Annotated in this window: 52 protein-coding genes and 1 pseudogene (2 of these 53 cut by a window edge); 49 read left to right on the top strand and 4 right to left on the bottom strand. The window is 32.0% G+C overall.

Features of this window, described 5'->3' with window-relative positions; translation table 11 throughout:
* From ACREWB_RS14120 to splB, 5 genes are all read left to right on the top strand, one after another.
* Nucleotides 1-157: the final stretch of a putative RNA methyltransferase gene (locus ACREWB_RS14120; protein WP_431548084.1), read on the top strand. Its footprint begins 713 nt before the window's first position; the window shows 157 of its 870 coding nt (coding positions 714-870); its start codon lies off the left edge, out of view; the stop codon is at nucleotides 155-157.
* A gap of 40 nt (nucleotides 158-197) precedes the next feature.
* A complete protein-coding gene (locus ACREWB_RS14115) occupies nucleotides 198-995 on the top strand; it encodes a RelA/SpoT domain-containing protein (protein ID WP_431548083.1) in 798 nt (265 codons plus the stop codon).
* The gene (locus tag ACREWB_RS14110) at nucleotides 992-2737 is read left to right on the top strand and encodes a DUF4153 domain-containing protein (protein ID WP_431548082.1); all 1746 of its coding nucleotides are present in this window, start codon (nucleotides 992-994) and stop codon (nucleotides 2735-2737) included. Before ACREWB_RS14115 ends, ACREWB_RS14110 begins: the two co-directional genes overlap by 4 nt.
* Before the next feature lie 80 nt (nucleotides 2738-2817).
* Nucleotides 2818-3051 carry a hypothetical protein gene (locus ACREWB_RS14105; protein WP_431548081.1) on the top strand — a complete coding sequence of 78 codons (234 nt, stop codon included), beginning with the start codon at nucleotides 2818-2820 and terminating at the stop codon, nucleotides 3049-3051.
* 68 nt (nucleotides 3052-3119) lie between these two features.
* Nucleotides 3120-4130, top strand: a complete 1011-nt coding sequence (splB, locus tag ACREWB_RS14100; RefSeq protein WP_431548080.1) for a spore photoproduct lyase — start codon at nucleotides 3120-3122, stop codon at nucleotides 4128-4130.
* Nucleotides 4131-4206: 76 nt separating this feature from the next.
* Here splB and aat read toward each other — a convergent pair whose 3' ends face one another.
* Nucleotides 4207-4875 carry a leucyl/phenylalanyl-tRNA--protein transferase gene (gene aat / locus ACREWB_RS14095; RefSeq protein ID WP_431548079.1) on the bottom strand — a complete coding sequence of 223 codons (669 nt, stop codon included), beginning with the start codon at nucleotides 4873-4875 and terminating at the stop codon, nucleotides 4207-4209.
* Between the two features lie 131 nt (nucleotides 4876-5006).
* Between aat and ACREWB_RS14090 the strand changes: the two genes are divergently transcribed.
* The 22 genes and pseudogenes from ACREWB_RS14090 to ACREWB_RS13985 all read left to right on the top strand — a co-directional run bounded on the left by ACREWB_RS14090 (nucleotide 5007) and on the right by ACREWB_RS13985 (nucleotide 26137).
* Nucleotides 5007-5273: a hypothetical protein gene (locus ACREWB_RS14090; RefSeq protein WP_431548078.1), complete on the top strand. Its 267-nt coding sequence runs from the start codon at nucleotides 5007-5009 to the stop codon at nucleotides 5271-5273.
* A gap of 190 nt (nucleotides 5274-5463) precedes the next feature.
* Entirely contained in the window at nucleotides 5464-6459 is a 996-nt protein-coding gene (locus ACREWB_RS14085) for a YbgA family protein (protein WP_431548077.1), read from the top strand.
* Between the two features lie 80 nt (nucleotides 6460-6539).
* A complete protein-coding gene (locus ACREWB_RS14080) occupies nucleotides 6540-7310 on the top strand; it encodes a hypothetical protein (protein ID WP_431548076.1) in 771 nt (256 codons plus the stop codon).
* A gap of 170 nt (nucleotides 7311-7480) precedes the next feature.
* Nucleotides 7481-8080 carry a Holliday junction branch migration protein RuvA gene (ruvA, locus tag ACREWB_RS14075; protein WP_431548075.1) on the top strand — a complete coding sequence of 200 codons (600 nt, stop codon included), beginning with the start codon at nucleotides 7481-7483 and terminating at the stop codon, nucleotides 8078-8080.
* Nucleotides 8081-8103: 23 nt separating this feature from the next.
* A complete protein-coding gene (gene ruvB, locus ACREWB_RS14070) occupies nucleotides 8104-9162 on the top strand; it encodes a Holliday junction branch migration DNA helicase RuvB (RefSeq protein ID WP_431548366.1) in 1059 nt (352 codons plus the stop codon).
* A 31-nt stretch (nucleotides 9163-9193) separates the two neighbouring features.
* Nucleotides 9194-10219 (top strand): tRNA preQ1(34) S-adenosylmethionine ribosyltransferase-isomerase QueA, encoded by a 1026-nt coding sequence (gene queA, locus ACREWB_RS14065; protein ID WP_431548074.1) that lies wholly within the window; start codon nucleotides 9194-9196, stop codon nucleotides 10217-10219.
* A 36-nt stretch (nucleotides 10220-10255) separates the two neighbouring features.
* A complete protein-coding gene (gene tgt, locus ACREWB_RS14060; RefSeq protein ID WP_431548073.1) occupies nucleotides 10256-11380 on the top strand; it encodes a tRNA guanosine(34) transglycosylase Tgt in 1125 nt (374 codons plus the stop codon).
* An 80-nt stretch (nucleotides 11381-11460) separates the two neighbouring features.
* The gene (gene yajC / locus ACREWB_RS14055; RefSeq protein ID WP_431548072.1) at nucleotides 11461-11751 is read left to right on the top strand and encodes a preprotein translocase subunit YajC; all 291 of its coding nucleotides are present in this window, start codon (nucleotides 11461-11463) and stop codon (nucleotides 11749-11751) included.
* A 103-nt stretch (nucleotides 11752-11854) separates the two neighbouring features.
* Complete coding sequence (locus ACREWB_RS14050) at nucleotides 11855-12223, top strand: TIGR04086 family membrane protein (protein WP_431548071.1); 369 nt, start codon at nucleotides 11855-11857, stop codon at nucleotides 12221-12223.
* Between the two features lie 68 nt (nucleotides 12224-12291).
* On the top strand, nucleotides 12292-12429 hold the full coding sequence (scfA, locus tag ACREWB_RS14045; protein WP_291642987.1) for a six-cysteine ranthipeptide SCIFF: 138 nt from the start codon (nucleotides 12292-12294) through the stop codon (nucleotides 12427-12429).
* 64 nt (nucleotides 12430-12493) lie between these two features.
* Nucleotides 12494-13858, top strand: coding sequence for a thioether cross-link-forming SCIFF peptide maturase (scfB, locus tag ACREWB_RS14040; protein WP_431548070.1), 1365 nt, complete (start codon nucleotides 12494-12496; stop codon nucleotides 13856-13858).
* A 52-nt stretch (nucleotides 13859-13910) separates the two neighbouring features.
* A pseudogene (gene secD, locus ACREWB_RS14035) lies at nucleotides 13911-15170 on the top strand (protein translocase subunit SecD); the annotation flags it as partial.
* Nucleotides 15162-16064: a protein translocase subunit SecF gene (gene secF, locus ACREWB_RS14030; RefSeq protein WP_431548365.1), complete on the top strand. Its 903-nt coding sequence runs from the start codon at nucleotides 15162-15164 to the stop codon at nucleotides 16062-16064. The pseudogene secD and the gene secF, both read left to right, overlap by 9 nt.
* A gap of 175 nt (nucleotides 16065-16239) precedes the next feature.
* The gene (locus tag ACREWB_RS14025; RefSeq protein ID WP_431548069.1) at nucleotides 16240-17097 is read left to right on the top strand and encodes a DHH family phosphoesterase; all 858 of its coding nucleotides are present in this window, start codon (nucleotides 16240-16242) and stop codon (nucleotides 17095-17097) included.
* 145 nt (nucleotides 17098-17242) lie between these two features.
* Complete coding sequence (locus ACREWB_RS14020) at nucleotides 17243-17761, top strand: adenine phosphoribosyltransferase (protein WP_431548068.1); 519 nt, start codon at nucleotides 17243-17245, stop codon at nucleotides 17759-17761.
* A gap of 119 nt (nucleotides 17762-17880) precedes the next feature.
* Complete coding sequence (locus tag ACREWB_RS14015; protein WP_431548067.1) at nucleotides 17881-20064, top strand: RelA/SpoT family protein; 2184 nt, start codon at nucleotides 17881-17883, stop codon at nucleotides 20062-20064.
* Between the two features lie 36 nt (nucleotides 20065-20100).
* Nucleotides 20101-20547, top strand: coding sequence for a D-aminoacyl-tRNA deacylase (gene dtd, locus ACREWB_RS14010; protein WP_431548066.1), 447 nt, complete (start codon nucleotides 20101-20103; stop codon nucleotides 20545-20547).
* A 10-nt stretch (nucleotides 20548-20557) separates the two neighbouring features.
* On the top strand, nucleotides 20558-21166 hold the full coding sequence (locus ACREWB_RS14005) for an MBL fold metallo-hydrolase (RefSeq protein WP_431548065.1): 609 nt from the start codon (nucleotides 20558-20560) through the stop codon (nucleotides 21164-21166).
* 50 nt (nucleotides 21167-21216) lie between these two features.
* Nucleotides 21217-22644 (top strand): coproporphyrinogen III oxidase, encoded by a 1428-nt coding sequence (locus ACREWB_RS14000; protein WP_431548064.1) that lies wholly within the window; start codon nucleotides 21217-21219, stop codon nucleotides 22642-22644.
* A 24-nt stretch (nucleotides 22645-22668) separates the two neighbouring features.
* Nucleotides 22669-23922, top strand: a complete 1254-nt coding sequence (hisS, locus tag ACREWB_RS13995) for a histidine--tRNA ligase (protein ID WP_431548063.1) — start codon at nucleotides 22669-22671, stop codon at nucleotides 23920-23922.
* 24 nt (nucleotides 23923-23946) lie between these two features.
* Entirely contained in the window at nucleotides 23947-25731 is a 1785-nt protein-coding gene (gene aspS, locus ACREWB_RS13990; RefSeq protein WP_431548062.1) for an aspartate--tRNA ligase, read from the top strand.
* 118 nt (nucleotides 25732-25849) lie between these two features.
* Nucleotides 25850-26137, top strand: coding sequence for a metal-sensitive transcriptional regulator (locus tag ACREWB_RS13985; protein WP_431548061.1), 288 nt, complete (start codon nucleotides 25850-25852; stop codon nucleotides 26135-26137).
* A 31-nt stretch (nucleotides 26138-26168) separates the two neighbouring features.
* On the opposite strand, the gene ACREWB_RS13980 is transcribed toward ACREWB_RS13985, so the two are convergent.
* Entirely contained in the window at nucleotides 26169-26612 is a 444-nt protein-coding gene (locus ACREWB_RS13980; protein ID WP_431548060.1) for a threonine/serine exporter family protein, read from the bottom strand.
* The gene (locus ACREWB_RS13975) at nucleotides 26609-27382 is read right to left on the bottom strand and encodes a threonine/serine exporter family protein (RefSeq protein ID WP_431548059.1); all 774 of its coding nucleotides are present in this window, start codon (nucleotides 27380-27382) and stop codon (nucleotides 26609-26611) included. Before ACREWB_RS13975 ends, ACREWB_RS13980 begins: the two co-directional genes overlap by 4 nt.
* Before the next feature lie 235 nt (nucleotides 27383-27617).
* On the opposite strand from ACREWB_RS13975, the gene glyA reads away from it, so the two are divergent.
* On the top strand, nucleotides 27618-28847 hold the full coding sequence (gene glyA / locus ACREWB_RS13970) for a serine hydroxymethyltransferase (protein WP_431548364.1): 1230 nt from the start codon (nucleotides 27618-27620) through the stop codon (nucleotides 28845-28847).
* 94 nt (nucleotides 28848-28941) lie between these two features.
* Nucleotides 28942-30165, top strand: a complete 1224-nt coding sequence (locus ACREWB_RS13965; RefSeq protein WP_431548058.1) for a nuclear transport factor 2 family protein — start codon at nucleotides 28942-28944, stop codon at nucleotides 30163-30165.
* A 78-nt stretch (nucleotides 30166-30243) separates the two neighbouring features.
* Here the strand turns inward: ACREWB_RS13965 and ACREWB_RS13960 are convergent, their stop codons facing one another.
* Nucleotides 30244-31908, bottom strand: coding sequence for a ribonuclease J (locus tag ACREWB_RS13960; RefSeq protein ID WP_431548057.1), 1665 nt, complete (start codon nucleotides 31906-31908; stop codon nucleotides 30244-30246).
* Nucleotides 31909-32086: 178 nt separating this feature from the next.
* On the opposite strand from ACREWB_RS13960, the gene ACREWB_RS13955 reads away from it, so the two are divergent.
* From ACREWB_RS13955 to ACREWB_RS13860, 20 genes are all read left to right on the top strand, one after another.
* Nucleotides 32087-34189, top strand: coding sequence for an ADP-ribosylglycohydrolase family protein (locus ACREWB_RS13955; RefSeq protein ID WP_431548056.1), 2103 nt, complete (start codon nucleotides 32087-32089; stop codon nucleotides 34187-34189).
* A 15-nt stretch (nucleotides 34190-34204) separates the two neighbouring features.
* Nucleotides 34205-35191 carry an ADP-ribosylglycohydrolase family protein gene (locus ACREWB_RS13950; protein WP_431548055.1) on the top strand — a complete coding sequence of 329 codons (987 nt, stop codon included), beginning with the start codon at nucleotides 34205-34207 and terminating at the stop codon, nucleotides 35189-35191.
* Nucleotides 35192-35322: 131 nt separating this feature from the next.
* Entirely contained in the window at nucleotides 35323-36528 is a 1206-nt protein-coding gene (locus ACREWB_RS13945) for an MFS transporter (protein WP_431548054.1), read from the top strand.
* An 87-nt stretch (nucleotides 36529-36615) separates the two neighbouring features.
* Nucleotides 36616-37464 (top strand): N-acetylmuramoyl-L-alanine amidase, encoded by an 849-nt coding sequence (locus ACREWB_RS13940; RefSeq protein ID WP_431548053.1) that lies wholly within the window; start codon nucleotides 36616-36618, stop codon nucleotides 37462-37464.
* Nucleotides 37465-37619: 155 nt separating this feature from the next.
* On the top strand, nucleotides 37620-38537 hold the full coding sequence (locus ACREWB_RS13935; RefSeq protein WP_431548052.1) for a metal ABC transporter substrate-binding protein: 918 nt from the start codon (nucleotides 37620-37622) through the stop codon (nucleotides 38535-38537).
* Nucleotides 38534-39376, top strand: a complete 843-nt coding sequence (locus tag ACREWB_RS13930) for a metal ABC transporter ATP-binding protein (RefSeq protein ID WP_431548051.1) — start codon at nucleotides 38534-38536, stop codon at nucleotides 39374-39376. The genes ACREWB_RS13935 and ACREWB_RS13930 overlap by 4 nt, the downstream gene beginning before the upstream one ends.
* Nucleotides 39376-40218: a metal ABC transporter permease gene (locus ACREWB_RS13925; protein ID WP_431548050.1), complete on the top strand. Its 843-nt coding sequence runs from the start codon at nucleotides 39376-39378 to the stop codon at nucleotides 40216-40218. The genes ACREWB_RS13930 and ACREWB_RS13925 overlap by 1 nt, the downstream gene beginning before the upstream one ends.
* Nucleotides 40219-40428: 210 nt before the next feature.
* Nucleotides 40429-41277, top strand: coding sequence for a L,D-transpeptidase family protein (locus ACREWB_RS13920; RefSeq protein ID WP_431548049.1), 849 nt, complete (start codon nucleotides 40429-40431; stop codon nucleotides 41275-41277).
* A gap of 183 nt (nucleotides 41278-41460) precedes the next feature.
* On the top strand, nucleotides 41461-42099 hold the full coding sequence (locus ACREWB_RS13915) for a TetR/AcrR family transcriptional regulator (protein ID WP_431548048.1): 639 nt from the start codon (nucleotides 41461-41463) through the stop codon (nucleotides 42097-42099).
* Nucleotides 42099-44438, top strand: a complete 2340-nt coding sequence (locus ACREWB_RS13910) for an ABC transporter ATP-binding protein/permease (protein WP_431548047.1) — start codon at nucleotides 42099-42101, stop codon at nucleotides 44436-44438. The genes ACREWB_RS13915 and ACREWB_RS13910 overlap by 1 nt, the downstream gene beginning before the upstream one ends.
* A gap of 181 nt (nucleotides 44439-44619) precedes the next feature.
* A complete protein-coding gene (locus tag ACREWB_RS13905) occupies nucleotides 44620-44889 on the top strand; it encodes a hypothetical protein (protein WP_431548046.1) in 270 nt (89 codons plus the stop codon).
* Between the two features lie 383 nt (nucleotides 44890-45272).
* Nucleotides 45273-46610 (top strand): NADP-specific glutamate dehydrogenase, encoded by a 1338-nt coding sequence (gene gdhA / locus ACREWB_RS13900; RefSeq protein WP_431548045.1) that lies wholly within the window; start codon nucleotides 45273-45275, stop codon nucleotides 46608-46610.
* Nucleotides 46611-46893: 283 nt separating this feature from the next.
* Nucleotides 46894-48054, top strand: a complete 1161-nt coding sequence (locus tag ACREWB_RS13895) for a DUF819 family protein (protein ID WP_431548044.1) — start codon at nucleotides 46894-46896, stop codon at nucleotides 48052-48054.
* Nucleotides 48055-48284: 230 nt separating this feature from the next.
* Nucleotides 48285-49394, top strand: a complete 1110-nt coding sequence (locus ACREWB_RS13890; protein WP_431548043.1) for a dipeptide epimerase — start codon at nucleotides 48285-48287, stop codon at nucleotides 49392-49394.
* A gap of 229 nt (nucleotides 49395-49623) precedes the next feature.
* The gene (locus ACREWB_RS13885; protein WP_431548042.1) at nucleotides 49624-50064 is read left to right on the top strand and encodes a DUF6465 family protein; all 441 of its coding nucleotides are present in this window, start codon (nucleotides 49624-49626) and stop codon (nucleotides 50062-50064) included.
* Nucleotides 50065-50338: 274 nt separating this feature from the next.
* Entirely contained in the window at nucleotides 50339-52009 is a 1671-nt protein-coding gene (gene ilvD / locus ACREWB_RS13880; RefSeq protein ID WP_431548041.1) for a dihydroxy-acid dehydratase, read from the top strand.
* Nucleotides 52010-52095: 86 nt separating this feature from the next.
* On the top strand, nucleotides 52096-53745 hold the full coding sequence (locus ACREWB_RS13875; protein ID WP_431548040.1) for a PocR ligand-binding domain-containing protein: 1650 nt from the start codon (nucleotides 52096-52098) through the stop codon (nucleotides 53743-53745).
* 39 nt (nucleotides 53746-53784) lie between these two features.
* Nucleotides 53785-55137, top strand: coding sequence for an MATE family efflux transporter (locus ACREWB_RS13870; protein ID WP_431548039.1), 1353 nt, complete (start codon nucleotides 53785-53787; stop codon nucleotides 55135-55137).
* 287 nt (nucleotides 55138-55424) lie between these two features.
* A complete protein-coding gene (gene sstT / locus ACREWB_RS13865) occupies nucleotides 55425-56657 on the top strand; it encodes a serine/threonine transporter SstT (RefSeq protein ID WP_431548038.1) in 1233 nt (410 codons plus the stop codon).
* A gap of 320 nt (nucleotides 56658-56977) precedes the next feature.
* Nucleotides 56978-57671, top strand: partial view of a penicillin-binding transpeptidase domain-containing protein gene (locus tag ACREWB_RS13860; RefSeq protein ID WP_431548037.1) — the 5' end (the start) only. Its footprint extends 1364 nt past the window's final position; the window shows 694 of its 2058 coding nt (coding positions 1-694); the start codon lies at nucleotides 56978-56980; its stop codon lies beyond the right edge, outside the window.

Raw genomic sequence — 57671 nt, 5'->3', positions numbered from 1 at the left:
CATAGAAGATGGTGAAAACGGCGAAGATGTAAAGAATCTTATTGCAATGACTCCTTATTATTGGACTTTTGACAACTCTATGAGAGAAATAGCGAGTAATACTTCTAAACTTTCAACTGCACTCCATTTTAATATAAGCGTATATGAAAAGTGTTAATACTGTAATTAACTTGCATATTATATATTAGGAGGGAAATATGGAACTAGATAAAGAAGAATTTTTAAAGAAAACTCAGACTGCAGAAGATGATATTATAAAAAATGATATAGACTTCTCAGTATTAAATAAAATATACAATGATTATGATAGCTACAGGAGTAGTTATGAAAGTCAGGCTGGGTTTATAGCGGACACGCTTAGAACACATAAAAAGATACATTCAGTAAAGTCTAGGGTTAAAGAACCAGAAAGATTAATAGAAAAAATAATTAGAAAGACTGAAGGACGAAAAGAAAAATATGGATCAGAATTTAAGTTCTCCTTGGAAAACTATAAAGAAGAAATAAATGATCTAATTGGGGTTAGAGCAATACATATTTTTAAAGAAGATTGGGAAGATATACATAATTTCATTTACAGTACCTGGAAAGTAATTGAAATAACTGCGAATGTTCGTGAAGGAGATGACACTAAAAGATTTGATGAGCTAAATATTCAAACACATTCTAGAAAATCTGGATATAGGTCTGTGCATTATTTAATAGAGTTTTTCCCAACAAGTCAAAAGGTTATAGCAGAAATACAGGTGAGAACAATATTTGAGGAAGGCTATGGAGAAATTGATCATCAACTAAGATATTCCCATAAGGAAATTCCTGAGGTGTTAGCCTTAAATCTTTTGCTATTTAATCGGATAGCTGGTAGTTCCGATGAAATGGCATCATTAATAAATTTGTTGAACCGCAATTGGATTGAAATGGAATCAAAATATGAAAGGATGATAGAGATTAAGGATAAAGAAATAAGTAAATTAAAAGAAGGAGGCTTAAAATGAAAAAAATATTTAAAGGGATATTAACAGGAATTGAAAACAGTCTTAAAAGATTTCCACAAACTATTGGTATTTCAACGATATGTGTTATATTTTTAATTTATATATCAGAAATAAGACCACAAGCTGGTAATGATCTTATAGAAACCCTTGGGAGAATAACTATGGTAATTGCCCTTGGAATTCCATTATCAGTATCCATTAAGCTTTTCTTTGAAAGCCTAGAGAATTACAAGAAGATATCACTGTATGCAACTTATTTAGTAAGTACATTACTTTTAATTTTCTATTATTACTTATTTCTTCAGGATATAGAAATGGTTTCAATGTCAAGATACATTGGTGTTAGCCTTATCCTATACTTGATTTTTCTTTTTATATCATATTTCCCAAAGCGTGATGACTTCGAATTTTTTGTTATAAAGGTTTTTACTAGATTTTTCACTACGTTCTTATATTCACTTGTTTTATACCTAGGACTAGCTGCAATTCTTTTTACAATTGATAAGCTTTTAGGAGTTAATATTAAAAGTGAGCTTTACTATTACACTTTTCTTGTTGTTGCTGGTATATTTGCGCCATCATTCTTTCTTGCAGGACTACCAATAAAAAATGAAGTATTAACTTTAAACGATTATTCTCGGCTTTTAAATGTACTTGTATTATATATTATAATGCCACTTATTTGCGTATATACTATAATACTATATATATATTTTGCAAAGATAATTATTACAAGTCAGTGGCCAGAGGGGCTAGTGTCTCATCTTGTGCTTTGGTATTCTGCAATAAGTGCAGCTGTGCTATTTTTTATATCACCACTACTGGGTGAAAGGAATTGGCCTAGGAAGTACATGAAGTATTTTCCAAAGATGATCCTTCCACTAATAGTCATGATGTTTATTTCTATAGGAATTAGAATCAAAGCTTACGGGGTAACTGAAAATAGGTATTTCGTCGTTGCACTTGGTATATGGGTATTTTTAGTTATGATATACTTTGTAAGCGTAAAAAAAATAAGGAATATAATACTTCCAGTATCACTTGCAGTAATAACTTTTATATCTGTATTTGGACCTCTAAGTAGTTATTCAATTTCAAAATATAGCCAAAATAAGAGATTAAATAAAATATTTATTAGAAATAATATGATTAAGGATAGCAAAGTAATAAAAGCTAGTGTTGAGGTGCCTGATGAGGATGCAAGGAATATAACTAGCATAATTAATTACTTTGATAGAAATCACAGTCTAAGAGATGTTAAAGGATTGCCAAAGGACTTTAAAACTAACGAAATGGAGAGGGTACTCGGAGTAAAGTATAGCGAAGAGAATTATCAGAATGACTATGAATATTATTATTTCAATTCTATCGGTTCAGCAGAACCAATAGAATTAATTGGATATGATTATATCTTTTTCTCAATGAATAATGGTCAGCAGACTGAAGAAAGTAAAACATTTAGTATAAATTACTATAATGAATCAAGTACATTAAAAGTAACTAAAGATAAAAATATTATTTATAAAAAAGATTTAATGGATTTTGCAAATAAACTTATTGATGAATATGGTATGAATCAAAAGGATCAGAGTTTATCTCAAAAGGAAATGACATTTGAGGATGGAAATGATAAAGTAAAAATTAAAATTCAATTTTTAAATTTATCAGGTAATAAGAACACTTTAAGTGGTAAAATGGAATCAAAAAATTTCGAATTCTATATTCTTGTAAAATTGAAATAAATAATTTAATTATGTTTGACTTATTGGAACTATTTAATATAGTATAAAGTTGATATAAATAAAAGATTAGAGGTGTATCTATGACTAATGATGAAATATATAAACGTATAATGGTTATGACTAGTGTTAAAACTGCAAAAAATTTTGTTAAAACTTGTGACATAAGTAAGAGCGATCTAAACAAGCTTTGCAAGAGATATAATGTGTTTGTAGAGGGCAAATCTACTAAAGATGATATAATTGATAGATTTATTGGGGAAACATTGGGCATAAAGTTAAAAAACAAGGTAATTAATAAGTATAATATTAGATAGGCATTTTAAAATTTAATATATGTATAAATAACTTCATTTAATAAAACAATATCTATGAGGTGAAAATAATGAAGTTGTTTATACCAGATATTGCTTATATAGATCCCAAAATTCACAAATATGATTCAGCCAAAAAGGTTATAGAGTATTTAGAAAATTTAAATGTTCCTATAGTTAATTCTAAAAAGGTAGTAATAGAGGGTGGGTCACCTGAAAAAAATTATGCTATTGCTAAAAAAACTGTACTTTTTACTGTAAATGGTCAAAAAAAATTGGTAAGTTGTAGGCCGTCTGCGGATTACCAATTTTCCCTATCAAGTTCCTGTCCTGCCAATTGTGAATATTGTTATCTTCAGACAACACAAGGTGAAAAACCTTTTATGAAGATTTTCCTCAACATAGAAGATATTTTAGAAGTTATTCAGAATTATATAGATGATAACAAGCCGAATATCACTAGCTTTGAATGCGCAAGCATAACTGATCCCGTAGCTCTTGAGCACTTAAGCGGAAATTTAACAAAATGCATAGAGTATTTTGGTGGAAGTTCTAATGGTAGACTTAGGCTTGTAACTAAATTTGATGATGTTGATTCATTTTTAAAGCTAAAACATAACAAGCATACAAAGTTTAGATTTACTTTAAACTCACGCTATGTAATAAATAACTTTGAACACAACACTTGTAGTTTTAATGAAAGAATAGCAGCAGTTAAAAAAATTGCTCTTGCTGGATACCCAATAGGGTTTATAATTGCACCCATTATGATATATGATAATTGGGAAGAAGAGTATAAGGAGTTATTTGAGACGCTAAAAATAGCATTAGAGGGGTATAATGAAGAAATGAGCTTTGAACTTATCCAACATAGATTTACTAAAGCTGCAAAGGAACTTATAGTTCAAAGATTCGTGAATACTGTGCTTGATTTAGACGAAGAGAAGAGGTTATTAAAATGGGGACCTTATGGAAAGTTTAAATATGTTTATAAGAAACCAGATAGTGAAAACATTAGAGACTATATATCCAAACTTATAAAAGAAAATTTCTCAAATGCAATAATTGAATATTTTACTTAATAAAAACATCTAAACAGTAGTATTATTAAATCAGCATAAAGACGTTAGTCGTTATGCTGATTTTTGTACTATATAATTAAAGTTGTAACTTTAGAGGAGCTATGGAAGTGCCTTCTTTTAATAACGCTAAGAAATCATCTCTAGAAATGAAAACTCCACCTAAGCTTTCAAGATGCTCTGTATGAACTTGACAGTCAACTAGGGTAAATTCCTTTTCTTCTAATAATTTACTAAGGGTAATAAAGGCTACCTTGGATGCATTATTCATAGTTGAAAACATTGATTCCCCAAAAAAACATTTTCCTATACTTATACCGTATAAACCACCAACTAACCTATCTCCGTAGAAGGTCTCTACAGAATGGGCGAAACCAAGTTCATTAAGCTTACAGTAGGCTTCAATCATTTCATCTGTAATCCAAGTTCCTGTATCTTTTCTGATATTAGAACAATTCGATATAACATCTCTGAAGCAAGTATCAAAAGATACCCTATATATTTTCTTTTTAAGTATTTTTTTCATTGAATGAGATATTTTAATATCCTTTGGATAAACAATAAATCGTGGGTCTGGTGACCACCAAAGTATGGGCTCTTCATCTGAAAACCAGGGGAATATTCCATTTGAGTAAGCAAGAAATAATCTCTCGGGAGATAGGTCGCCTTCTATAGCCAAGAGCCCATCTTCCTCTGAAAGTGAAGGGTCTGGGAATACTAAATCATTGGATAATCTATAAATGGGCATTATAAACTCCTTTCAAAATATATAGTATAGTAAATGTTCTAAAAGTATAACACAATACATGTTAAAATTAATAATTTGAAGTAATATTATTGGATTTCACCACATAAATATTATTGTGGGAAGGTGATATTATGTCTTTTAAAGAAACCGTTTATAAAGAATATAAACATGTTATTACAAAATCTTATGAAATTTATGATGATAAACCAGCTAAAAGACTTTATTATGTGAAGAAAAATGTTCCTACAGACATATATAATATGTTTTTATTAGAAACATTGCAATGGGAACTTTGTGTTTTAACCTCTAAAAGACCAGATTTTGATGGTGATAATTTAGAATTAATATGTATAGTTTTAGCAGAAACTATAGGTAAGGTAGAAAATGAACTGAAATAAATTTGCATACGTGTATAGGTTGAAATTTTAAAATAACTGTTATGATAGAAAATTTTAATCATGGCAGTTATTTTTATGAGTTAAAAAGAACATTGTAGAGCATCCTAAAAAAGAGGTGAATTAGTACTATTGTAGAATATTGTATATATAGGTCATTATAAAAAGTTAGAATTTGGAAAGGGTGGTTTATATGAAATCGTCATATAGTGAAAGAATAAATAAGGTGAAACCAGTAATTGTAGTGAGTAGGTGTTTGGGATTTGAAAAATGTAGATACGATGGACAAATGGACAGTTGCAATTTAGTGGATAATCTAAAGGGTTTTGTGGAAATTATAACGGTATGCCCTGAAGTCCAAATAGGGCTACCAACACCTAGGGAAGCTATAAGACTAGTAAGAAAAAGTGAAGATACACCATTAAAACTTATACAACATAAGAGTGAAAGAGAATTAAGTCGTGAAATGACTGAATTTAGTGAAGAATTTCTTTTAAATCTCCCAAAGGTGGATGGGTTTATCCTAAAGAGCAGATCACCTTCTTGCGGAATGAAGGAGGTCAAAATTTACAAGGGTACGGAAAAAGGGTCTACTTCAGTTAAGGGTAATGGGTTATTTGGCGGTAGTGTTCTTCAAAAGTTCCCCAGTTTGCCAGTTGAAGATGAGGGTAGGGTTAGAAATTATAATATCAGACAACATTTTTTAACAAAATTATATATTATGAAGAACTTCAGAGTAATAAAAGAAACTAAGTACATAGAAGATTTAGTGGAATTTCATAGTACTAACAAGCTTCTTTTTATGGCCTACAATCAAAAGCAATTGAAAATACTTGGACGAATTTTAGGAAATCACGGAGAATTAAGTGTGAAAGGCGTTTATGCGGAGTATGAAAAAAATCTTGTATTGGCATTAAATAAGTTGCCAAGATATACCTCTAATATAAATGTACTTACAAGGTCTATGGGCTATTTTTCAGATAAACTAACACATAGAGAAAAAGAGTTCATTTTAGATACAATAGAGCAATATAGAGGGAGCAAAGTTCCTTTTAGTGTGCCACTTTATGTTATAAAATCAAATGCTATACGTTTTGAAGAGAAAAACCTTACAAATCAAACTTTTTTTGAGCCTTATCCGCAAGAATTAGATAATGTTACTGATTCTGGAAAGGGTATTAATAAATAAATACAAAATAATTATATTAATTATAATGGTTGTATAAATACTCCTCTATATGGACATAATTCCAAAAGAGGAGGGATAATATGAAAAATAAAAAAAAATTATACCTAATGATAATAATCCTTTTAATTGCTTTTTCTAGTGCTTACTATTCACTAGATCGTTATATGAATAAAAACGATTTGAAATTCGAAGCTTCTAGTAAATTGCCTTTTATGAAACTCACTGACATAAGAATTAGTGATAACGATGAAAGTTTAAAGCAAACTTCAGTAACTACTAATTTGACTAAGGTAACTGGACAAACAAAATTTACTTTTGTTATTAAATATAAAGATAAAGAAGTAAGAAATATGGTACTCGAAAAAAAGTTTAATGCTTCCAATGTATTAGATAGCAAGACAAAAGAAGAACTTAATGATCTTTTTAAAAAACAAGGCTATATTGTTTCTAGCATGAGTAAGGGGCAAGTTAATTTTGTTAATAATAGTGATAGGTATAGTTATAATGCTAATAGGTATTTTTTAGGTATATATAATGATTTAGTGACAATTTATAAGACTGATAATAATGGAGATATAACAGCCCATAAAATATTTAATGCCAATGTAGATGTAGCAGATGGTATGCAAAGCAACTATGACTTTGAAGCAGAGGATAAAGGAAAAATTATTTATATCAAAACAGATGATTTAAAAGAAAAGGATGGAGTATTGGATGACTTAATTCGTGGTAAAAAATATGTTAAAGATGCCGAAGGAGCAATAGATATGGAAGAGAGCGAATATGAAAAAGGTGAATTTAAGACTTCAGAAAAGGCTTTCGATTATGCTAGAGGTTTATTAAGGTCATAACTATTTATAAAAAATCGAAAATGAACTATAACCTTAAGAATTAAAATTTCTTAAGGTTTTTTGTGATTAAATTTGCTAATACCTAGATATTTCTATTGTTAATTATTGAATTATTAGCATTTAGGTGTTAAAGTATTATATAGTAGTTATAGGTTTAGGAGGAAAGGGTTATGTACGAATATATAAGCGGAATTTTTGTGGGTATTAGTAAAGACTACGTTGTTGTGGATAATAATGGTATGGGGTACAAGATATATACCTCCGGAAGTACTATGGCAAAGATGCCTAAGACTAGCGACAACGTTTTATTATATATAAAGCAAATTGTTAGAGAAGATTTTGTTGGATTATATGGATTTTTAACAAAAGACGAGCTAGAGATGTTTAGCCTTGCAATTAGTACCAATGGAGTTGGCCCAAAAGCTGCGTTATCATTACTTTCTATTTGCAATGTTACAAGCCTTAAGTATGCTATTGTGTCTGGGGATGAGAAAACCTTACAAAGAGCACCTGGTATAGGTAAGAAAATTGCTCAAAGAATAATTTTAGAACTTAGAGAAAAAATCCATATTGAGCAGAGCGAAGTTAATAATTTATCACGACTTTCAGGAAGTGATTTAATAGAAGATAGAAAACTTATAGATGTTTTAGGAGCTCTTATGTCACTTGGATATTCTGAAAAGGAAGCTGAAAAAGCACTTAATGCATCAAATAAAGGAGAATCACTTGAAAATATGATAAAAGATTGTTTGAAATATTTAATGAATTAAGGTGGTAGTATACTATGGATGATATTGAGGAAAGAATTATTACATCTTCTATCATTGAAGAAGATATGGAAGCAGAATACTCTTTAAGGCCACAAAATCTTAGGGAGTATATTGGTCAGCCAAAAATTAAAGAAAAATTAAACATATTTATAAAAGCTTCTCAAAATAGAGAAGAAGCTCTTGATCATGTTCTTTTATATGGACCACCTGGTCTTGGCAAGACAACTCTTGCAAATATTATTGCAAAAGAGATGAAGGGTAACTTAAAAGTAACCTCAGGGCCTGCTATTGAAAGACCTGGGGATTTAGCATCTATTTTAACATCCCTTAGCGATTATGATGTCCTTTTTATTGATGAAATACATAGACTTAGTAGAACTGTTGAAGAAATATTATATCCAGCCATGGAGGATTACGCATTAGATATTGTAATTGGAAAAGGGGCTTCAGCAAAATCTATAAGGCTTGACTTGCCAAAGTTTACACTTATTGGTGCTACTACTAGAATAGGACTCTTAACAGCACCCCTTCGTGATAGGTTTGGTGTGCTCAGTGCCATGGAATATTATACGGAGGATGAATTAAAAGAAATAGTTGTTCGATCTTCTGCTATTTTAAAGGTAGACATTACAAAAGACGCAGCAGTTGAAATTGCAAGACGTTCAAGAGGGACACCGAGAATTGCTAATCGAATACTTAAGAGGGTTAGGGATTATTGTGATGTTAAGGGGAATGGAATTATTGATTTAGAGTTAGCAAAGTCTGCAGCCGAGCTTCTTGAAATAGACAGTGAAGGTTTTGATAATATAGATAATAAAATGCTTGAAGCTATTATAGATAATTTTAATGGCGGACCAGTAGGGATAGAGACTTTATCTTATTTTATAGGCGAGGAAATAGGAACTTTGGAGGATGTCTATGAACCCTATTTAATTCAAAAGGGATTCATAATAAGAACTCCAAGAGGAAGGATGGCATCTGAAAAAGCGTATAAACATTTAAATAAATCTATGAAAATATCAACTAGTCATAAAAACCTCAAACAATTTACAGTGTTTGACGATGAAGATAATGAAGGTTAATGATATTTTTACAAAAGAGAGGGTGTAGTTTTTGAAAGTAAAGGATTTTTATTTTGACTTGCCTAAGGAGTTTATCGCACAACATCCACTCCAAAAAAGAGATGAGTCAAAACTTATGGTAGTTAATAAAACAAGCGGTAAAATAGAACATAAAAGATTTAAAGATATAATAGAGTATTTAAACCCAGGAGACTGTTTAGTATTGAATGATACTAGGGTTTTACCTGCAAGACTTATAGGAACTAAAGATGGAACGGGTGGGAAAATGGAATTCCTGCTTCTTAAGAGAATAGATGTAGATCACTGGGAAACCTTAGTCAAACCTGGCAAAAAAGCAAAAATTGGAACTATGTTTATTTTTGGGAGCGGTGAGCTAAAGGCAGAAGTTATTAGTATTTCTGAGGGTGGCAGTAGAATAGTAAAATTTGAATTTGAAGGGATATTTGAAGAAGTTTTAGATAGGCTTGGAGAAATGCCGCTACCGCCATATATAAGTGAAAAATTACAAGATAAAGAAAGATATCAAACTGTGTTTTCAAAAGAAGTAGGATCAGCAGCAGCTCCAACTGCAGGACTTCACTTTACGGAGGATTTGCTACAAAAAATTAAAGCTAAGGGTGTTGAAATTGCTTTTGTAACTCTACATATAGGGCTAGGCACTTTTAGACCTGTAAAAGCTGAAACAGTGGAAGAACATCATATGCATTCGGAGTACTATGTGTTAAACCATGAAACAGCGGAGGTAATAAATAGTACAAAAGAAAAGGGTGGCAGAGTAATTGCTGTTGGTACTACATCTAATAGGACTTTAGAAAGCATTGCGGATGAAAATGGAAAAGTCCATGAAAAATCAGGATGGACAGATATTTTTATCTACCCAGGATATAAGTTTAAAATTGTCAATGCATTAATAACTAATTTTCATTTGCCAGAATCTACACTAATAATGCTAGTTAGTGCTTTTGCGGGTCAAGATTTAGTTATGGATGCGTATGATATGGCAGTAAAAGAAAAATATAGATTCTTCAGTTTTGGAGATGCAATGTTTTTATATTAAATAAATATTAATTATTGTATTGAAAGAAGGTAAGTTATGTATAAATTACTAAAGAAAAGTGGTAAAGTAAGACGTGGTGAATTTACCACACCTCATGGTGTTATTCAAACACCTGTATTTATGAATGTAGGAACGCAAGGAGTTATTAAAGGAGCAGTATCTAGCATGGATTTAAAGGACATTAGCTGCCAAGTGGAATTATCCAATACTTATCATTTACACTTAAGGCCAACAGACAAGGTTGTAAGACAAATGGGAGGACTTCATAAATTTATGAATTGGGATAGACCTATTCTTACAGATTCAGGTGGATTTCAAGTTTTCTCTTTATCTGCTATGAGAAAAATTAAAGAAGAGGGAGTTTACTTTAATTCACATATTGATGGTCATAAAATATTCATGGGTCCAGAAGAAAGTATGCAAATACAAAGTAATTTAGGATCTACCATTGCAATGGCCTTTGATGAATGTATACCAAACCCTTCCACTAGAGAATATGTAGTTGATTCAGTAGCAAGAACTACTAGGTGGCTTAAGCGGTGTAAGATTGAAATGGATAGACTTAATTCTATAGAAGGCACCATAAATAACAAACAGATGTTATTTGGTATAAATCAAGGCGGAACATACGAGGATATTAGAATAGAACATGCTAAAACAATCAGCAAAATGGAGTTGGATGGATATGCTATAGGTGGCCTTGCGGTAGGAGAGTCCCATGAAGATATGTATAGAATTATTGACGCAGTGGTCCCATACTTGCCAGAGGATAAACCAATATATCTTATGGGCGTAGGGTATCCTAGTAATATTTTAGAAGCAGTATCAAGGGGAGTAGACTTTTTTGATTGTGTACTTCCAGCAAGAAATGGAAGACATGGACATTTGTTTACTAAAGATGGTAGAATAAATATAATGAACGCTAAATTTGAACTTGATGAAGCACCTATTGATGAAGGTTGCCAATGTCCTGCTTGTAAAAATTATACAAGAGCCTACATAAGGCATTTATTCAAGGCAAAAGAAATGTTAGCTATGAGGCTTTGTGTGCTCCATAATCTGTATTTTTATAATAAACTTATGGAAGAAATACGATCTGCCATTGATAATGATTGTTTTGAAGAGTTTAAGGCTGAAAAACTTGCCGCGTGGAATGAATAAATATAATTGTTCTATTATTTTTTATGGAAAAATTATTTTATTATAAATTTAAAAAAAATACCGAAAGGAGGGGAATATAAATGGGACAATTAGGATCTTTATTACCTTTAATATTAATGCTGGGAGTGTTTTATCTAGTAATTTTTATACCGGAAAATAAAAGAAAGAAAAAATATGCTGCACTTTTAAATAATTTAAAAGTAAATGATGAAGTAATGACTAAAGGCGGTATAATGGGAAAAATAATCAACATCCAAGATGAGTACGTTGTACTTGAAAGCGGTCCAGACAGAACTAGATTTAAATTAGCAAAAAGTGGAATAGGTACAGTTATAGTTACAAACAGTGCTGAAATAGTAGAGAAAAAATAGTGAATTAAGTAATAAAACCCCCTTTTTAATCATAATTTTAATATTATAGATTTCAACTAAAAAAAATTTAAATTGAAATTTATATAAAAAGGGGGGGATTTACATGGAAAAGAAAATTAAATATTCTTGTGCTGGCGAAGGAGTTTTTAGAGCTGCAATTTTAACTTTGGTTGTACTTATAATTTACTCTGTGATAACAAGCTTTTTTCCGGCTAGCATGAAGGTTACATCTGTTTTTTATATTGTAATAACATTAGTTAGTGTGCTTTATGGATCAGTATATGCTGCCAAAAAGGCTGGTGAAAAAGGTTGGCTAATGGGTATTATGGTGGCGGCTACTTATATGTTAGTGTTATATTTAGTTAAAGTAGCTGGTGGTGGAAATACTGCTATTGGAATGAGAGAAGTAACAAGAACAGTGTTAGCTTTGGGTATAGGTACTTTTTCAGGAATGCTTGGAATAAATTTATAGAAATACTTTATTTAGCAAGAATGTTATGATATAATTCATAGGATAACTTTAGAAATGGAGGAATAAAAATGAAACATATAAAAACTATAAATAAAGCAAGTGTTAAAGAAAGCTTAAAAAAACCAGGATGTAAAGAATGTGCTAATTCTTGTCAATCAGCATGTAAAACATCTTGTACAGTAGCTAACTTAGCTTGTGAAAACTAATATTAACAATGTAGCAGTAACACTTAGAGTTACTGCTTTAAACTTTAGTTAGGAGGAAAACAACTTGGCACTAATTCATAAATATATTAAAGATAATGAGTACTATGTAATAGATGTAAATTCTGGGTCAATACACGTGGTTGATGAAATAGTTTATGATCTTTTGGATGAGAATTCACTTAAATTAAAAGAAGAGGCCACAAAAATTTTCAAAGAAAAATATGAGGTTAAAGATATTGAAGAAGCTTACGGGGAAATTCAGGAATTAATCGATGGAGAACTTCTATACTCAAAAGATTTATATGAAGATATTGCAATGAATATTTCCAATACGGAGTCTTACATAAAGGCACTGTGCTTAAACGTAATACATGATTGTAATTTAAGGTGTAAATATTGTTTTGCTGATGAGGGCGAATATCATGGCGCTAGAAGCGTAATGTCAGCTAAAGTAGGCATGAAAGCAATAGATTTTGTTATAGAAAAGTCCGGTCCAAGAAAAAACATCGAGGTAGATTTATTCGGTGGAGAGCCACTTATGGTATTTGATACAATAAAAGAAATAGTGGAATATGCTAAAGGACAAGAAAAAATTTATAACAAATCTATAAGATTTACTATGACAACTAATGCAACATTACTCAATGATGAAATTATGAAATATATGGATGAAAATATGGGTAATATAGTACTTAGCATAGATGGTAGAAAATCGGTTAATGATAAGGTTAGAGTAAAAGTAGATGGAAGCGGTTCTTATGATAATATTCTTCCGAAAATCAAACAAATGGTTGATATGAGGGATAAGTCAAAAGCTTATTATGTAAGGGGAACTTTCACTAGAGAAAATACTGACTTTTTCGAAGACATAAAACATATGGCAGACTTAGGGTTTAAAGAAATATCTATAGAACCTGTAGTACTTCCGCCTGAACATGAATTATCACTTAGAGAAGAGGACTTACCAATTATTTTTGAGCAATATGATAAATTGTATAGTGATATGCTTCAAAGATATAAGGACGGAAATGAATTTAAGTTTTATCACTTTAACATAGACCTTAAAGGTGGACCCTGTGTTTATAAGAGAATCTCTGGATGTGGAGCGGGTCATGAATATATAGCTGTTACTCCAGATGGTGAAATATACCCTTGTCATCAATTTGTTGGCAACAAAGATTTTCTAATGGGTGATATATATAATGGAATGAGTAGTAATAAGATAGAAAAAGAGTTTAAAGAGGCACATATTTATAACAAACCAACATGCAGAGATTGCTGGGCTAAATTTTATTGTAGTGGCGGATGCCAAGCAAATAATTTTAATTTCAATGGAGATATGCATATTCCTTATGAAATTGGCTGCAAGATGCAAAAGAAAAGAATAGAATGCGCTATAGCTTTAAAAGCAAAAACTATGAATAATTAATTATATTTATCCAATATTGACTAATTAAGTTAATCATAATATAATTGTATTCATGAATAAGAAGCGGAGGGGGATAAAGATGAAAAACAAAAAAAGCACTATACTGTTTTTAATCAGTGTATTTGTTGTTGGAATATTAGCATATACTGGTTTCCAAGGGCTTAAAATAGGAGATTATAGGTTTAAACCATTCACTGAAACAATTAATAGAGGTTTAGATTTACAAGGTGGAATTTCTGTGTTAGAAGAAATTCAAGGGAAAAAAGTTTCTGACAAAGACATGAGTACAACAATTGAACTTATTACTATGAGGACCAATAAAATGGGAGTTAGCGAAACTCTAGTTGTTCAAGAAGGAAATAATAGAATCAGAATAGAAATACCAGGTAAATTCGATCAAAAGGAAGTCCTTGATACTGTTGCAAAATCAGGAGTGCTTAAATTTGTTGGACCTGATAAAGTTACTATTCTTACTGGAACAGAAGTAAAAGGTGCTTCTACGTCCATAAATCAGAATAATCAACCTGTTATAAATCTTGAACTTAATGAAGCAGGTAAGAAAAAATTTGCTGAAGCTACAAAGAAATTTTTAGGACAGCCAATTACTATTTTTATGGATGATGTTGAGTTAACTAGCCCTACAGTGAATGACGTCATTACAGATGGTAAGGCTGAAATTTCAGGAAAATATACCTTAGAAGAAGCTACAAGGCAAGCTCAAATTATAAAATCAGGAGCACTTCCTGTAACACTCAAAGCTGTTTCAGTTAAAACAGTTGGAGCTACTTTAGGTAAGAATGCATTGCCATTAAGTATGAAAGCTGGAGCTATAGGAATATTATTTATATTATTATTTATGCTATTATATTATAGAGCACCTGGAATAATTGCAGATATATCACTGATTTTATATGTGGTTTTGGTTCTTGGAACATTCTCAGCTCTTAATGTAACACTTACGCTGGCAGGCATAGCTGCATTCCTCCTTACAGTTGGTATGGCAGTAGATGCTAATGTTTTAATATTTGAGAGAATAAAAGAAGAGCTTAAAACTGGAAAATCAATAAAATCCGCTGTGGATTCTGGCTTTCATAAAGCGCTGTCATCAATACTAGATTCAAATATTACAACTATAATTGCTGCTATAGTTTTGTACACAGTAGGAACAGGAGCAGTTAAAGGATTTGCACTAACACTTATGATTGGTATAGCTTTAAGTGTATTTACGGCGTTTACTAGTACAAAATACTTATTAAAATTAGCGGTTGGAATGGGACTATTAAATAAAACATCTCATTTTGGTGTGAATAGGAACCCGGCCAAACCTTATAAAACATTTAAGATAGTTGAAAAAACTAAAATATGGTTTGCTATTTCTCTATTAATAATTTTAATAGGAATGGGAGCTATGGCGACAAAAGGACTAAACTTAGGTATAGATTTCAAAGGTGGTACAAAACTAGATATAAGTATGAATCAGAAATTTATTAAAGCAGATGTAGATAAAATAATTGATAAAAGCGCAAAGGGTGAGTATACATCTAAAACTGTAGATAATGGTAAAGATTTCGAAGTAATCGTTAGTGATGCTCTTTCTGCTGATGAAATAGCTGCTTTGGAAGATGAAATCAAAGCTGTATATAAATCTAGTGAATTTTCACAAAATTATATTGGAGGATCTATTGGTAGTGAATTAAAATCAAAAGCATTAATGGGTTTAATTGCTGCTACTATTTGCATGTTAATATATATAGGTATTAGATTCGAATTTAAATTCGGATTTGCAGCTGTAACGGCACTCGTACATGATATATTAATTACTCTTGGTGTATATGCAATATTTAGCATACCAGTAAATTCACCTTTTATAGCGGCTATTCTAACTATAGTCGGGTACTCAATTAATGATACTATCGTAGTATTTGACAGAATAAGAGAAAATAATAATGGCATGAAAAAGTCATCCATAGAAGATATTACGAATACAAGTATTACACAAACACTAGCAAGATCAATAAATACTGTTGCTACAACATTATTTACTATAGTTGCAGTATACGTGTTTGTACCAGCTATAAGAGAACTTAGTCTTCCACTAATAATAGGAATATTAGTTGGGTGTTATTCTTCAATCTTTATAGCAAGTCCTACTTGGGTACTGCTTAAAAAAAGAAGTAAGAAAGTATCAAAAAAATCAGTAGCTTAAGATTGTGGGAACTAATATAATAATAGAATTAGACGAAGAAGTATGACAAAATAATTACTTCTTCGTCTTTTTTATTATTTTTAAAAAAAAAATTTGTAAAATTATAAAATTTAAATTATACTTATTATGTTTCTATTAACTTTAAGGAGTGTTTATGGTGGATTATCACAAAAACATGCAAAAAACCAATAATTACTTTATAGATTATAATATGTATAATCCATTTTTGTTAAAGGGAATGGGAGCTGCATTATATAGAATTGTGAAAGCTATAAATAAAAGAGAAAAAATTGTTCTTTATGGTTTTTATGATTTGGATAGTATTACGGCAATTTCCGTACTTATGCTAGTGCTTAATTTTGTAAATGCTGATGTTGAGTATTTTATACCAAATGAGCCTTGCGAAAGTCGCGATCTACTAGAAAAAGATATAAATAGCCATATAAAGTATTTAGGACCAGGACTTATAATAACCTTAGGTTGTGGCATCAATTCATTAAGCGAAATAGAATCATGTAAGAAACTAGGTATTGATGTTATAGTGACGGATTTTCATAAGCCTATTAAACAATGTCCTGACGCTATAGTAGTGGACCCTAAACAAAGAGGTTGCAAGTACCCCTTTAAGGGCTTGGGAGCTTCAGGTATAGCCTTTAAACTCGCACAAGCTATATCTTTACACTATAAGATGAAATCCGTTAACAAATACCTGGACTTGGTAATGATTGGAACTGTTTCTAGTAAAACTAAGTTAAATAGTGAAAATAAAATAATTGCATTAGAAGGTATAAAACAGTTAAATTGTTCAAGTAATTATGGAATTTGTGCACTGAAAAAAACCCATAATATTATTAATATTAATGAGGATACAGTATCAAATTTAGCATTAAAAGTAATGCCTACTGTTAATCCCGTTGGAAGAATGGATAATGCTAAAATTGTGGTTGAGTTATTTATTACCACAGATAGTGCTAGAGCATTACAGATATCAAAGTACTTAGATAAGGAATTAAAAAACAGTCTAATAATTTAATGGAATCTTACATAGTTTTTGTGTTGCACATTGTTGCATGTACATAGCAATATAATATATAATTGTTAGTATAATGTATATTGACTAAACCAATAATAAAACAATGGTTTGTTTATTTTGATTTTATATTAGAGGGGGAATAATCGTGGATTTAAAAAAACATATTAGAATAATAGAGGATTTTCCGAAAAAGGGAATTAGTTTTAAAGATATAGCTACCTTATTACAAGATGGAGAAGCACTTAAATATACTATAGATGCTATGGCCGAATATTTAAAGGATAAAGAAATTGATATTATAGTAGGACCTGAGGCTAGAGGCTTTTTATTTGGTGTACCCGTGGCTTATGCTCTTGGTGCAGGCTTTGTGCCAGTAAGAAAACCTGGAAAGTTACCTTATGACACGCTGCAAGTAGAGTATGACCTTGAATATGGTTCAGATAGACTAGAAATTCATAAGGACGCAATAAAACCTGGCCAAAAGGTAGCAATAGTTGACGATTTGCTTGCTACTGGAGGTACAGTTGCAGCAGTGACAAAACTTGTAGAGCAAATGGGGGGAGAAGTTGTTTCTTTAAACTTTGTAATCCAGTTGACGGAACTTAATGGAAAAGATAAGTTAAAGGGCTATGATATAATGTCCCTTGTAAAGTATGATATTTAATTAAATTCTACTGTGCTTATAAATTTAAATTGCAAAGTTCTACACAATATTATATAATATTAGTAAAAAGTATCGGCTGGTTAATAAAACCAGCCTTTGATTTTAGGAGTGTAAAAGCCATGCTGGAAAAATTGCTATATAAAATTGAAAATAACTGTAATTCTGTAGATAAAGACCTTATTATTAAAGCCTTTGATTTTTCTTATGCTGCCCATAAAGAGCAAAAGAGAGAATCAGGTGAGCCGTATATTGTGCATCCACTGGAAGTTGCCTGTATCTTAGCAGAAATGGGGCTTGATACAAGTACAATTGTTGCAGGATTACTTCATGATGTAATTGAAGATACAGTATATACTTTTGAAGATGTAAGCAGAGAATTTAATATAGAAATAGCAAATTTAGTGGAGGGCGTAACTAAGCTTGGTCAAATAAAATATAAGACTAAGCAAGAAGAACAAGCGGATAACATTAGAAAAATGCTATTAGCTATGGCAAAGGATATTAGGGTTATCCTTATTAAACTTGCAGATAGACTTCATAATTTGCGTACTTTAAAATATATGCCAGTAGCAAATCAAAAGCAAAAAGCAAAAGAAACATTGGATATTTATGCCCCTCTAGCCCACAGACTTGGGATGTCTAAAATTAAATGGGAACTTGAAGATTTAGCACTAAGGTATTTAAACCCAAATGAATATTATAATTTAGTAAGAAAAATAGCAGAAAAAAGAGTTGAGCGAGAAGAAAATATAAATAATATAATAGTAGATTTAAAATTTAATTTAGATATGGTTGGAATAGAAGCTGATATTGATGGTAGACCAAAACATTTTTATAGTATATACAGAAAAATGGCGTCTAAAAACAAGACAATAGATCAAGTTTTTGATTTAACTGCAATTAGAATTTTAGTTAATGATATTGGGAACTGCTACGCTGCGTTAGGTATAGTGCACACGGTTTACAAGCCAATTCCGGGAAGATTTAAAGACTACATTGCTATGCCAAAACCAAATATGTATCAATCATTGCATTCAACTGTAATAGGACCTCATGGTAAACCTTTCGAAATTCAAATTAGAACCTATGAGATGCATAAAACTGCTGAATATGGTATTGCAGCTCACTGGAAGTATAAACAGAGTACACAGGAAAGTGAAAATGAAAATTTTGATTCTAAATTTTCATGGCTCAAGGATATTTTAGAATGGCAAGGAGAAACCTTTGATGCAGAAGAATTTTTGGAAGGGTTTAAAATTGATTTATTTTCAGATGAAGTGTTTGTATTTACGCCCAAGGGAAGGGTTATTAATTTGCCTATTGATGCAACGCCAATTGATTTTGCTTATAGAATTCATACGGACATAGGGAATAGGTGTATGGGAGCAAAAGTAAATGGAAGAATGGTACCACTGGAATATCATTTAAAAACAGGAGAAATAGTTGAGGTTGTAACTTCAAGTGCACCTAAAGGTCCAAGTATTGATTGGCTTAATATTACAAAAAGCAATCAAGCTAAAAGTAAGATTAAATCTTGGTTTAAGAAAGCAAAAAAGGATGAGAGTATTGAAAAAGGAAAAGAATTATTAGAAAGAGAATCTAAGAGACAAGGATATAATTTTGGTGAAATTGCAAAGGGTGAAGCAATAGAAAAAATTTATAAAAGACATAATTTTAGAACTTTAGATGATTTATTTGCTTGTGTTGGAGTGGGAGATATTATGTCTCCGACTATAGTTAATAGACTTAGAGAGGTTTTTGAAAATAAAAATAAACCAGATGATTTGACCATAGAAGATATTGAACAAAAGATAACTAAAAGTGGAAGTAAAGATGAGAAAAAGCAAGTGGATTTTTCGGGTTTAATAGTCAAGGGCCTTGGCAATGTGCTTGTGCGTTTTGCTAAATGCTGTAATCCTGTTCCAGGTGACAAAATAATAGGATATATAACCAAGGGACGTGGAGTTTCAGTTCATAGATGTGACTGTAAAAACATTGAAAACTTAATAAACAATGAAATAAATAAAGTTGTTGAGGTAAGTTGGGGAAATAGTGAGGGAAAAGGATATGTTACTGAAATTCAGATTAGAGCAGATGATAGGTATGGTTTGTTATCCGATATAATGGAGGTAATAACATTAACAAAAACGCAGTTATACTCAATTAATGCAAAAACCTCAAAAGATAATGTGGCTTTAATAAATATAAAGCTTAGGATAATTGATATAGAGCATTTGAAAGAATTACAAAAGAAAATCACTAAATTATCTGGTGTAATAGAGGTTTATAGAATAAAAAACTAAGGCAATAAAATTATTCTATTTAAGAGAGGGATATTTATGAGAGCAGTGGTACAAAGAGTTAAATCATCAAAGGTTGAAGTTAACGGTGAATTAGTTAGTGAAATAGGTTTTGGATTAAATGTTCTTCTTGGAATATGCGAAGAAGACACAGAAGAAGATATAAAATTCTTAAAAGATAAGATATTAAACCTTAGAATTTTTGAAGAGAATGAAAAAATGAATAAATCCTTAATAGATGTAGGGGGAGAAATGCTTGTGGTTTCTCAATTTACACTTTATGGAGATTGTAGAAAAGGTAGAAGACCTAATTTTATGAGAGCACTTGGTGGAGAAAAAGCAGAAGTATTATATTTGGAATTTGTTAAACAGTGCGAAGATATATTAGGTGAAGTTAAGACTGGGAGTTTTGGTGCGGATATGCAAGTTTTCATTCAAAATGATGGACCAGTAACCTTGCTTTTAGAGAGTAAAAAAGATTTCTAGGAGGTTTAAAATGGAAATAAAAAAACTCGTTACAGGAATATATGGATCAAACTGTTACATTGTAATGGATGAGAAGACCAAGGAAGCTGTGGTTTTAGACCCTGGTGGAGATGTGGATGATATAGCTCGCGCTATCAATAATATGGGTGCTAGTGTAAAGTATATTCTTTTGACCCACGGTCATCTAGATCATACAACAGGTGTAGCGGAGCTTAAGACCATTACAAAGGCAACTGTATGTATAAGTAAATTAGACGATGATTTAATAACTAAGGGAGAGCATTTATTTGGTCCTCTCATCAAAGGTGGAGCTGATAAATTAATAAAACAGGGTGATATAATAAAAATAGCGAACTTAGAGTTTGCTTGCATAGATACACCAGGTCATACACCAGGTGGTATGTGCTTTTTAGTTCAAAATTGCGTTTTCACTGGAGATACTCTTTTTGCAGGTTCAATTGGAAGAACAGATTTTTCAGGAGGTGATTTTGGCAGTATAATTACTAGTATAAAATCAAAACTATTAACTCTGCCTTGCGATACTATTGTGTATCCTGGTCACGAACAAATTAGCACAATAAATAGTGAAAAATTAAATAATCCCTTTTTACAGGATTAATGAAGGGTTTAGGGAAAAAAACATATTCTATGTTTCATTAAGGAGTTAAAATGATAAAGGTAAAGTTAAATAATTCAAAATACAATTATGATGTATATCAAATCATAAATTTATTCTACCTATTTCCGGAAATTAAATTTGTAGAGGAAGATTATGATTTTAATATTGAAGTTAAGGATGATGTAATAGAAATACATTTCCAGGCTGAATGTTATGAGTACAAAATTAATAAGGTTTATAAGATTAAGGAAGAAGTTAAAAAAGCTGTTTTTTTATATTTTTCAAAAAATGCAACTAGTGTGCTTCCTTGGGGTACTTTAATAGGAATTAGACCTTCTAAAAGAGCTCTAGAGAGGTTACAAGAGGGTGCAACTGATGAAGCTATCATAGCTGAGTTCAAAGATAAAAATGTTGCGAGAGAAGATAAGGCGAGACTTTGTATTGATGTTGCAAAGTTTGAGCAAAATATTGTTAACACAAAGAAAGATAACATAAGTGTTTATATTGGTATGCCATTTTGTCCCACAAGGTGTTTATACTGTTCTTTTACCTCAAATCCTATTAACAGTTGTAAAACAGTAGTGGATCCTTATCTTAAGGCTCTGTCACATGAGATAGAGAGTATAAGTACATATATTAAAGATAAACATCTAAATATTGAATGTGTATATTTTGGAGGTGGAACTCCCACGTCTGTAAATAATGAGCAGTTTGAAGGTATAATGCAGTCTATATACGAAGCTTTTATTGTAGGCAATAAAGTGAAGGAATTCACAGTAGAATGTGGAAGACCAGACAGTATAACCTTTGAAAAGTTAACGACTATGAAAAAATATGGAGTACATAGAATAAGTATTAATCCTCAAACTATGAACGAGGATACCTTAAAACTAATCGGCAGGAATCATTCTGTAGCTAGCGTTTCTGAAAAATTTAATATGGCTAGAGACCTTGGTTTTGATGATATAAATATGGATTTAATAGTAGGACTTCCCGGGGAAAAAATTTCACATGTAATAAAAACTTGCCATGAAATATCTAAAATTAAACCTGATAGCATTACAATTCATGGACTATCAATAAAAAGAGGTTCAAAACTTCATGAGTGTATGCTTAATGATTATAAGTTTGAAGTTCCTTGCCAAGAAGAATTAAATAAAATGTATCAGCAAACTGTAGAGCTATCCAAAACACTTCATATGGAACCCTATTATATGTATAGACAGAAAAATATGGTAGGTAACATGGAAAACATAGGATATAAAACACCTGGTAAAGAAGGAATATACAATATTCAAATGATTGAGGAAAAACAAACAATCATTGCACTTGGTGCAGATGCAGTTTGCAAGGTTGTTTTTTTAGAAGAGAACAGGCATGAAAGATTTGCCAATGTGAAAGATGTTAGAGAGTATATAAAACGAATAGATGAGATGATTGAAAGAAAAATAGCATTGTTAGATACACTTTATAATTAGAAATCAGTCAAGGGGAGGAATAAAATGAATATTCAAGCGCCTAAGGGAACTAAAGATATGTTACCAGAGTATGCTTATAAATGGCAGTATGTAGAAAATTTATTTAAACGATTATGTTCTGTATATGGGTGCAAGGAAATTAGAACACCTATGTTTGAAAATACTGAACTGTTTATAAGAGGAGTAGGAGAAACTACAGATGTGGTACAAAAGGAAATGTACACTTTCGAGGACAAGGGTGGAAGAAGCATTACACTAAAGCCAGAGGGGACAGCTCCTGCAATAAGAGCTTTTATAGAACATGGTCTTTTCAATGAGGTTCAACCTACAAAGCTGTATTATTTTACTCCATGTTTCAGATATGAAAAAATGCAAAAGGGAAGATTTAGGGAACATCATCAGTTTGGAGTTGAAGTTTGTGGTTCTAAGGAAGCTTCTGTTGATGCTGAGGTAATTAGCTTTGTTATGAGAATATATAGTGAGCTTTCTATAAAAGGTGTTCAACTTAAAATTAACAGTATGGGATGTCCGGTTTGTAGAAAAAAATATAATGAGGCATTAAAATTATTTTTAGAGCCTAAACTTGATGAGCTTTGTGGAACTTGTGTAAGCAGATTTGAAAAGAATCCACTTCGAATTCTGGACTGTAAAGTAAATAGTTGTAAGGAAATAGTTAAAGATGCACCAATTATATCGGATTACATATGCGAGGAATGTGGTACTCACTTTGAAAGTTTAAAAAAATATCTTAAGATTATGGATATAGACTATGAAGTTGATTCACATATAGTAAGAGGACTTGACTATTACAGCAAGACTGTATTTGAAGTGCTTGACAAAAATGGAATCGCCCTTTGTGGTGGTGGAAGATATGATAATTTAATTAGTGAAATAGGTGGACCAGATATGCCATCGATGGGTTTTGGTATGGGAATAGAAAGACTATTAATGTCTCTAGAAGAAAATGGTATAGAAATTCCTAAAGAGAATTACATGGAACTTTATATTGGTTCAATGAACGCGGAATCAAAAAATCAAGCAATTAAATTAGTAAACAGTTTACGAGCAAAGGGAATCAAGTGTGAATGTGATCATATGGAACGTAGTGTAAAAGCACAAATGAAATACGCTAATAAAATCGGAGCTTCTTTTACAATTATTTTAGGTGAGGATGAAACTCAAAGTAGAAACGCTAAGATAAAAAGAATGTCTGATGGACAACAGTTTGAAATTAACTTAGACAACTTAGAAGAAATAGTTAACATAGTTAATGATTAAGGTTTTAGGGAGGAATGAAATAAGATGGCAGAAGCATTAGAAGGCTTAAAGAGAACGAATATGTGTGGAGATCTTCGAGAAGAACACATATTAAATGAAGTAACAGTAATGGGCTGGGTCCAAAGAAAAAGAAATTTAGGTGGCCTTGTTTTTATCGATTTAAGGGATAGAACGGGACTTCTACAGTTAGTATTTGGAGAGGAAATAAATAAAGAAGCTTTTGTAAAGGCTGATTTAGTAAAATCAGAGTACTGCATTGCTGTAACTGGTGAAATTATTAAAAGGCAAGATCCCAATAATAATATGCCAACTGGGCAAGTAGAACTTCAAGGGAAAAATATAAAGATATTATCCGAATCAGAAACTCCTCCTATCTATATTAAAGAAAATTTAGACGCATCAGAAAATGTTCGTCTAAAATATAGATATCTTGATTTAAGAAGACCAGACATGCAAAAAATATTTATGATACGTCATAAAGCGTCTAAAGTTGTTAGAGACTTTTTAGACGAGAATGGATTTTTAGAAATAGAAACACCTATGCTTACAAAAAGTACTCCTGAGGGAGCTCGTGACTATTTAGTTCCTAGTAGAAATTATCCTGGAATGTTCTATGCACTTCCACAATCACCACAACTTTTCAAACAATTATTAATGGTGTCTGGATATGATAAGTACTTCCAGATAGCAAGATGTTTTAGAGATGAAGATTTAAGAGCAAATAGACAACCAGAGTTTACACAAGTAGATATAGAAATGTCCTTTGTTGAGGAAGATGATGTCATAGCCATAAATGAAGCTTTGATTAAAAAATTATTTAAAGAAGTAGTAAATGAAGATGTTATGCTTCCTATAAAAAGAATAACTTACAAAGAAGCTATGGATAAATATGGATCAGACAAACCAGATCTAAGATTTGGAATGGAAATAATTGATATTACTGAAGAAGCACGTGAATGTGAATTTGTAGTATTTAAAGGTGCAATTGATAATGGTGGGTCAGTAAGGGCTATAGTGGTTAAAAATGCTGCAGATATGGGCAGAAAGAAATTAGACAAATTAGGTGAATTTGTTAAGACGTACAAAGCAAAAGGCCTTGCCTATATTGCATGTAAAGAAAATGAAATTAAATCTCCTATATCCAAGTTCTTAAATGAGGTGCAAATGCAAGCTATCTTAAACAAGGTAGAGGCAAAGACTGGAGATTTAGTACTAATAGTGGCTGACAAAGATAATATTGTACTACAAGCATTAGGTGCATTAAGATTACAGGTAGCAAAAGAACTTGAAATTTTAAAAGATAATGTGGAATTTAACTTTGTATGGGTTACACAATTTCCACTAGTAGATTATAACGAAGATGAAAACAGATTTGTAGCAGCACACCATCCTTTCACAATGCCAATGGATGAAGATTTGCAGTATTTAGAATCAGATCCAGGTAGAGTTCGTGCAAAAGCTTATGATATTGTGCTAAATGGCGAAGAATTAGGTGGAGGAAGCATAAGAATACATGATTCTAAGTTACAAGAAACTATGTTTAAAGTCTTAGGGTTTACCCAGGAGAAAGCATGGGAAAGATTTGGATTTTTACTTGAATCATTTAAATATGGACCACCACCACACGGCGGACTTGCTTTTGGATTAGACAGAATTGTAATGTTCTTGGCTGGAACTGAAAATATTAAAGATGTAATAGCTTTTCCTAAGAATCAAAATGCTTACTGTCCAATGTCTGAAGCGCCAAATATGGTTGACGATAAACAACTACAAGAACTTGGAATTACAAAATCAGAGGTAAAGAAGTAATATATTAAAATAAACTATTTTAATTTTTATCTTGATTTGTATAAATTGTGATGATATAATTAAAATAGTACCTATACGGGGTATAGTAACTTATAATATAACCTATGGGAGTGGTAAAATGACAAATGGAAATGATATATCAATGGATGAACAATTAGTTCGAGATATTAAAATTAGATTGAGGAAAATTGAAGGTCAAGTTAAAGGTATAGAAAAGATGGTAAATAGTGAAACTTGTTGTAAGAATATACTGGTGCAAGTGGCCGCAGTACGTTCTGCTATGACTAAGGTTGGTGGGCTAGTTTTAGAAAGATATACTAAAAATTGTCTTATACATGAAGACGATCCTATTGAAGAAGAAAAAATCCAAGAATTAGTCTCAACTTTTCTTATGTTTTTAAAATAAAAAATAAAGAAGTAAAATTTGATATCAAATTTTACTTCTTTATTTTTTTTATTTTCTTTATTTTCTTTAAAATTGTACTAATAGAAGATACAAAAACTATCCCAATTGCAATAGCACCTGCATTAAATAAGGTTACAACACCTTTAGATAGGGATGCATCAAAGTTCCCCTTTACTGCTTCAAGGGTAGTATAATACATTCCACTACCAGGGACAAGAGGTATAATTGCTAAGATTATAAATATTGTAACAGGACTCTTCCGGAGTCTTGCCATTATTTCTGAGTAAATACTCCCAACCAGGGAAGCAACAAATAATGAAAAGACTAAGGAAGGTTGAAGTTTTCCTATGAGAAGATAAGTAAACCAACTGAGCCCCCCGCCAATTGATCCTATAATTAAGTTTTTACCTCTTATATTAAAGAGTACTCCAAAACCTAGCGAACTTAAAAAAGCATAAAACGAACTAAGGATCATATTGAACCACCTCCAAATATCAACACCCATATTTTAAAAACTATACTTGTGCCTGCAGCTATTGCCATTGCTGTGAAAAGAGCCTCTATAGATCTTGATACACCAGAAACTAGATCACCTGCAATAGTATCCCTTATGGCGTTTGTTATGGAAATACCCGGGACTAGTATCATTATAGATCCTATTATTATAGTATCCATATTACCTACAAAATTTAAGGAAGTAGCTATAAGGGCTATGAGGGCAGCTAGAGCTCCACTAAGCATATTTTTTAGAAAACCATTTACATCTAATTTGTCTAAGGAGCCACTTAAAGTATTTATAAGAGCTCCAATTAGAAATGCTACTAAAAAGTCTTTATAATTTCCACCAAAAAGTATGGCGAAAGAACCACAAGATAAAGCAGCAAAAAAAGTTGTAGTTTTTTGGGAATAAGCGGGCAAAGTGTTAATATAAGCAAGTTCTTTTCTCATATCCTCCATAGATAGTGGATTTAAAACTATTTCTCTAGACAGACTATTTATCATAGAAACCTTACGAAGATTAAATGTTCTAGTATTTATTCTTTTAACTAATGAAATGGTTTGATTTTCACTATTAGTTATAGAAACCATAATACCAGTAGGAGTAACAAAGCTTTCAGTAAGTGGTATGCCATAGGATTTACATATCATAATAATTGTTTGCTCTACCCTATAAGTTTCTCCGCCATTTTCTAAGATGATTTGACCAGCTTCAGCAGCTACATGAATGATATCATCAATATGCATTTAATCTCCTTTCAGTGTTTAATTCTAATTTTTTAAGATATAAAATAATAAAAATTTCACTATTAGTATATACCATAAATAGGCCAAAGTATTATTTGTTAGAAAATTAAGTTATTTAATATATTTAGGTTGATATAAATCATAATAAATTTTATAATGTAATTACAATATACATTTTTTTATGTTGAATTATTATTACAGGAGTTAATTTAAAAATGAGAGGAAGGGTATGAATATGACAGAGTACTTAAAAAACAGCGATTTAGCAATTTACGATATTATTAAAGAGGAGAATACAAGACAAGAGGATCATATTGAGCTAATTGCTTCTGAAAATTTTGTTAGTAAAGCTGTAATGGAAGCTAATGGTTCTATATTGACTAATAAATATGCAGAAGGCTATCCTGGTAAAAGGTATTATGGCGGTTGTGAGGTAGTTGATAAGGCCGAAAATTTAGCCCGAGATAGAATAAAAGAACTTTTTGGAGCAGAACATGCTAATGTACAGCCCCATTCAGGTTCACAAGCTAATATGGCGGTTTATTTTTCTGTTCTAAAACCAGGGGATACAATACTAGGCATGAATTTGAGCCATGGGGGACACTTGACTCATGGAAGTAAAGTGAACTTTTCCGGCATATTATATAACGTTATTCCTTATGGAGTTAATTTAGAAACCGAGACTATAGATTATGAAGAAGTACGAGCACTAGCTAAAAAACATAATCCTAAAATGATAGTTGTTGGAGCAAGTGCCTACCCAAGAGCTATAGACTTTGCAGCTTTTAGAGAAATTTGTGATGAAGTAGGAGCATTAATGTTTGTAGATATGGCTCATATAGCAGGACTTGTTGCAACAGGTGCTCATAAGTCGCCAGTTCCATATGCTGATTTTGTTACCACAACTACCCATAAAACATTAAGAGGACCTAGAGGTGGAGCGATTCTATGTAAAGAAAAATATGCAAAACAAATAGATAAGTCAATTTTTCCAGGTATGCAAGGTGGACCATTAATGCATACTATAGCAGCTAAAGCTGTTTGCTTTGGAGAAGCCCTTAAGCCAGAATTTAAAATTTACATTGAACAAGTAGTTAAAAATGCAAAAGTCCTAGGACAAGAACTTCTAAAATATGATTTTAAACTAGTGTCTGGTGGTACGGATAACCATTTGTTACTTATAGAATTAACAAATAAAAACATAACAGGTAAAGAAGCTGAAAAACTATTAGACCTTGTAGGTATTACAGTAAACAAAAACACTGTACCAAATGAAACATTAAGCCCATTTGTTACAAGTGGTATAAGAATTGGAACACCGGCTGTAACTACAAGAGGATTTAAAGAAGCAGAAATGAAAATCATAGCTGAGCTTATGAATGAGACTATAGAAAATAGAGAAGGGGATTTGGGAGCAATTAGAGAAAAAGTAATTAAGTTATGTAGTAAATTTCCAATGTATTAGAAATAAAAAAATATTATATTAAGTACATCTGCTTCGGCAGGTGTTTTTTTTAGATAGCAAGTAGAAACTGCAAACATATAGGGGGTGTACATTTATGAAAAACCAAATAAATAATGAATTAATGGAAGTACTAAACATATTCCAACAGGCTTATATACAAAGAGATACAAAGGAAATAGATAATTTCATGGATGCATTATTTGATAAAAATGAAAATGTAATTATTGTTGGCACAGGTGGTCATGAATTATGTATAGGGTATGAGGACGTTAAAGATATATTTATAGGCGACTTTGAGTATTGGGGAGATTTAAGGATTAATGCTGATGACTCTACTATAATACCACTTGGAAACACTGCTCTAATTTATACTACAGGTACAGTTAAATATTCTTTTGATAGTAAAAGTGAGACTTATACACGTTACTTAGGTTCTATTAAAAAGTATTTTGATGGAGTTTCTCTTAATAGTAAAAAATCTAACAATGTGAAATTAACTGAAATTAATTGGACTTTATCTCATTTATTAAGTCAGAGAGATAATCTTGAAAGAAGTTATTTGTGGGATTTACGTGTTTCTTTTGTGCTGATAAAAAAAGAAACAAGATGGATTATAAAGCAAATGCAATTTTCACTACCGGTAGTTGGGCACATGCCAGATATAAGAATAAATAATAGTGGTAATCATGATCTAAATAATTTTAACAATGAAACAAAAAAAATGAAGGAATTTTCTGTTAACAATACCCGGAGGTATAATGATGAAATAGTATTGCTTATAAAAGATTTTAATAAGCAATACTTGGATATGAATATTGATATAAATAAAATAGCAAATAAATATTTTGCTGTAAATAATCCATTAATTGTTAACACAGATAAATACACCTATTGTAATCAAAAGGAAATTATAAAATTAATAGAAAATCATAGAATGTGCTATGATGAAATGACATTAGACTATGAAAACTGTTTGATTAATTCCAATGAAGATGTGGTTTGGGTAGTTTCTCACGGTACCATGAAAAAAGTAATTTCTGAAAGTAGTTCCTTTGTAAATGCTATAAATACAATCGAAAATATATTCACAACAGATTTAAAAGATAAGGATAAGCTTTTTAATATAAGAAGAATAATTGCTGGAACTTTCAAGGAAAATGCTAAAGGTGAAGAATATATTTGGCCATTTAGGTTTGAAGCAGTGATTATTAGAGAAAAAGATAATTGGGTATTTAAATATCTTCAATTCTCACTTCCTTTTGATTGGAGTCTTGAAGGTAAGACAGATTCAGCTTCCATATTAGAAAAGAACATTTGAACGAATACGAGAAGGGACATATTATACATGTATAACATATCCCTTATCCCTTATTGTATTTTATATAAGGCTATATTTTTAAATTTCCATAATAATGGGAAGGATAATTGGTCTACGCTTCGTTTTCTCATATAAATACCGTTCTATGGCTTTTTTCATATTAGATTTTAATACATACCATTCGATAATTTTATTGTCTAAGCACTTAGTAAGTTCTATTCTAACAATCTCATTTACTTCATGTATTAATTCGTCGGATTCCTTTGCATATACAAATCCACGAGTTATTATATCAGGCCCTGCAATAATACTATAAGATTGCCTGTCTAATGTAACAACTACGGTTAGCATACCATCTTCTGCTAAGTGTTTTCTATCTCTAAGTACTACATTTCCAACATCCCCAACGCCAAGACCATCTACAAATACAGCTCCAGTGTGTACCCTACCCGACACTTTAGCTTCCTCTCTTGTGAGTTCTAAAACCTGACCTGTTTCAATAGTAAATATATCTTTATCCTGCATACCTAATTCTTGTGCAAGCTTTGCATGGCGCCTTAAATGTTTGTATTCACCATGAACTGGCATAAAGTATTTAGGGTGAACTAATGCGTGAATTAATTTTAATTCTTCCTGGTAGGCGTGACCAGACACATGTATTTCTTCTAAATCTCCATAAACTACTTCTGCCCCTTTTTTGAATAATTCGTTGATTACTTTAGATATTACTTTCTCATTGCCTGGAATTGGTGATGCAGAAATAATAAATAAGTCATTTGGTTCGATAGTCAATTTTCTATGAGTACCGAAAGCCATTCGAGCAAGGCCTGCCATAGGTTCACCTTGACTTCCAGTAATTATTATTGTAATTTGTTCACTAGAGTAATTACGAATATCATCTACACCTATAATGTAACCTTCTGGTATATTAAGATAGCCAAGGTCTATAGCTAATTGGGAGATGTTCTCCATACTTCTTCCAATAAAAACAATTTTTCGGTTATATTTCACAGAAGCATCTGCAATTTGCTGCATTCTATGAATATTTGAAGCAAAAGTGGCTACAATAACTCTTCCAGACCCATTTGAAATTATTTTAGTTAGAGTCTTTCCTATAGATTTTTCTGATATTGTATGACCTTTTCGTTCCACATTTGTGCTGTCAGCCATAAGAAGAAGTACGCCCTCTTTGCCTAAATTTGATATGCGCTCTAAATCCATGACTAATCCATCAATGGGAGTATAGTCAATTTTAAAATCACCAGTATGGAGTATTACGCCAAGTGGTGAGTGAATTGCAATAGCACAGGAATCAGCTATACTATGAGTAACACGCATAAATTCAATTTTTAAATTTTGAAGTTCTATTATATCACCAGCAATTACATTGTGAAGTTCACAATCAGATAATATATTGTGTTCTTTTAGTTTGTTTTCTACTATTCCTAAGGTTAGCCTAGTACCATAAATAGGTACATTCAATTGTTTTAGAATGTATGGCAATGCGCCTATATGATCTTCATGTCCATGAGTTAAGAAAATACCTTTTACCTTTTGAGCATTATTTTTTAAATAAGTTATATCTGGAATTACTAAATCTACACCGTACATTTCCTCATCAGGAAAGGAAATACCACAGTCTATAACAATGATTTCATCCCCGTATTCAATAGCCGTTATATTTTTACCAATTTCACCAAGGCCTCCTAAAGGGATAACCTTTAAACTTTCCTCATATTTCACTAAATACACCCTTTCATTTATATTATTTATATTAATATCATTTTCTTTATTTTGCCACTATTTAAGAAATTAATACTTTTCTCAAGAATTTTTTAATGCGTTACTTATATGGAATGAGTACTTTAAAGCAAGCATATACATAAGTATGGGAGATAGGCAATGCTGAAGGGAGTACTTTATGATACCAGAAAATTATCTAGAAAAAATTTACTCGGGCTTTCTTGGGATGAATATAGGTATTAGACTTGGTGCTCCAGTAGAACCAGGCATTTGGACCTATGAAAGAATAGTAGAGACTTATGGAAATATAACTGGTTACATAAAAGATTTTATAAATTTTGGGGCGGATGATGATGTTAATGGGCCAGTGTTTTTTTTAAGAGCTCTATATGATGAAGGAATTCATAAGGAACTTGATCCAGAGCATATAGCAAATGCATGGCTTAACTATGCAAGGGACGGGGTTGGGATGTTTTGGTGGGGCGGCTACGGTATTAGTACTGAGCATACAACCTATTTAAATTTGAAAAATGGAATTCCAGCACCTAAATCTGGTTCGAAAGAGCAAAATGGTAAAATATTATCAGAGCAAATAGGTGGGCAAATATTTATTGATACTTGGGGTTTAGTGATTCCAAATGATATAGAAAGAGCTGCAAGGTTTGCAAGAGCAGCTGCCAGCGTATCTCATGATGGGGATGGCTTAAATGGAGCAGCTTTTATAGCTGCATGTATTTCTAAGGCTTATGTAACTTGTGATGTAGAAGAAATAATAGGTGCTGGGCTTTCAGTAATATCAGAAGACTCAACTTATGCAAAAGTTACAAGGGCAGTATTAGATTTCTATGAAAAGGAGCCAGAAGATTTTAGAGCTTGCAGGAAATACCTAGAAGAAAACTGGGGCTATGATAAATACGCGGGAGTATGTCATATCATTCCTAATGCAGGAGTATGTGTACTTTCTCTTCTTTATGGGAAGGGAGATTTCAACCGTACTGTAGAAATAGCTACTATGTGCGGATGGGATACAGATTGTAATGCGGGGAGTGTGGGGACTATTATGGGAGTAGCTGGTGGAATATCAGGAATTGGAACACATTATAAAACGCCTATAAATGATAGTGTAGTGCTGTCAGGAATATCAGGGTATTTAAATATCTTGGATATACCAAGTTATGCAAAGGAATTATGTTTACTTGGTTATAAGCTTGCAGGGGAAGAAGCACCAGAAAATTTAAAGAGTGACTTTGTGGAAGGTGAGATTTATTTTGATTTTGAGCTTAGTGGTTCTACTCATAATATGAGAGTATCAGATCCTTTTTATTGCAGCATAAAAAATACTGCCGACAAAGCATGCAAAGGCAGAGGTTCTCTTGAAGTATTATTTGATAGTATGGAAAGAGGCAAAAATTGTAAGATATTCTATAAACCTTTTTACAGAAGAGTAGATTTTAGCGACGAAAGATATAGTCCTGTATTTTCTCCAACAGCATATTCTGGTCAAACAGTTTCAATGATGGTATATGCAGAAAGATGGAATGGAGAAAGCATTTGTCTGTCGCCATATGTGAGAAATACACACACAAAAGAAGATGTGACTATTATGTGTGTGGTTATTAAAGACGAAGAGTGGATAAATATTAGCTTTACAATTCCAGACCTTGAAGGCGCAGTGGTAGATGAAGTTGGAATAATTCTAGAAGGAAATTCACCATCGAAAAACAAAGACCTTGGAAGACTATTTATTGATGAATTTAAAATATTTGGAAAATCCTCTTATAGTATAGATATAAAAAAACAGAAAAAAGAATTCGGATCAATTACTCCTTTTTCTCATAATCAAGGGGCGTGGAGCATAGAAGAAAATTATATGGAATCAATCACTATAGATCATGCAGAAGCCATGACAGGAAACTATTTTATGAAAGATGTATGTATTAAGGGAATAATCATACCTGAAAATGGAGATAGTCATCTAATTTCTGCTAGAGTTCAAGGAGCACTAAGAGGTTATTATGCTGGTTTTGATAAAAAGGATAGAGTTTCTATTCTTTTAAATAATAAGTCTATTAGTAGAATAGCTTCCACAGAATTTAAATGGGAATACGGAAAAGAGTATGTCTTAGAGCTTAAGGTACAAGGAGTGGAAATAGAGTTATCAATAGATAATGTAAAAATACTAAAGGTAGTTGATGAAACTTTAAGTTATGGTATGGTAGGGTATGCAAAATATTCAATGGGGAGAACCCTATTTGGGAATCTAACTGTTGAGGAGTTATAAAAGGAGCTTAAAATAATGTTGTGTAGAAATGATTTAATAAATAATAGGGCTCTTGCCTATGATAAAGCTTTAGGTGCTTTGGCAGGTTTAGCTATTGGAGATTCTTTTGGGGATGCATCAAGAAAGCAAGATAACCAACTACGATATGGAATAACCACAGATTTTAATAAAGAAGCTTCTTTAAGTACGGATGATACAGAATTTGCACTTCTTACTGCAAAGATATTAATAGAATGTGAAGGAAGCCTATCAAGCGCAGAGGTTGTTAAAGGCTGGATGGAAAATGTAGCATCGCAAAATGAGTTTCCAAGAGGTGGAGCCAGTGAAATACAAGCAGCAAGAAACCTTAATAGAGGTATATTACCTCCTTACTCAGGAGAATATAATCCATATCATAACAGCGATGGAGCAGCTATGAGAATTGCACCTATAGGGATTATATGTGCTGGTGATTCAGAAAGAGCAGTAGTGTTAGCCAATATAGATGCATGCATAAGTCACTTTAGAGAAGGTATATGGGGAGCACAAGCAGTAGCAGTTGCCGTTTCAATTGCCATGGTGGATGGAACTATAGATGAAATAATTGAGGCTTCTTTCAAGGCAATCCCAGAAGATTCATGGCTTTTTTACTCAATGAAAAAGGCAGTAGAAATTGTAGATAATGCCAAAGGTGAATTTATGGATGCTTGGATGCCTTTACATGATGAAATCTGGACTATTTACAAAGCATCAGTTCCCGAAGCAATAGCTGCAGCTTTTGGAGTACTTAAACTTGTAAATAGAGACTTCAAAACGGGTTTGATTGCTGCTGGTAATTTTGGAAGAGATGCAGACACTATTGCAGCTATTGTAGGATCAATACTTGGGGCTAAATATGGATTTTCACAAATTCCAGAAAGCTGGGTTGAAAAAACAAGATATCCTTCTGGAACTTGCCTTTCATTTACGAAGGGGTTAGATATAAAAGAAGTTGCTCAAAAGCTTAGTGATTTGATAATATGAATTAGGGGGACCCGTTTTTAGGTCCCCTTAATTCATATTTTACTTAGAGTTACAAAACATTGCATAGATTGTATTTCATGGTATAATGTTATAAAATATATGTTGTGAGTAAACAAATGAGGGGGTGGAAAATGCATTTTTCTAAAAATATAAAAACTTATTATTGGTATTCGACTTTTGCAGAATTATTAATATTAGGGCCTATACTAGTGTTATTTTTAATTGCAAAGGGTCTATCCTTTACTGAAATTATGGTACTTCAATCTATTTCAGCCATAGGTATGGTTTTATTTGAGGTGCCAACAGGAGTAGTTGCAGATAAAATTGGGAGAAAAGAGAGTATCCTTATAGGAGCACTTCTTTGGGCAATAAGTCTTGTATTTTATATAGTGGGTAAAAGCTTCCCTATGTTTATATTAGCAGAAGTAATTTTTAGTTTAGGTGCAACTTTTAAATCTGGTGCGGACAACGCTCTAATATATGATTCCCTAAAAATAATGGGAAGAGAAAAGGAATTTCAAAACATAGAAGGAAAAGCTAGATCTAATGCACTATATGCAAGTGCGGTAGGCTCAATAATAGCTGGATTTGTATATGAAATGAATACGAATCTCCCATTTATAATTTCAGTGGTATTTATGTTAGTAACCATCATTATAGCGCTGAAATTTAAGGAACCACCAATTGAAGGTAAAATAGGCAAATTTGGCATTAATTATATGCAACAAATAAAAGAAAGTGGTAAGTTTATATTATCTAATGAGAAAATTAAGGCAATAATAATTTTTACTATGATGTTTTTTATTTTTTATAAAACAGCCTTTTTTTACTATCAGCCCTACATGGAAGCAGTAAAAATTCCTGTTAGATATTTCGGAATGATATTCTTTTTATTTAATATAGTTGCTGCTTTTGCTTCAAAACGTAGTCACTGGATTATGGAAAAAACTAAACCTAAAACTTTAACTTTTATGGCTCTTTTAATGATAATATCCTTTATTCTTATGGGCGCTGTAAAGATTTGGTTTGGTTTTTTTGCAATATTATTTCAACAGGTTGCACGGGGAATATATAGGCCAGTTACCACTAAGTATTTAAATAAACACATACCCTCTGACAAAAGGGCAACTATTCTTTCATTTCAAAGTTTAGCCTGTAATATATCAGTAGCCATAGCCTTTCCTATAATGGGAGTATTATTGGATAATCAGAACATATTTACAAGCCATATGGTGCTTGGAGTAGCTATGATTATATTAACAGGGGTTACTATGAAATATATGAACACAAGGCTTGGGCTTAAGAATAAAGTGCAGAAAAGTATTTCATTAAAGTAAATTCTAATGAAATGCTTTTTTGTTTAAATCCTCCACAAAGAAACATTAAACCATGTTAAAATAAGATTAAGTGAATAGAAGTAGGTAATGATTAAAGAAAGTGAGGTTAAAATAAAACATATGACAAATATTAGAAGAACATTGCTAGCATTAACACTAACATTAATAACTCTATTGCTTGTCTGTGATAATAAGGTAGCATTTAATAGTAAACTTCCTGCTGAAGATAAACAAGAAGAATTAAATATCATAGAAAACAAAGAAGATAATTCAGCTGATGTTAAAATATATGAACAAACTAAAGTGCAAACCCTTAAGAAAGTTATTGTAATAGACCCAGGCCATTCTAAAGGTGGCAATAAAGGCATGGAAAGAAATTCACCATACTCAGATGTTTTAAAAGTAAAAGATCCGGGAGGGGCAACTGGAGTTTCAAAAGGGTTAAATGAATATGAGGTTAATATGATGGTTGCCAGAAAACTCAAGGTTTTACTCGAAAAAGATGGTTTTAATGTGATAATGTCAAAGAATAGTAATGAAGAAAATCCAGGCAATGTTGATAGAGCTAATATTGGGAATGATAGTAAAGCTAGCCTTGTTTTAAGGATTCATTGTGATTCTAATAATAGTTCTAGTGCACATGGTGCAAGCATGTTAGTGCCAGAACCTGTGGGATATGCTAGAGATGTATATAAAGTTAGTCAACAATATGGTGACATTATTTTGAATAACTTTGTAAATTCAACTGGAGCTAAAAACCGAGGGATATCAAAACGATCTGATATTACTGGTTTTAATTGGTCCAAGGTACCAGTTGTATTGATTGAGATGGGATTTATGTCTAATACGGAAGAGGATAAATTATTAGCAAGCGATAATTATCAAAATATGATTACTAAAGGACTACTAAATGGTATAAAAGAAATTTTCCATTAATAATTTTTTTGGGTGGGGTATCCATAAATGTTATATAATTTGGCAATTATAATGTAGTATCGAGAAATAGGGTTGTAATTTTTTATAAGTAATTATATAATATAAAAGGAATGTAAATGCAAGTCACTTGCATTTGATGAAAGGGTGAATTAAAAATGAAAAATATAATTACAAAAATTATAACAATTATACTTGCAAGTGTAGTACTTTTTAGTGGATGTACTTCCGAAAAAAACAGCAATGCATCATCTGGTGCTGAAACACGTGATGATGAAATACTTACAATTGCAGCGTCATTCTATCCTATGTATATATTTACATTGAATGTCGTAAAAGATATTCCAAATGTAAAAGTTATTAGTATGACTAAACCAACGGCAGGTTGCCTTCATGACTATTCAATTACCACGAGTGACATGAAAACATTAGATAGTGCGCGGGTATTTGTAACTAATGGTGCAGGTATGGAATCATTTATGGATAAGGTAACTGAGCAAATGCCGAATCTTAAAGTTATTGAATCTAGCAAAGGAATAGAGCTTATTAAAAGTAAAGGCGATGAGGGAGATAATCCACATGTATGGGTAAGTATTTCTAACGCTATAACTCAAGTGAAAACAATTGGAGAGCAGCTAGCTACTTTAGACCCTAATAATGCGGAAAAATATAAAGCAAATACAGACAAATATGTAAAGAAACTTGAGACTCAAAGAGAAAAGATGCACAAATCATTGGATGCTATTGTGAATCGTGACATAGTTACTTTCCATGAGGCATTTCCGTATTTTGCCAAGGAATTTAATTTTAATATAGTAGGAGTTGTTGAACGTGAACCTGGTTCTGCTCCAAGTGCAAAAGAATTAAAAGAAACTATTGAGCAGGTGAAGAAACTAAAAGTAAGAGCCTTGTTTGCAGAACCGCAGTATCCTGCAAAATCAGCTGAAACCATTGCAACGGCGACAGGTATAAAAGTTTACACTTTAGATCCAGTTGTTACAGGTCCTATGGATGCAGATGCTTATATAAATATTATGGACAGTAATTTAAAAGTATTGGAAGAGGCTTTAAAATGATAAATAGTAATAAGATGATGAATAGTAATAAGATGACAAATGGTAATAAAATTCGAAACATAAATTGTAATAAATGCAGTTGTGGTTTATGCTGCACAAAAATACAAGATTTTGGTGTTACTATTGGAAAAACAGTAATATTAAAAGATATTAATCTCCATATTCATTGTGGGGATTTAACAGCTTTAATAGGAGCAAATGGCGCTGGGAAGAGCACGCTCATAAAGGCCTTGCTCGGAGGAATACCACATTCGGGACATATTACTTTTGTGGATGGAAACAAAAAACTTGTACGAAAACTTAAAATGGGGTATGTACCTCAGAAACTTGATTTTGATTATAGTTCACCGGTAAGTGTTTTGGATATTTTTTCTGCTACATTAAGTAGCAGACCTGTTTGGTTTTCTATTTCCAAAAATATAAGACAAAAGGCACTTGAAAGTTTATCACTAGTTGATGGCGAATATCTTATAGACAAGCGGTTAGGGGTATTATCCGGTGGAGAACTACAAAGAGTACTTTTAGCCTTAGCGCTTCAGCCCATACCAGATATATTATTATTAGATGAGCCAGTATCTGGAATTGATCAAAATGGGCTGAAATTATTTTATAAAACTGTATCAAATCTAAGAAAAGATTATGATTTATCTATTATTTTAGTTTCTCATGATCTACCTTTAGTATCAAAATACGCTGATCGTATTGCATTTATCAATAACAAAACCATTGAATGCTGTGGCACCGGAGCTGAAGTATTTAGCAATGAGAAAGTAATTGATGTTTTTGGTGTCGATTGGAATAAAGTATTGGTAAACAAAAATGAAGAGGATGATGATTGATGTCTTTATGGTATAATCTAGTAGACTTTTTACTCCCATTTGAATGGGCTCATTATGTGTTTATGAAAAATGCATTATTAGGTGTTTTATTGGTTACTCCTATGTTTGGGTTACTTGGCACTATGGTTGTAAATAACAAAATGGCTTTCTTTGCAGATGCGCTAGGACATTCAGCTCTCACAGGAATAGCAATTGGGGTGATTTTAGGTATAAGTAATCCAATATGGTCTATGCTGGCATTTTCACTTATGCTTGCAGTAGTAATAATTAAGGTTAAAAATGTAAATACTTCATCAACCGATACTATAATAGGTGTTTTCGCATCTACAGCAGTTGCTCTGGGTGTTGTAATATTATCATTCAGGGGCGGATTTACAAAATATTCTGTTTATCTTATAGGTGATTTATTAAGTATTAATTCAATGGATTTGATAATACTTCCAATTATATTTATAATCGTAACTATTATTTGGACAATTGCATTTAATAAGCTTCTTTTAGTAAGTGTAAATCAATTATTGGCGAGAAGCAGAGGAATTAACGTTGAATTTTACGAATATTTATTTACAATTACTGTTGCAGTTATTGTAACAATATCTATTCAATGGGTAGGTGTTCTAATTATAAGTTCTATGTTAGTTCTACCGGCCGCCGCTGCTAGAAATATCTCTAGCAATATAAGGCAGTATCATATATATTCCATAACAATTGCACTTATTTCAGGAGTATCTGGACTTATTTTATCCTATTTCTTAGGTTCTGCTTCTGGTGCAACCATGGTACTTATATCTTCATTGTTTTTTGGAATTACATTTTTTGCAAAATTAAAATTTTACTCATAAAATAACAAACTATATCCGTGCTAATACTAATCAAAAGTATTGGCAGGGATTCTTTTTAATATGAGGGTAAGTGTATTTAATTGTAAGGATTAGGTAACAGACAGTAACAATACAACTTGCAATAGATGGAAATTTTTAGTAACACTTTAATTTCAAGAGAGTATACTGATAGGGAATAGTTCCATACTTCTAAGTAAATGGGGTATTAGTATGAATAAAAGATACTTATCATCTATTCTCTTTATACTTATGATGGTTTTAATTGGATGTACTTTAGCGAATAAAGATAGTAAACCTGTAAAGTTATCTCTTGTTGAATCTGGATTATGTAAGAACAATGTTATATTGTCTCAAAAACAACCCAATGTTATAACAAACTTTAAAAAAGGAGATAAGGGGAATAAAGTGAAAGAAATACAACAAAAGCTTAATAAATTTGGTTATAAACTAAATGTAGATGGCGATTTTGGACGATTAACACACTATGCAGTTATGGACTTTCAAATGAGAAATAAGATATTGAAAGACGGTGTAGTAGGTAAGTTAACACTTGAAAAACTTGGGATGATGGTAGCGCCAGGGACTATGTATAAAACTCCAGTGAAAAAAGCACTTATACCTAGGGTTACACCATCAAACAATGAGTTAGAAAAACTTATAAACGGTAAAAACATTTCAAGCGCGACTTCTTATTTTATATGGATTGATACATCTCACCAAAGAGTAAACATCTTCAAAGGCTCTAATAAAAAATGGAATCTTATTAAATCTATGATATGTTCTAGTGGAAAGGCAAGTACTCCTACAATTAAAGGTGATTTTACTGTAGGAAGTAAAGGCAGCTACTTTATAGCAGATGGTGGAGCTAGGTGTAAATACTATACACAAATAAGAGGCAGTTATTTATTTCATAGCGTACTATATGATAATAAAGGTAATCATATTGTAGATAACACTCTTGGAGTTCCAGTATCTCATGGGTGTGTAAGGTTATCTTTAGACAATGCTAAGTTTATATATTATAATATTCCTGCTAGAACTGCTATTTGGAGCAACTAAGAATCGTAACTGTAACATATGGAAAACAGAATATTTGATACTGATTAAAATAAACAAGGATACTCTGTGAAAGTACCACAGGTATCCTTGTCTTTTTTATATTTTATTCAGTATATGTATTATTTGACACATGATAAGATGTCATTTATAATTATGACAGGTTGTCATGTGACACGTTGTCATATGAAAAAAGGAGTGATTAATTTGCCAACGGAGACTTTTTCCAATTTATCTGTGAAAAAAAAGAATAAGATAATTGAGGCAATTAAAAATGAGTTTGCTAGAGTGCCTTATGAGAAAGTATCCATTAATAAGATTGTGCAAGATGCTGATATTTCAAGAGGTAGCTTTTACATGTATTTTGAAGATAAAAAGGACACGATGAGCTGTGTTTTATCTACTTATCATGATGAGCTAATGTTTACTATTAAAGAAAGCATTAACCAAAATAAAGGGAATATATTTGCAGTTTTTAATGAAGTTTTAGAATTCACAGCTAAATTTGGAACAGCAAAAGAAAACATTGCCTTTTGCATGAATATTTTTTCTAATCAAACGGCTCAGAATGAAATTTTATTGCAATTTGAAAACCGCAGTAAAAGAAAGGATTATTTTGATTGGTTTAAGCAGTATGTGGACACTAAAAGCTTGAATTTGCAAAGTATAAATGATATATACGATACTATAGATATATTAATAGCCGTTACTCAAAAGGCAACAATGGATATATTCTTGCACATTGAGGAAAAAGACGAGATTATAAAAGAATATAAAAATAAAATAACCATTCTGCAACGTGGAATGCTAAAGGAGAGTTTATAATGCTAACGTTAAAAGACATTAAAAAGAGTTATACCACGGGTGAGTTTACACAAGTAGCCTTAAATGGAATCAATTTAAATTTCAGGAAAAATGAATTTGTAGCAATTCTAGGGGTCAGTGGTTCTGGTAAAACTACTTGCCTTAATGTTATTGGAGGACTTGATCATTATGACGACGGTGATTTAATTATTAATGGAAAATCCACTAAAGAGTTTAAGGATGAGGATTGGGATGCTTACCGTAACAACAGCGTTGGATTCATTTTTCAGAGCTATAACTTAATTACTCATTTGAGCATTATGGATAATGTAGAAATGGGGATGACCCTTAGCGGTGTTCCTTCTGATGTGAAAAGAAAAAAAGCCCGGGAAGTTCTTGAAAGGGTCGGGCTAATAGAACATATTCATAAAAAACCTAATCAGCTTTCGGGCGGCCAAATGCAGCGTGTTGCTATAGCCCGGGCATTAGCAAATGATCCTGATATTATTCTTGCAGATGAACCCACTGGCGCTTTGGATACTGTAACTAGCGTGCAAATTATGGATTTAATTAAGGAGATTGCTAAAGATAAATTGGTTATCATGGTTACTCATAATCCTAAACTAGCACACGCTTATGCCGATAGAATTGTTGAATTTAAAGATGGGGAAGTAGAGTCCGACTCTAATCCATTACCTGATAAAGAGATCAATTCAGAGTACAAACTAAAGAAGACCAAAATGAACTTTGTAACGGCTTTGAAGTTGTCTGGTACTAATATTAAAACCAAAAAAGGAAGAACACTTCTGACAGCGTTTGCATCTAGTATTGGCATAATCGGTATTGCTCTCATTTTATCCCTGTCCAACGGTTTTGACAAACAAATTAATAAATTTGAATCCGGTACTCTTTCTACTTTTCCCATTATGATTTCTCAGACCACTGCAGAGATAGATCCACAAATGTTAAAGGAACAGCGAAATACCATGCTTGGAATATCTACTGATGAGAGTGCCTACCCTAAGGATAAGGTGATATATCCAGTTGAACCTATGACAGAAAAAGTGATGCATAGAAATATATTTACTGATAAATACATTAAGTATATAGAGGATATTGATTCCACGCTGGTATCAGGACTTTCTTATACAAGAATGCTTAATATAAACTTGCTACGATTACACAATGATACAGCAACTAAGGTGAACACTAATCCAATGAGCTTTGTATCCTATCCAAAATCCTTGGATAAGAATAGACTGGGTTACCTAGAACAAAACTACAATGTGTTGGCTGGTTCCTATCCTAAAGCTATGAATGATATTGTTCTGATTGTAAATAACAAAAACGGCGTAGAAGATACTATTTTAGAAACATTTGGACTGAATCAAGAAGCTGATAGCATTGATTTTGATGATATTATTGGAAATGAATTTAGAGCTGTTCTTAATAATGATTTTTACAAAGCAAGCGGTAACTTATATACCATTAATGGAAACCCAACCAACTTTATTTCTATGTATAATAATAAAAGAGCAATCAAACTAAACGTTGTAGGTATTATAAGAGCCAAAGAGGACGTGAAAATTTCTCTTCTTCCAGTAGGCTTTGTATATTCTGATGAATTAGCTGAATATATTTTGAGAGATTCTGTTAATTCTGATATAGTATTAAAACAAAAAAACAGTAAGTTCAACGTGTTAACAGGGCAGCCACTTGATACAGCTATTGATCCAACAAGTCCCACTGGGATGTCTTCAAAAGATACCATTATGTCAGCTTTGGGTGCTACTACTACTCCTTTTATGATTTCCATATATCCCACAGATTTTGAAGCGAAAAATACTATTGTTGCTGGCTTGGATGATTTTAATAAGGGCAAATCTAAAACAGACAAAGTAGTATATACAGATTTAGCTGGTACGGTTACCGAAATGTCTGGAGGCATTATGGATGCCATCACATTGGTGCTCGTTGCATTTGCAGCCATTTCTCTGATTGTATCTCTTATAATGGTGGGTATTATCACCTATATTTCCGTATTGGAAAGAACTAAGGAGATTGGAGTACTGAGAGCATTAGGTGCTCGCAAGAAAGATATTACACGTGTGTTTAATGCTGAGACCTTTATTATAGGAGTGTGTTCCGGTACACTTGGTATTGTAATTGCAAGGCTACTAGTATTTCCTATAAACGTCATTATAAAAAACAGCACGGATTTGAAAAACGTAGCACAACTTAATCCGCTTCATGCCGTAGCATTAATTTTAATTAGTCTTGTGCTTACGGTTATTGGTGGCAGCATCCCTGCAAAGATGGCAGCAAAGAAAGACCCTGTTGAAGCATTAAGGTCCGAATAGTAAACAATAATTCACACTTGCGGGAAATAATAAAAAGATTTATATAATTTAGGGAATCAGAGGCGAAGTTGTCTCTGATTTTTTTTGTTTTTATAATAAAAAGTATAAATGTAGTTTAGAATTAAAGATAAATATCAGGGTATAATAAACATTAAAATAAATTTAGTTAGGAGAGAGTTTTATGCCATATATAGAAGATGCAATTGAAAGAATTAAAGAGCTTGAATGCCCTACAGGAAAAGTAGAAAATAGAATTGCAGGAATACTTGAGGATTATGGAATTGCTTATAGAAGTGAAGTAGAAGTGGAAAAATACGTAGGATCGGAGAAAAATGGAGTAGAGGAATTTTGTGTTAAGATTCCTGGAGATAGGAATCAGTCTATAATAGTTATATCAAATGGTGGAATGGATGATTATGTAACTAAAGTAACAGATGCTTATATAAAATAGATTTTGATAAAATGAATTTTATGGTAAATTTAAACTTGTAAATGTCAAATATAATTTACCAAAGGTATTTGTGTCTTATGTGAGTTAGGGCTATTAAACCATAGGTTAACTTAATGTGACAGTTGATTTTAATTATCTATCACTAAGATAAAAAAACAAAAAGTGGTATAATTATTTGTATATGGTATAATTTCTTATATAGAAAGATGAATTAAGCCATTTATGCCACTTTACAAGTGGGTCACATCTTGATATGTTACAATATGAAAGGTAACATATATATGTAACAAAGATGATTCACAATAAAATATATTGATTTATGACGTAACTATAAAATATTAAATTCAATTTTTAGTTAATTAACAAAATAGGGGGATGTCAAAATGAGTTTATTATCAAGTTTAGTACAACAAGTAATTGTTAAAAATCCCAATGAACCAGAATTTCATCAGGCTGTAAAAGAAATACTAGAATCCTTGGAACCTGTAGCTGAAAAATATCCTGAGTGGGTGGCGGCTGGAATATTTGATATGATAGTAGAACCTGAACGACAAATTATGTTTAGAGTGCCATGGATAGATGACAAGGGAGTTGTAAAGGTAAATAAAGGGTACCGTGTCCAATTTAATGGTGCTATTGGACCTTATAAGGGAGGATTAAGGTTTCACCCTTCAGTTAATCTTGGTATTATTAAATTCCTTGGTTTTGAGCAAACATTAAAAAACTCACTAACAGGGCTACCAATTGGCGGTTCTAAGGGGGGAAGTGATTTTAATCCCAAAGGTAAATCATATAAAGAAGTAATGAGATTTTGTCAAAGCTTTATGACTGAACTTTCAAAGTACATTGGAGCAGATATTGATGTGCCAGCTGGTGATATTGGTGTTGGTGGTAGGGAGATTGGTTTTTTGTTTGGCCAATATACAAGACTTACAAATGAATTTACAGGGGTATTAACAGGAAAAGGATTAACTTATGGCGGAAGTCTTGCGAGAACAGAAGCAACTGGATATGGACTGTGTTATTTTGTTGAAGAAATCCTTAAAGCTACTGGAAATTCTTTTAAAAATAAAATAGCTGTAATTTCTGGTTCAGGAAATGTTGCAATATACGGAGCTGAAAAAGCTATACAGTTAGGAGCAAATGTAGTTGCATTAAGTGATTCTAATGGATATATATATGATGCAACTGGAATTAATTTGGATACAGTTAAGAAAATTAAAGAAGTTAATAGAGAAAGAATAAGCGAATATGTTAAATATCATCCACAAGCAGAATATCATGAAGGTTGTTCTGGAATTTGGACAATAAATTGTGATATTGCACTTCCTTGTGCTACTCAGAATGAAATAGATGAATTATCAGCGAAAACTCTTGTTGCAAATGGATGTATTGTAGTTGGAGAAGGTGCAAATATGCCTTCAACTCCTGAAGCAATAGAGGTATTCTTAAAGAGCAAAATTATTTTTGGACCTGCTAAAGCAGCAAATGCAGGGGGAGTTGCTACCTCAGCTCTTGAAATGTCACAAAATAGCATGAGATACCCATGGACATTTGAACAAGTAGATGCTGAGTTGAAGACTATAATGGTAGATATTTACGAAAAGGTAAGTAATGCAGCAAAAGAATATGGATTTGAAGGTAATTTGGTTGCTGGAGCCAATATTGCTGGATTCATTAAAGTAGCAGATGCTATGTATTCAGAAGGAATAGCTCAGTAAATTTTAATAGCTTTGTTAATATTGCAGCATCACAGATGATGATTTACAATTGCTCAACCTTTGAAAGGGTTGGGCTTTTTAGTTTTATTTGTTCTTTTTTAAGATATCTATATTTATGAACAAATGAAAAAAACTTTAATTTATTTTGAAATTTAAGGGCGATTTTACGACATTGGATGAAAATATAATTTAACTTAAGGAGGAATAATATTTGAATTAAACAAGAAAACTATACTAGACGTGTAAAACATTACATGGACTAAATTATACGGGGAGGAAACAAATGATAACTAATGGATTTACTTATGTAGCATTTCTTCTATTCTTTGCAGGTATGATTGTACTTGCAGAAAAAAAATCAAAATCAAAAATTTTCAACTATATCCCTGCTATTGTACTATTATATTTTGCAGCAATGCTACTTTCAACTTTTGGCATGTGGCAAAAAACAGATTCAATAACTGTAGTTTACAAAGGGTTAAAGGGTAATTTACTACCTGCAATGATATTTTTAATGCTTTTAAGATGTGATATGAGGAAAATATTAAAATTAGGACCTAAAATGTTAATAGGTTATTTTGTATCAACTATAAGTATAATGTTAGGTTTTGTGGTAACTTATGGTATTTTTAAAAGGTTTTATGAGGCAGATACATGGAAATCCTTTGCAGCACTTGCAGGAAGCTGGATAGGTGGAACTGGAAATATGGTAGCTGTGCAAGGTGCACTGAATATACCTGATTCAAGACTTGGGTATGCCCTACTTATGGATTCTGTTAATTACTCTATATGGGTAATGTTATTGCTATGGTTAGTTTCGTTTGCTCCTAAATTTAACAAATGGACAAAATCAGATACAAGAGTAATTGATGAAATTGGGGAAAAATTAAATGCAGCACAAGAGAATATGAGAAAAGAAATAGAATTTGCAGATTTAATAATATTACTTGGGTTAAGTTTATTTGTTTCTGCAATGGCTCAATATTTTGGTGCTATGCTTCCACAAACAGTATTTTTAACAGGAACTACATGGACGATTCTTATAGCTACCTTAGTTGGAATACTACTCGCTATGACGCCAGTTGCAAAAATACCTGGCTCTACGCAACTTTCCAATATTATGCTTTACTTAATAGTGGCGCTTATAGCGTCTAGAGCAAATTTTGCAGAACTTACACAGGCGCCTATTTATATAGTATCAGGATTCTGTATACTTGGAGTACACTTTATAATTTCTGTGATATCTGCTAAAATATTTAAACTAGACTTATTTACTATTGGAGTTGCAAGTCTAGCAAATATAGGAGGAGTTGCTTCAGCACCAATATTAGCTGCTGCATACAGTGAAGCACTAGTGCCTATAGGGATTTTGATGGCGCTTATGGGGTATATTGTAGGAACAGGAGCAGCACTTGTGGTAGCTAAAATACTTTCTCTTATGTGATATATGTATGACTAAAATAATCATGGTTTATCTCAAAGGGCTATTATAGTTGCTTATAAAGATGGTGTAAAAAAATACAATGAAATATAATTAAGATTTTTTTAAAATTTAGTGCTTTGTTCAAAGTGAATGGGATTATACCTATTTAAAAGTGAATAAAACCAAGTAGTGGCAAACCTTTGGTTATGCTTTTTCTGGGTTTTTATTATAGAAATTAAGGAGGAATTAACATGAAAATAATTGATATAAAAATAGGACGAATATCTGTCCCCCTTAGAACACCATTTAAAACTGCTGTAAGAACTGTTACAAGCGTAGAGGATATTATAGTAGAAGTTCATACTGATACTGGGAATATAGGGTTTGGAGAAGCACCACCTACGGGAGTAATAACAGGTGATACCGCAGGAGCAATAATTGGAGCTATAGAAGATCATATAAAGAAGAGTATGGTAGGACTTAAAATAGAGAATTTTGAAGAAATAATGTTGAAGCTTGAAAGCTGTATTATAAAAAACACTAGTGCTAAAGCGGCAGTGGATATGGCACTATATGATTTATATGGACAGTTATATGGAGCGCCTTTATACAAGTTATTAGGCGGATATAGGAAAGAAATAGTAACAGATATAACTATAAGTGTAAATGATCCTGAAGAAATGGCGAAGGATAGTTTAGATGCTATAAATAGAGGATATAATACTCTTAAAATAAAAGTTGGGAAAGATTCTGTGCGCGATATGGAAAGAATGAAAGCTATAAGGAAAGCTATAGGTTATAATGTTAATCTTAGAATCGATGCAAATCAAGGCTGGAAGCCAAAGGAAGCTGTAAATATATTAAGAAAAATGGAAGATGCAGGGCTACAAATAGAGTTTGTAGAACAACCAGTTTCAGCACATGATATAGATGGATTAAAATTTGTTACGGATAATATATATATACCAGTTTTGGCAGATGAAAGTATATTTTCTCCAATGGATGCACTAAATGTTTTACAGAGGAGAGCAGCAGATTTTGTAAACATAAAACTTATGAAAACAGGCGGAATATATAATGCTCTTAAGATATGCTCTTTAGCAGAAATGTATGGAGTGCAGTGTATGATAGGTTGTATGCTAGAAGCAAAAGTAAGCGTAACTGCAGCTGTGCATTTAGCCTGTGCAAAGAGTATTATAACTAAAATCGATTTAGATGGTCCAGTTCTATGTAAAGAAGATCACATAAATGGAGGAGCAATATTTAATGAATCTAAAATAATACTTACAGATGATCCAGGACTTGGTATAAAATTTATAAAATATTCAAAAGTACCAGTTTCTAGCTTTTACCAAGACTAATATTAAAATAATTGAAGTTGTTTTTTATAAAAGGTTATCTTACAAAGTTGTAAGATAACCTTTTTAATTTTTATATCATAAAAATTTGTTTTGTGGTAAAATTAACCAACACAATATATGTGTACAGATTATATAATTTAATTTAAAAAACAAACAAAATAAGATTTTTTTAAAGTGCATCGAATATAGTAAATACTATAAGAAATTTTTATAAATGGAGGTCAATAATATGAAAAAAGATAATACTTTGAATTATGCTAAAGAGGCTTTAAAGTCAACAGCAGAAAAAGTTATAAAATCAACTGAAGAAAAAGCAGAAGCTGCAAGGAAAATAGCTTCGGATATTGTTATAAAAGGAAATGTGCAAAAGACATTTGATGCACTAAAAAATACTGCTAAAAATGTTAAAGCAAAAGCAAGTAGAACAACAACGTCTGCAACAATTGCTGCTAAAAAAACAGTAGCAAAGAAAGTTGATGTTACATTTTACGTTCAATACGAAGGAAAAGAGGTTTGTAAACAAACGATCCTAGATAAAGTTTGTGCTGAATGGGTAAAATCCCATAAACTTTCAGAAATAAAAACCGTGGAAGCATATTTAAAGGTTGATGAAGATAAAGCGTATTGCTTGGTTAATGGAGATAGTAAAATAGACTTTAAATTATCTTAATATAAGTTTATAAATATAATAGAAGGCTTATGGCCTTTTATTATATTCCAAGATTATACTGATTTTAATACATAATTTTGTTAATGGGGCTACATAATACAATGTATATTAAATTTTTGATATAAATATTAATATATTGATATTTAAAGTTTGAGTAATATATTTAAATATTATCGTAATTATTAATATGAAAATAGGATTATAATAATATAAATGAATTTTATAATATTATCATGTAATATATTAATCTATATTTAGAGGGGAATGAAAAAAAATGAGAAGTGATTCAGTAAAAAAAGGTATTCAGCAGGCACCACATAGATCTCTACTTAATGCGCTTGGCATGACAGAGGAAGAAGTTAAAAGACCATTAATAGGTATTGTCAGCTCTTATAATGAAATTGTACCAGGGCATATGAACTTAGATAAAATAGTGGAGGCAGTAAAGCTCGGCGTTGCCATGGCAGGGGGAACTCCTGTAGTATTCCCAGCCATAGCAGTATGCGATGGCATTGCCATGGGACACCAAGGAATGAAATACTCACTTGCAACTAGAGAATTAATTGCAGACTCTACAGAAGCAATGGCAATGGCACATGCCTTTGACGCACTAGTAATGGTACCAAACTGTGATAAAAACGTACCAGGACTTTTGATGGCAGCGGCAAGGGTTAATATTCCGACAATATTTGTAAGCGGTGGACCAATGCTTGCAGGAAAAGTCGGCGGAAAGAAAACAAGCCTATCTTCAGTATTTGAAGCAGTAGGTGCATACTCAGCATCTAAAATGTCATTAGAAGACGTTCAAGAATATGAAATGAAAGCATGCCCAACCTGTGGATCCTGTTCTGGTATGTTCACGGCGAATAGTATGAACTGCCTAACAGAAGCTTTAGGAATGGGACTTAAAGGAAACGGAACCATACCGGCTGTATATTCAGCAAGAATAAGGCTAGCAAAACATGCTGGGATGCAAATCATGGAGCTACTTAAAAAAAATATTAAGCCTAGAGATATTATGACAAAAGACGCATTTATGAATGCACTTACCGTAGACATGGCATTAGGTTGCAGTACAAATAGTATGCTACATTTACCAGCCATTGCTCATGAAGTAGGAATAGAACTTAATCTTGACATTGCAAACGAAATCAGTGCAAAAACACCCAATCTTTGTCATCTTGCACCAGCTGGGGATTCATATATTGAAGATCTTGATGAAGCAGGAGGAGTATATGCTGTTATGAATGAGCTTGACAAAAGATGCCTTCTGAAAACTGATATTATTACCTGTACAGGTAAAACAGTATCAGAGAATATTGTTGGTTGTATCAACTTAAATAAGGATATTATTAGGCCTATTGAAAATCCATATAGTGAGACGGGTGGAATCGCAGTGCTCAAAGGAAATTTGGCACCATACTCGTGTGTTGTAAAACGTTCTGCAGTGGTACCAGAAATGATGAAACATCAAGGGCCGGCAAGAGTATTCGAATGTGAAGAAGATGCAAATACAGCAATCATGGGCGGTGAAATTGTAGCAGGAGATGTAGTAGTAATAAGATATGAAGGTCCTAAGGGTGGTCCAGGCATGAGAGAAATGCTCAACCCAACCTCTGCTATCATAGGTATGGGACTTGGCAGCACAGTAGCACTCATAACAGATGGACGCTTTAGTGGTGCATCAAGAGGCGCAGCCATAGGCCATGTATCGCCAGAAGCTGCAGTAGGAGGAAATATCGCACTTGTTGAAGAGGGTGATATAATTGAAATAGATATTATGGCAAACACAATAAACTTTGACGTATCAGAAGAAGAACTAACTATTAGAAGAGCAAATTGGAAACCAAGACAACCTAAAATTACAAGTGGTTATCTAGCACGTTATGCAGCCTTAGTAACATCTGGTAACAGAGGAGCAGTATTAGAAATACCAGGAAAGTAAAAAAAGCAAATCCTATTATAGGATTTGCTTTTTTTTATAAATGACTTATAATGTATATATTATAAACGTTTGAGGTGGTGAATAGTATGAATCTTCTGGACAATATAAATAAATTTGATATGCAAAAATTTGATTGGGGTGAAATATCATGGATACATGAACCAGTCGATTCTCCTTATAGAAGACTTAGTGTGGCACAAGTGAAAATTTATCCTGGATGTCAGCAAAAAAAACACTGGCATCTAGGAGAGGAGCAGCTTTTTTACGTTGAAGATGGACAAGGTATTTTTATTACAGATGGTAAAAAAGAAGATATGTATAAATCAATGATTGTTTACTGCCCAGCCTATTCAGAACATGAGGTATATAATACAGGGAAACAAGATTTGATTTTCGTAGTAACTTATGTGCCCATAAAATTAATTCAATTAGAAAAACACTACATAATTGCAATGGATAGAAATATGCAGGATATGATTCCTATAGAAATACTTAAAAATATAAAAGAACAATTGTCTGAGATTTTAAAGATTACAATTAATATTTACGATGAGAATAATAAAATTCTTACACAAGGAGATTATAAAAATAACTTTTGCAAAATGTGTAATTCTTATCAACAGTGCTATAAAGTGGAATATACTACTGAAAGCGTTAACCAATTATTTTATAAAATGTATAAATGTGAATACGGATTAACAGAAATAAAGGTACCTATTACACTAAATGATAATGTTTTTGGATATTTAAAAAGTGGAAGCTTCATTCTACAAAAATCTAAAGATATTAAGGAAAAGGTTTTTAAAATGGCAAAAAAACTGGGATTAGAGGAAGATGTTATATTGACATCCTACGAACAAATTTCCAGTATAATTAAAAGCCGTATATATGTAATAGAAGAGTCTTTAACCATTGCATCACAATTAATTCAAAAAATGTTAGAACGTAGTATTCTAGAACATGAACTTATAGAAAAAGATAACGAAATATTGATAAATACAAAAGAAAAAATACAGTTAAAAGATGCACTAAAAAAAGCCAATATTAAAATGTATAATGAAAAAATATTTGCGGGAGGTACAAGCATATTAAAGGACATTGTCTACCCGTATGAATTAGAAATTATGCTAGAAGACGCTATCAAAGGACTTGATGTGAAAAAGATAGAAGAGGGCATTAATAGCTACAGAAATATAAATGCTCAAAGCGATGGTATAGTGAAAGAAATGATTATTGTTTTATCCAGAACAGCTTTGAGAGGACTCGAAAATATACAAATTATATCACATGTTAGAAAAAAATATGACAAATATCTTCAAGACATTGAAAAAGAAGATCCGTGGGAGATTTTGAAATGTTTTTGTTTTGACTGTATTGAAGAGTATAAAAAAAATGTAAAAAGTAACGGAAGAAAACTTATAGATAACATTAACATGTACATTAATGTTCATTATAAAGAAGATTTAAATTTAAATCTTATTGCTGATATATTTTTTATTAGTCCAAATTATTTAAGTTCTCTTTTTAATGAAAAAAACCATATATCTTTTAGTAATTTTGTGCAAAATTTAAGAATTGAAGAAGCAAAGAAAATTTTAATGACTACCAATTTTAAAGTTAAAGATATTAGTAAAATGGTTGGTTATAATAACAACAGTTATTTTGTAAGCTTATTTACAAAAAATGTAGGCATGACGCCTAACGTATATAGGGGGAAAATTCAAACCTCCCTTTAATTAAGAACAGATATCAATTAGAAGCTGGAGGATTACTTAATGAAAATCGATTTAACTGAAGGAAATATTTTAAAAAAACTTATAATCCTTTCAATACCTATCATGGGAACGTCACTGATACAAACAGCTTATAGTCTTACTGATATGATATGGGTTGGTGCTTTAGGATCTAGGGCTGTAACGGCAGTAGGCACGGCGGGATTTTTCACTTGGTTTGCTTTCGCGTTCATAACAATTCCCCAAATAGGTGCAGCGGTGGGGGTGTCACAATCTGTAGGAAGAAAAGATATAGAAGAGACCCAAAGCTATATACGACATTCGTTGCAAATGAACATAGTTTTTGCTGTTTTGTATGGAGCTACAATGATTATATTTAGAAAGCAGCTTATAGGTTTTTTTAATATTGGTGGTGCTGATATTGTTAGTATGGCAATTAGTTATCTTGTTATAGTTTCGGCAGGAATGATATTTTTCTTTACACCTCCTGTACTTACAGCAATATTCAATGGACATGGAGACAGTCGAACACCTTTTAGAATAAATACAATTGGACTTATGGTAAATATGATACTTGATCCTATTTTGATATTAGGTGTGGGACCATTCCCAAGTATGGGAGTTAAGGGAGCGGCTATTGCTACAATATTTGCGCAGTTTGTTGTAACAATAATATTTAGTTTTGTGATAACAAAAAAAACTGATTATTTCTCTTCGCTAAATTTTCTGCAAAAACCTGATTGGAGGCATGTGGGAAAAATCGTTAAGTTTGGTATGCCGGTTGCAGTGCAAAGTGGAGTATTTACTTTTATAGCAATGATAATAGCAAGAATATTATCGAGGTGGGGATCAACCCCGATTGCAGTGCAAAGCGTTGGGGCACAAATCGAGTCAATATCATGGATGACAGCTGGAGGGTTTCAAACTGCTTTAAGTGCCTTTGTAGGGCAAAATTTCGGAGCTGAAAAATGGGATAGAATCTATAAGGGGTATTTTATAGGATTGGGTATTATTGCAATTTTTGGAACAATAACCTCCTGTTTACTAATGTTTTTTCCAGGACCTATTTTCTCTGTTTTTATTTCAGAGAAAGAGGTAATAAAGGATGGCATTATATATCTAAGAATACTTGGAATATCACAACTTTTCATGTGTTTAGAAATAACAACAGCAGGAGCCTTTAATGGTCTTGGAAAGACAGTGCCACCTTCAATAGTAGGAATTGTTTTGAATGCTTTAAGAATTCCAGGAGCGCTTTTACTTTCGACTATTATTGGACTGAGTGGAGTATGGTGGAGCATAAGCCTTAGCAGTGTCCTAAAAGGTACAATACTAACAATTTGGTTTATTATATTTCTTCGAAAACGTCCTGAAATAAGATGGAAGACAAAGTAAAAGTAGGTCATGTTTTGGGGCCGATTTAAAGTTATTTAATAAATATTTCAATTAGCCAAAATTAAATATGGAAGTATATTAATATTAAAAATAGATAAAGATAAAATATAGCTGTACTCATTTATTATTTTGTACGTCTTATGGTATTTAAATTTTTATATACACGAGTTGGAATTTGTGATAAAATTGTCACTATAACAAGAATATTAAGATAATTTGCTTGATGGTAGTGATTGGTAAGTAAGTGAGCTGTTTTGTTTCTATCTTAACCTAGGAGGAAAAAAATTATGGGAAATCTAATGAAAAAGTGGAACGGAATGAGTCTTGTAAAACGAATAATTGTAGGTTTAATTGTTGGTATTATTTTGGCTGTAACAATTCCTGAGCAAGCAAAACCAATAGTCATTTTCGGTTCTTTATTTGTAGGTGCTTTGAAAGCGATTGCACCAATATTAGTATTTTTTTTGGTAATGTCAGCCATCTCACAACACAGGAGTGGTCATGAAACAAATATGAAGTCCATTATAGGACTTTATCTTTTGGGAACATTTTTAGCTGGACTTGTAGCAGTTGTTGTAAGCTTTATGTTCCCAGTAACATTAACACTTACTGTAGGAGTTAAGGATGTGACACCACCAGGTGGCGTCGTAGAGGTTCTTAAAGCATTGCTATTAAATATTGTTGATAATCCAGTGAAAGCACTTTTTAATGCCAATTATATCGGCATATTGTCTTGGGCATTACTTCTTGGCTTTGCATTAAAAAATGCGCCTGATACTACAAAAACAATGATCAATAATTTCTCAGATGCACTAACCCAAATGGTTAGATGGGTAATTAATTTTGCACCACTAGGTATCATGGGTCTAGTTTTTGATGCCATTGCTACAAATGGAGTTTCGGCCTTACTTAGCTATGGAAGATTACTTGCAGTTCTGCTTGGATGCATGGTCTTTATGGCTCTTGTTGTCAATCCAATCATTGTATACGTAAATATTCGTAAAAATCCATACCCGCTTGTGCTTATGTGCTTGAGGGAAAGTGGTATTACAGCATTCTTTACACGTAGCTCAGCTGCAAATATTCCTGTAAATATGAGTTTGTGTGAAAAACTTGGTTTAGATAAGGACACGTATTCTGTATCCATCCCACTAGGTGCTACTATTAATATGGCAGGTGCAGCAGTTACCATTACTGTCTTGACTCTTGCCGCAGTTACTACACTGGGTATTGAGGTAGATATGGCTACAGCATTAATTCTAAGTATACTTGCTGCTGTATCCGCTTGTGGTGCTTCTGGCGTGGCTGGTGGTTCGCTACTCCTAATTCCTTTAGCATGCAGCTTATTCGGAATTCCAAATGACATTGCAATGAAGGTAGTTGGTGTAGGTTTTATAGTAGGAGTTCTACAGGACTCCTTCGAAACGGCTCTTAATTCATCAACAGATGCACTGTTCACAGCAACAGCTGAATTTGCAAAGATGCGTAAAGAAGGAAAAGAAATTATTATTAATAAATAGAAAATGCTGGTTTTTGTGAGTTAAGTTTTATTTAAGCAATTGAAAATGAAAAGATGGTTACCTATGTTAATATATAGGTAACCATCTTTTTAATTTATGAAAATAGGTTTGTACTGTTTATTGAGCTGTTTTATAGAAATACCATCGACTGATTTAAAATCGAAAGTTTCAGGCTTTAAATTGTACATAAATCATCCCTATATATATTATACGATATGATATGTTATAATTAAGTAATATATGAAAATTAAAGGAAATAAATCAACAAATGAATCGTGTAAATTATATTACACTAGATATGCAGAGGAGTGATATATAAAATGTCCAAAAAAAAGATGAAAATATTTTTTTTAGTAATATTAGGTATTATAATAATATTAATAGCAGTATTTATATTTAGTGTTTTTACAAAAGGGGTTAGTGCAGCTAAAACTTTTGATACATATAAGAATAGCTGGGTAAAGAAAGATTACAAGACCATGTATAGCATGATTTCAAATAAAACAAAAGAAAAAATAACTCAAGATGATTTTGTTAAGAAATATACTGATATTTACGGTGGAATAGAGGCAGAGAGTATTTCAATTAAACTTAATAATAAAGATGAAATTAAAGATGGAAATGAAAAGACTATTAATATACCATTCTCTATAGCCATGAAAACAGCTGTTGGGCAATTAAATGAGTCTGGATATACAGCAATTATGGTAAAAGAAAAAGTTGATAATGAAAATAAGTGGACAATAGTCTGGGATGAAAAGATGATATTCCCAAGTATGGAAGCAGGAGATAAGGTTAGGATAGTACCTGCGCTTGCTACACGTGGAGAAATTTATGACCGGAATGGGAAGCCACTTGCTAAAAATGAACAAATTCCTATCTTAGGATTAAAACCTATTGATTTTGTTATAGATAAAGATAATAATATTTCACAATTAGCTGAAATTCTAGATATTGATGCCGCGGTTATAGAGGATAAACTAAAAGGAAATGAAAATTCTACTCAGTTTCTAC

This window comes from Clostridium sp. (genome assembly GCF_050717635.1).
Classification (GTDB): Bacteria; Bacillota; Clostridia; order Clostridiales; family Clostridiaceae; genus Clostridium_AD.
The sequence above is the reverse complement of the archived record's forward strand: the minus strand, read 5'-3'. Positions and strand labels throughout refer to the sequence as shown.

Excerpts from the sequence above, each read along its gene's own strand:
- ACREWB_RS14115 (WP_431548083.1), top strand. The coding sequence starts at position 198 with ATGGAACTAGATAAAGAAGAATTTTTAAAGAAAACTCAGACTGCAGAA.
- ACREWB_RS14110 (WP_431548082.1), top strand. The coding sequence starts at position 992 with ATGAAAAAAATATTTAAAGGGATATTAACAGGAATTGAAAACAGTCTT.
- ACREWB_RS14105 (WP_431548081.1), top strand. The coding sequence starts at position 2,818 with ATGACTAATGATGAAATATATAAACGTATAATGGTTATGACTAGTGTT.
- splB (WP_431548080.1), top strand. The coding sequence starts at position 3,120 with ATGAAGTTGTTTATACCAGATATTGCTTATATAGATCCCAAAATTCAC.
- aat (WP_431548079.1), bottom strand. The coding sequence starts at position 4,875 with ATGCCCATTTATAGATTATCCAATGATTTAGTATTCCCAGACCCTTCA.
- ACREWB_RS14090 (WP_431548078.1), top strand. The coding sequence starts at position 5,007 with ATGTCTTTTAAAGAAACCGTTTATAAAGAATATAAACATGTTATTACA.
- ACREWB_RS14085 (WP_431548077.1), top strand. The coding sequence starts at position 5,464 with ATGAAATCGTCATATAGTGAAAGAATAAATAAGGTGAAACCAGTAATT.
- ACREWB_RS14080 (WP_431548076.1), top strand. The coding sequence starts at position 6,540 with ATGAAAAATAAAAAAAAATTATACCTAATGATAATAATCCTTTTAATT.
- ruvA (WP_431548075.1), top strand. The coding sequence starts at position 7,481 with ATGTACGAATATATAAGCGGAATTTTTGTGGGTATTAGTAAAGACTAC.
- tgt (WP_431548073.1), top strand. The coding sequence starts at position 10,256 with ATGTATAAATTACTAAAGAAAAGTGGTAAAGTAAGACGTGGTGAATTT.
- yajC (WP_431548072.1), top strand. The coding sequence starts at position 11,461 with ATGGGACAATTAGGATCTTTATTACCTTTAATATTAATGCTGGGAGTG.
- ACREWB_RS14050 (WP_431548071.1), top strand. The coding sequence starts at position 11,855 with ATGGAAAAGAAAATTAAATATTCTTGTGCTGGCGAAGGAGTTTTTAGA.
- scfA (WP_291642987.1), top strand. The coding sequence starts at position 12,292 with ATGAAACATATAAAAACTATAAATAAAGCAAGTGTTAAAGAAAGCTTA.
- ACREWB_RS14025 (WP_431548069.1), top strand. The coding sequence starts at position 16,240 with ATGCAAAAAACCAATAATTACTTTATAGATTATAATATGTATAATCCA.
- ACREWB_RS14015 (WP_431548067.1), top strand. The coding sequence starts at position 17,881 with ATGCTGGAAAAATTGCTATATAAAATTGAAAATAACTGTAATTCTGTA.
- dtd (WP_431548066.1), top strand. The coding sequence starts at position 20,101 with ATGAGAGCAGTGGTACAAAGAGTTAAATCATCAAAGGTTGAAGTTAAC.
- ACREWB_RS14005 (WP_431548065.1), top strand. The coding sequence starts at position 20,558 with ATGGAAATAAAAAAACTCGTTACAGGAATATATGGATCAAACTGTTAC.
- ACREWB_RS14000 (WP_431548064.1), top strand. The coding sequence starts at position 21,217 with ATGATAAAGGTAAAGTTAAATAATTCAAAATACAATTATGATGTATAT.
- hisS (WP_431548063.1), top strand. The coding sequence starts at position 22,669 with ATGAATATTCAAGCGCCTAAGGGAACTAAAGATATGTTACCAGAGTAT.
- aspS (WP_431548062.1), top strand. The coding sequence starts at position 23,947 with ATGGCAGAAGCATTAGAAGGCTTAAAGAGAACGAATATGTGTGGAGAT.
- ACREWB_RS13985 (WP_431548061.1), top strand. The coding sequence starts at position 25,850 with ATGACAAATGGAAATGATATATCAATGGATGAACAATTAGTTCGAGAT.
- ACREWB_RS13980 (WP_431548060.1), bottom strand. The coding sequence starts at position 26,612 with ATGATCCTTAGTTCGTTTTATGCTTTTTTAAGTTCGCTAGGTTTTGGA.
- ACREWB_RS13975 (WP_431548059.1), bottom strand. The coding sequence starts at position 27,382 with ATGCATATTGATGATATCATTCATGTAGCTGCTGAAGCTGGTCAAATC.
- glyA (WP_431548364.1), top strand. The coding sequence starts at position 27,618 with ATGACAGAGTACTTAAAAAACAGCGATTTAGCAATTTACGATATTATT.
- ACREWB_RS13965 (WP_431548058.1), top strand. The coding sequence starts at position 28,942 with ATGAAAAACCAAATAAATAATGAATTAATGGAAGTACTAAACATATTC.
- ACREWB_RS13955 (WP_431548056.1), top strand. The coding sequence starts at position 32,087 with ATGATACCAGAAAATTATCTAGAAAAAATTTACTCGGGCTTTCTTGGG.
- ACREWB_RS13950 (WP_431548055.1), top strand. The coding sequence starts at position 34,205 with ATGTTGTGTAGAAATGATTTAATAAATAATAGGGCTCTTGCCTATGAT.
- ACREWB_RS13945 (WP_431548054.1), top strand. The coding sequence starts at position 35,323 with ATGCATTTTTCTAAAAATATAAAAACTTATTATTGGTATTCGACTTTT.
- ACREWB_RS13940 (WP_431548053.1), top strand. The coding sequence starts at position 36,616 with ATGATTAAAGAAAGTGAGGTTAAAATAAAACATATGACAAATATTAGA.
- ACREWB_RS13935 (WP_431548052.1), top strand. The coding sequence starts at position 37,620 with ATGAAAAATATAATTACAAAAATTATAACAATTATACTTGCAAGTGTA.
- ACREWB_RS13930 (WP_431548051.1), top strand. The coding sequence starts at position 38,534 with ATGATAAATAGTAATAAGATGATGAATAGTAATAAGATGACAAATGGT.
- ACREWB_RS13925 (WP_431548050.1), top strand. The coding sequence starts at position 39,376 with ATGTCTTTATGGTATAATCTAGTAGACTTTTTACTCCCATTTGAATGG.
- ACREWB_RS13920 (WP_431548049.1), top strand. The coding sequence starts at position 40,429 with ATGAATAAAAGATACTTATCATCTATTCTCTTTATACTTATGATGGTT.
- ACREWB_RS13915 (WP_431548048.1), top strand. The coding sequence starts at position 41,461 with ATGAAAAAAGGAGTGATTAATTTGCCAACGGAGACTTTTTCCAATTTA.
- ACREWB_RS13910 (WP_431548047.1), top strand. The coding sequence starts at position 42,099 with ATGCTAACGTTAAAAGACATTAAAAAGAGTTATACCACGGGTGAGTTT.
- ACREWB_RS13905 (WP_431548046.1), top strand. The coding sequence starts at position 44,620 with ATGCCATATATAGAAGATGCAATTGAAAGAATTAAAGAGCTTGAATGC.
- gdhA (WP_431548045.1), top strand. The coding sequence starts at position 45,273 with ATGAGTTTATTATCAAGTTTAGTACAACAAGTAATTGTTAAAAATCCC.
- ACREWB_RS13895 (WP_431548044.1), top strand. The coding sequence starts at position 46,894 with ATGATAACTAATGGATTTACTTATGTAGCATTTCTTCTATTCTTTGCA.
- ACREWB_RS13890 (WP_431548043.1), top strand. The coding sequence starts at position 48,285 with ATGAAAATAATTGATATAAAAATAGGACGAATATCTGTCCCCCTTAGA.
- ACREWB_RS13885 (WP_431548042.1), top strand. The coding sequence starts at position 49,624 with ATGAAAAAAGATAATACTTTGAATTATGCTAAAGAGGCTTTAAAGTCA.
- ilvD (WP_431548041.1), top strand. The coding sequence starts at position 50,339 with ATGAGAAGTGATTCAGTAAAAAAAGGTATTCAGCAGGCACCACATAGA.
- ACREWB_RS13875 (WP_431548040.1), top strand. The coding sequence starts at position 52,096 with ATGAATCTTCTGGACAATATAAATAAATTTGATATGCAAAAATTTGAT.
- ACREWB_RS13870 (WP_431548039.1), top strand. The coding sequence starts at position 53,785 with ATGAAAATCGATTTAACTGAAGGAAATATTTTAAAAAAACTTATAATC.
- sstT (WP_431548038.1), top strand. The coding sequence starts at position 55,425 with ATGGGAAATCTAATGAAAAAGTGGAACGGAATGAGTCTTGTAAAACGA.